This window comes from Lysinibacillus sp. UBA5990 (assembly GCF_002429815.1).
GTDB lineage: Bacteria > Bacillota > Bacilli > Bacillales_A > Planococcaceae > Lysinibacillus > Lysinibacillus fusiformis.
In genome coordinates, this window is record NZ_DJAY01000007.1 from 173,015 (window position 1) to 215,165 (window position 42,151).

Below are 42,151 nucleotides of genomic sequence, written 5' to 3' on the forward strand. Positions count from 1 at the left end.
CCTAAAAAAGAACTAATCAGATGGGGAAATCATAAGGTTTTAATTAGGGATTTCAATATTTTTAATCAGTTAGACGAGGATACGGATATTCTATATTGGGGCGAAAGAATCTCAATCAAGCTTATAGCAGAAGTAATAGATACTGATATAGATTTTGAAAATTTAGGGTTTGCCTTTAGCTTTAGAAATAAACATGGGCTTGATTTAATTGTATCAACGACTTTTGATGAAGGAGTTAGTTTTGCAAACCATTCGAATAATAAGTTTGTTGAAGTGCAATTTGAACTTGAAAATATTTTGACACCTGGTGACTACTCACTTGTGTTATCAGCAGAAGATCGAAGCAACAATAATCCGAGTTATTACGATTTTATCGAAAATGCTGTTGTTTTTAAAGTCCTAGGGAATAAAAGGTTCTTTTCATTAGTACAACCTCAGATCAAACAACATGTGAACTTCAAATAGTAATTTATGAAGATGAGGGGGAAAAAATAATGAGTAAATTAGATATTAATAGTAATGAGTATTGGGATGAGAGATTTATTAATGATTGGGAAGAGATGGATGGTCATCAGCAAACAAATTTCTTCGTGGACATATTAATGAATAATTTACCAGAATGGATGAAAAATACGCTACAGGGAAATGTAACAGTGTGTGATGCAGGGTGTGCGGAAGGTCAAGGTGCCTATAAATTTAAACAGAAATATCAAACTATTAATATTGATGGCATTGATTTTTCAGAGGTTGCAATTGAAAAAGCAAAAGAATTATACCCTGATATCAGATTTTTCAAGGATGATATTTATAATTTGTCTAAATTTTACGATATCATTTTCACTTCCAATGTTTTAGAGCACTTCAATAACCCATTTGAAATAGTTGAAAAATTGTTAGAGAAGACAAAACAGCATTTAATTATTATGGTTCCATTTCAAGAGGTAGAGCGCCTAAGTGAACATTTTTATACTTTCAACTATGATAGTTTTCCAATTGGAATAAATGAGTTTGTGGTTTCTTATTTTAAAGAGATTGATTGTCGTTTAATTCAAAACAGTTTATGGGATGGGAAGCAAGCTGTTGTTATTTATACTAAGCAAACCTTATTAACTGAAAAAAACAATATAAGTTCTATAGTTACTTTGAGTTCTGATTTAGAGTATATGAAAAGTGTAAACGAGAGACTTCATGAGCAAAAAAGAGAAATTTTGCGATTAAGTGATTGGGGAAGCGAGCTTTCAAGGGAAGTTAAAGAGAAAGATAGTTTGATTGAGGAATTGAATGTGAAAGTTGAGAAGATATCAGCATTTGTTCAAAAACAACAAATAGATCTAGAAGACAAAGACCAATTAATTCTCGACCAAAATCAAAAAATTAATGAGGTTTCCTTGTGGGGGAAATCTTTATATGAACAAATACTCGAGAAAAACCAAATAATTGAAGAATTGAATAAAAAAATTGAAGAAGTTTCAACTTATATAAGAGAGAATATCAATGGCACTGATTAGAAAAGCGGTGAAAAAGTAATGACTAATAATGATAAAATAGATATCCAAGAATACTTAGAATTACACAAGAGGTTGAACGAGCATTATTATCAAAACTCTTTAGACTATAATAATAGACTTGAAGTAGTACAGTCTACTAAAGCCTGGAAATTAATGTGTTTAGCAAGAAGAATTAATGAGCAATTTTTAAAAGGAAATACTAGTGAAAAAAAACAATTTTTGCAGTGGTTGAAACTAAAAATAAAAAAGAGACCAGTGCCAAAAAATTTAGAATTAGCAAGATTTAGTCCCATACAATTACAAAAAATAGAACATTACAAAATTCCGGATTATACTTTGGAACTTTCATCATCCAGTGAACTCTCTACTATAGATAATAGTGAATTATTTGCAGCATATCCTAAACAAATTGATTTATTTAGGTTTCCTGTAATTGAATGGGATTTTAGGTGGCAACGTCCTCAACAAATATCTGTGCAATTCGAAAAAAATGGACATAGGGTATTTTATTTTTCAATTGAAACTTATGGTTTGAAAAACACCCAGCCTACTATTGAAGAAATAGCTAAGCATACCATTATTAAAGAGTTACAGCCTAATATTTATTGGGTGAAATTATGTTCAAACAACCCTTTAAATGCATATAAGGATAAAATTGAAGGAGAAGATCTTCAAATTATTAATCAATCTATAGAGTATCTAAAGTTAAAATTCAATATTGGTGCAACATATTCAATTCTAGATCTACCATTTTGGGCAAATGTCTCATTAAGTCTAGATAATAATATTACAATTTATGATTGTATGGATGACCATGAGGGATTTTCAACAAACTCAAGTGAAATGCTATCTAATGAAGAAAATTTGATTTATTCATCAGATATAGTATTAGCTTCATCTCAAAGGTTATATGAAAAAATGATACAAAAAAACCCAAATACTCTTCTTGTCCGAAATGCAGGAGAATATAATCATTTTTCAAAAAAAACAACAGATTTTGCTGGTGAAGTGAGAGATTTAAAGGGACCAATTATTGGCTACTATGGGGCTATCTCAGAATGGTTTGACATTGAGCTAATTAGAAAATTAGCAAAACGAAATCCAAGTTGGACATTTGTTTTAGTAGGAAATACATTTGGTTGTGATGTTTCCCATGTAGAGAAAATGCCAAATGTTATTTTAACAGGTGAGGTTACCTATGAAAGCTTACCTAGTTACTTATATAAGTTCGATGTATGTTTAATTCCATTTTTAATAAATAATTTAACATTAGCTACGAACCCTGTGAAAGTATATGAATATTTGGCGGCAGGTAAACCTGTTGTTTCAACAAAACTACCTGAACTGGAATACATGAAAGAATTGGTATACTTAGCTGATACAGTAGAAGATTTTGAGACTAGTATTCAACAAAGTTTAAGTGAAAATAATAAGCAATTAGTTGAGGAAAGAAAAAAATACGCTGCTAATAATACCTGGGAAACTAGATATCACGAAATAAAACAATATTTAATAAATCAACAGCCTAAGGTAAGTATAGTAATTGTTACATATAATAATTGGTCATATACGAAACAATGTTTAGAAAGTTTGATTCGTAACAATGAATATTCAAACTTTGAGATTATTATTGTGGATAATAATTCGACAGATGAGACTAAATTACAATTAGCTCGAATTGCAAATCCTAATATTAAGGTACTATTTTCACCAGTCAATTTAGGATTTGCAGGAGGAAATAAAGCAGGCTGTAATTTAGCTACGGGCGAATACATTATTTTATTAAATAATGATACAATCGTAACACAAAATTGGATTGAAAAATTAATTAAGCCTTTAGTAGAAAATCATCATATTGGTATGGCTGGCCCAGTTTCAAATTCTGTAGGAAATGATCAAATGTTAGATTTTTGTATAGCAAATCCTATTTCTGGCCCGTCTAATTTATGGCTACAAGATTTTAATCGATTTAATAAGGGGAACTTTAGGTATACAGATTTATTAGGCTTTTACTGTGTAGCTATAAAAAAAGAAGTGTATGAAAAAGCTGGGGACTTAGATATAAATTATGGAATCGGAATGTTTGAAGATGATGATTACTGTGAGAAAGTAAAAAGTTTAGGTTATAAATTAGTAATTGTTGAAGATGTTTTTATTTATCATCATGGTAGTGTTAGTTTCAAAAAATTACAGTCAGAGCATTACAGGAATATTTGGGAAAAAAACAGAAGCTATTTTGAACAAAAATGGAATAAAAACTGGGCTATGCCTAAACCTCCAAATTCCTTATTCTTAAATTTAGTTGATTCAACATCTATTGCTACTAAGGTCAAAGAAATACAAAAAGATCTTATTGTAATTATCGGTGAATGGTCAAGTGACAATTTATTACTTAAACAATTTGTAGAAAATAAAATTGAAGATAATAAGTTAGTGATAGTTGTTACAAAACTATACAATGCTGAAGAGTATCACGGACTTAGAAAGGTGACAGAAAATCTATATATAACTAATACAATTGATCTTATATCAAAAGTTACCTTCCATGAAAAAATTCAATTTAATGATTTTATTGATGCTAGTAAATTGAATGCAATTAAGGAACAGGTTAAAGATATAAAGGATTTAATGTAGGCTAGTAATATTTAAATAGAGGTAAAATCTTATGGAATTAATAGAGAGAATATCGAGAGTATTACAAAATAAACCAGAGATAATACAAAGAAAGATTATCAATAAATTGCCTCGTAGTGTTAAAGGAAAAGTTCTAAGATTTCCAAAAGAATCTGTTTTAAAAAACCAAATACTGAATGTTTTAGAGGGGAACAAGGGGAGAATATTTATTTTCCCTTCTCCATCTTGTCCATGGGGCTATATGTTTCAAAGACCTCAACAAATTGCTAGAGCCTTAGCAAAAGAGGGTCATCTTGTTTTTTATATGACAGATACATCATTTCCATATGAGCCAGATTGGTTTGTTCGGGGCTTATTAGAAGTAGAGCCTAATTTGTATTTATTCAATGATAACAATAATGGAACAACATTAATACAAAGTTGTGCAAACGAGCAAGTCTTTGTTTGGCAATATTGGCCACATCAATTAAAAACAATTAGTAATTGGGAAGGGCTATATTCGAATCTATATAAGATATATGATTGCATAGACTATATAGATACATTTGATGCGTATGATAACATTTTTATAGATTTTGAGAAATCTGTTGTAGATTGTAATTGTCTATTAGCTACAGCAAAGTCAATAAAAAATGATTTATCTATATTCAATAAAGATGTTTTATACTTACCGAATGCTGTTATGATAGAAGATTTTATGAATTATGATTTATTTGATTGGCCAGAATTAGAAAAAATCAAAGCAGCAGATAAAAAAATTATTGGTTATTATGGTGCGATTGCTGAATGGTTTGATTTTGATACAGTTAAATATATAGCCAAATCTAATCCAGATTGGACTATTGTATTAGTGGGAGAGGTTTATCCTACAGTTGAAATGCAGGTAGAGGAATTAAAGCAAATAGGTAAAGTTAAGGTATTGAAAAGAGTTTCATATAATAAAATACCGCATTTATTAAGCCTGTTTGATGTAGCAATTTTACCGTTTTTAATTAATGAGATTACATTGAGTACTTCTCCAGTTAAAGTTTTTGAATATTTGGCAGGAGGAAAGTGTGTAGTTAGTACACCTTTGCCAGAAGTTTTAGAGATTGAAGGCGTCTTTATAGGAGACACAAAAGAAGAATTTGAAAGACAAATTAAAGTTGCCCTAGACATGGGAGAAGAAAAGAATCATATTGAAATGCATCGTAAAGTAGCAGAGCAACACACATGGCAAAAACGTGTAAAAAAAATAAATGAAATTATTTGAGAGGAAATATGAAAAAAAAAATATTAATTTTTGATCGAATAAATTCTTCAAAATTTCCTGGTGGAGATACCGTACAGATTAATGCTATAAAGGATTTTTTAATCAATCATAATTTTAATGTAACAGTGAGTGACAATCCATTAGAAAATTTAAGTGGTTATGATTATATTTTTATCTTTAATTTAACAAATCCATTAGAGGCTTATGCATGTATGAAAGCTTGTCAAAAATATAGCAAGCCATATATCTTATTCCCAGTTTATTGGAACTTGGATTCGTTGAAAATGCCAGTTCAATTTAATATGAGAATGATAGCAAAAAAAATTATGCCCGATTTTTTAAAATCTTATATAAGGGCTATTAAATTTTTAAAAAACAATAATGGAATTATAGACTTTTTTATGATTAAAGAAACAGAGTTATTTAATATAAAACAGTGTATCAGTGATATTATAAAAAATGCATATTATGTTTGCCCTAATTCATATGCAGAATGGAATCATTTAAACGATAATTTTAAATTAGACCAATTAAATAAAAATGTAAAGGTGATTTATAATGGTATTGATTTAAACAAATTAGAGAACATTGAGAAAGATGATTTTATAAAAGAAAAATATAATTTACCTGAAAATTATATTTGCTGTGTGGGTGGTATTGGTCCAAGAAAGAATCAATTAAACTTAGTGAAAGCAGCTAACTTAGAAAATATCAATATTGTTTTAATTGGTAAAACATCTTATGGTTATGAAGATTATTTTAAAACTTTGAAATCTATATCTGGATCAAATATATATTTTTTAGAACACCTCCCACAAGAAGAAGTTTTTAAAATATTGAAAGGTAGTCAAGGCCATATTCAACCTAGTTTTATAGAAACTCCTGGTTTGGCTTCTTTAGAAGCACTTACTTTAGGGTTACCGATAGCAGTATCGGATACAGAACCTACCAAAGAATATTTTTCGTGTTATGCAGAATACTGTAATCCTTTTTTTGCAGAAAGTATACATGAAAGTTTGAAATTGTTATTGCAAAGACCGTTAGAAAATAATATTGAATGGGTATCACAATATTGTTGGGAAAATGTATTAATAGAGCTTTTACCTATATTAAAAAATTCATGATATATATAAAGGAGTTAAATAAATAAATGAAACAAGCTTCATTGAAATATTTATTAAAAGGAAATGTGGGAGATATTACTCTGATATTCATTTGTTACTTTTTGAGCCTTAGATATATTTTCCCGGGGTATTTCAATCCTGTTTTACCTCATCATTCAGATCAAATTGATTATTATAGAGATTTTCAAGGAAATACATTCTGGGATTTTTTTGTTTCATCTAGAGTGGTTGGAGATTTTTTATTAAGTTTAGTGGGTATGGTGAGCTACAAATCTATATTACTTTTCGGTATTGTAATAACTATACTTAATATTCTTTTAATATTTAAGATTTATCGAAATATTATGGGAAATAATATAAGTACATATTTGAAACTTATTTTTTTACTATTAATTTTTTCTCACCCAACATTTTACATAAATTATACATATGATATCTTTAGTACAATAGCACTTTTCTTTTTCTTAGTTGCTATTTTAATTTGGTATAAGTATGAAATTAATTTAAGGAAGTCAATATTCATAAGTTTATTTGTATTATTATCGCTATTGACAAAAGAAACTTATGGATTATCAATCATAGTATTTTTCATTTTCCAAGTTCTCATTAATAAAAATAATAAAAGGAAATATGCTATTTACTTAACAATTTCAAGTATCTTATTACTAATACTTACGTTAATTAGAAGTAAAATTATTGGAAGTGCATTTGTAAGTTTTAGTCCAGATAAAGACTCTCCTTACTTTGTTTCTTACGATATGATTTCCTTATTTAAAACATTTTTATATTATTTAAAAGGTGGGGTTAATTTCTATATTATTTCAATCATTTTTTTAGTGTTTATGTTATCTATAGTCAAGAAAAAATTTATATTAGAAATTATAATGATGTTAGCAATAGGTTTATCAGCTTATATTCCTTATTCGGTATTACCTAACCATGTGGTACCACATTATGTTTGGGTAGCAGTTCCATTAATAAGTTCGGTTATATTAGTTTTATCTTCTATTAATATTGATAAAAGAGTAGTAAATAGTATTTTAACATTGATTTTAATACTGAATTTTACAACTACATTAGGATACAAAAATGATTATACTGATAACATGTGGGCAGTCTTTCCGGAAAATGTTAATAAAAATATATATAAAAGTTTAAATTTTGTAAAAGAGCATATTGAACCAGAAGATAAAGTATTGATTACAGGACTATATAATACTGAAGAAACTTGGTATAAATCTATGTATTTTGTAAAAGATACTTTCGATATTAAGGTGAATTTAACAGTGCTTAATACGGGAATAGAAGATGATACTAAGTATACAAAGTTGAAAAATATTGGGAATGTAAATATTGAAGAATATAATAAAATCTTTGTTTATGATACTGACGGTATTTTGAAAAAATATTATGTCAATTCAAACTCTGAAGAACTAGAGATTATTAAGGAACATAGAGTGCAAATTTTATACCCTGAAATTAATACATTATTAAAGCAACTTGAGGAAAATGATGACTGGTACTTAAACATGGAGTTGGGGAAAAAATACTTAAATATAAAGGATTTTGCAAATGCGGAATCATTTTTACTTAAGGCAGTGGAAAAAGCAAAAGGTGAAAATCCTTACCCAAGTTATTTTATGGGACAGTTAAAAGAAAGTATGGGAGATTATACTATAGCTTTATCTTATTATGAACAGGCTATAAAAATTGATGATAGTAATAATTATTTTTTTGATAGCTTAGAGCGAGTGAAGGCATTATTAAATTAAAATAGTATAGTAAATAGGCTCAAGTTTATTTTTTATTCAAAATATTCGTTGTATAAAATTGAGTATTAAGCAGAGAGATATCAGGTATCAGGTTGCTAGCATAAAAATTCTAAAAAACAGAACTGTATCTTAGATATTAGTAGGTGAGGGGGCATAGTGATGAACTTAAGTAGAATTTTAGAGATAGATATATTAGGAGACGATCGCGGAAACCTATCAGTTATAGAAAACCAAGTTCATGTACCTTTTGAAGTAAAAAGAATATTTTATATTTATAGTACAAAACAAGGAGTATGTAGAGGCTTTCATGCACATTATAAAACTAGACAAGCATTAATTAGCGTTTCAGGTTCATGTAAAGTGTTTTTAGATAATACAATTAGAACAGATGAAGTACTTTTAGATGCACCCAATAAAGTCCTGATTTTGGAACCAAACGATTGGCATGAGATGTATGATTTCTCAGAAGATTGTGTGCTTTTAGTGCTTGCCTCAGAATTATATGATAGTGAGGATTATATTAGAGATTATAATAAATTTTTAGAAGTTTATTCTAAAAAAACACAGGAGGTATAATATGGGGGAATTTTATCAGCACTCCCACGCTTTAATCGAAACCAAAGAGATAGGTGATAATACTCGCGTGTGGGCTTTTGTACACATTTTAGAAGGAGCTAAAATTGGAGCTAATTGTAATATTTGTGATCATTGTTTTATCGAAAATGATGTAGAAATAGGAGACAACGTAACCATAAAATCAGGGATCTATATTTGGAATGGCGTTAAAATCGAAAATAATACATTTTTAGGGCCTAATGTAGTTTTTACTAATGATTTAATGCCACGAAGTAAGCAATATCCTGAGTCATTTATGAAAACTTTAGTTGCAGAAGGAGCAAGTGTAGGTGCTAACAGTGTTATTATAGCTGGAAATACTATCGGCAAGTTTGCAATGGTAGGTGCAGGTTCAGTTGTAACAAAAGATGTTCCTGCGTACTCATTAGTATTTGGTAATCCAGCGAAATTTAAATATCATATTTGTGAATGTACAGAGAAACTACATTTTATTTCTGAAAAAGCTGAATGTAGTTGTGGCAAAATATATAAAAAAGCTCTTACTGGAGAAGTGATACATTTAAAATGAAGGGTGAATAGTAAATGATTCAATTTTTAGATTTAAAAAAAATGAATGAAAAACATTATGATGCCATTAGCCATGCATTAGATAAGGTTTTAAAATCTGGTTGGTATATTCTAGGTGATTCTGTGCGTGAATTTGAAAAGAAATTCGCAGACTTTTGTGGTACAAAATATTCTATTGGCGTAGCGAACGGATTAGATGCACTTTCTTTAATAGTAAAGGCCTACGATATTGGAGAAGGAGATGAAGTCTTAGTACCATCTAATACTTATATTGCTTCTATATTAGCTATTTCCTCTAATGGTGCTACACCTGTTTTAGTAGAGCCTACTTTAAGTACATATAATATTAATCCTGCTAATATTGAAAAGCATATTACCAATAAAACAAAAGCTATTATGGTTGTGCATTTATATGGACAAAGTTGTGACATGGTACCGATTATTGAAATTGCAAAAAAATATAATTTAAAAGTTATAGAAGATTGTGCTCAAGCGCACGGTGCAGTTTATAGAGGTGGAAAAGTAGGTAATCTTGGAGATGCAGCAGGTTTTAGTTTTTATCCAGGGAAAAATTTAGGTGCACTGGGGGACGGCGGTGCGATAACGACCAATGATGAAGCCCTATATACAAAACTGGTAGCTTTTAGAAATTACGGCTCCCATAAAAAATATGAAAACTTATATAAAGGCATTAATAGTAGACTTGATGAAATTCAAGCTGCTGTCCTTTCGGTAAAGTTAGATTTTTTAGTTAGCGAAAATAATGATAGACGAAAAATAGCAAAATATTATCTCGAAAATATTAAGAATAGCAACATAATACTTCCATCAGTTGAAGTTGATACCCAGCATGTATGGCATGTTTTTGTTGTACGTACAAAAGAACGTGATAGACTTCAAAAATATTTGCTCGAAAACTCTATTCAAACAATTATCCATTATCCAATTCCACCTCATAAACAAGAGGCCTATAAAGAATGGAATCATTTAAGCTTTGAAATATCCGAGAAAATTCATAGTGAAATTTTAAGCCTACCAATAAGTCCTGTAATGACCATTGAAGAAGCCAAGAAGGTTGTAGAGGTAATCAATAGCTATGAGTAAAAAGATTTTTTCTATATTAGTTCCAATTTACTTTAATGAATTAAATATCCCATACACAGTACCAAGACTCCAATCACTAAAAGAACTATTCCCAAGTTACGATCTTGAATTTGTTTTTGTTGATGATGGCTCTAAAGATGACTCTTTAAAATTATTACTTGAAGAAAGGAAAAAAGATGCAAGTATTAAAGTAATAAAGTTAAGTAAAAATTATGGATCTATGCAAGCAATTCAGGCAGGATTAAATTACACTTCTGGAGATTGTGTAGGTATTATTTCAGCAGATCTGCAAGATCCTCCAGAGTTATTTGAAGATATGATTAAGTGTTGGGAACGTGGCAAAAAAGTAGTAATGGCAACGCGTACTGATCGTGAAGAAAGCTTTTCTCAAAAACTTTTTTCAAACACTTATTACTATTTGATGGATAGATTTGCTATTAAAGGTTATCCAAAAGGTGGTTTTGATTTTGTTCTTATCGATAAACAAGTTGTTCAAGAATTAGTTTTAATTAGTGAAAAAAATACAAATATTATGAGTTTGATTTTTTCACTTGGTCATGATCAAGACTTCATTCCATATGTTCGACAAGAAAGAAAACATGGTAAATCACGTTGGACTTTTTCAAAAAAAATAAAACTTTTTGTTGACTCATTTGTGAGTTTTTCTTATGCACCAATCCGCTTTATGACAGGGATTGGGTTTGCAGTTGCCTTATTGAGTTTTATCTATGCATTATTTACTATTGTTGCATACTTAGCTGGATATGTAGCCGTACAAGGTTGGACAACTATTATTGCACTAATTACTTTATTACAAGGAATTATTATGATGATGCTCGGGATAATTGGAGAATATTTATGGAGGATCTTAGATGAGACTCGGAAAAAACCAGGCTTCATTGTAGATGAAGTGTATGAATAAGGAATTTATTCGTTTTTTATGTGTTGGTGGTTTTAATACAGTAGCAACTTATTGCGTCTACCTAACGTTACTTTCATATATAGGATATAATTTTGCTTATGTCATTTCTTACATCAGTGGAATTGTTATCTCGTTTCTATTAAATGCAAAATATGTTTTTAATGTTAAACTAACGTTTAAAAAGGCTATTGGATATCCGATAGTGTATATCGTTCAATATATAATAAATGTTATTGTACTTAATTTATTAGTTAAAAATAATATTGTTAATGAGGTTATGGCACCTATCTTAGTTATAGTAATTTCTATACCTTTAACATTTATATTATCAAAATACATTTTGAAAAAATAAGTAATTGCAGGAGTGGAACATTTTGAAGGGAATTATTTTAGCGGGAGGAAGCGGCACACGCTTATACCCCTTAACTCGCTCAGTATCTAAACAATTATTACCAATTTATGATAAACCAATGATTTATTATCCTTTGTCAGTACTGATGCTAGCTGGCATTAAAGAAATTCTTATTATCTCAACACCTGAGGATACCCCGCGTTTTGAGCAATTATTAGGTAATGGGCAGGATTTGGGATTAAGCTTATCATATGCTGTCCAACCGTCACCAGATGGCTTAGCTCAAGCCTTTATAATTGGGGAAGAATTTATTGGATCGGAGTCTGTTGCTTTAATTTTAGGAGATAATATATTCTATGGACATAAATTTACTGCAATGTTAGAACGAGCTGCTTCACGAGAAAATGGAGCTACAGTTTTTGGCTATAATGTTAAAGACCCAGAACGATTTGGAGTTGTTGAGTTTGATAATGAGGGTAAAGCAATTTCCATAGAAGAAAAACCTGAATTACCTAAGTCTAGTTATGCTGTAACAGGATTATATTTCTATGATAATCGTGTAGTTGAAATTGCAAAGTCTATTAAACCATCTCCTCGTGGAGAACTTGAAATTACGGAGATAAACAAGGCATATTTAGAGTCTGGAAATCTTCATGTGGAATTATTAGGTCGTGGTTTTGCATGGCTTGATACAGGAACGCATGAGTCTCTTTTAGAAGCATCCACTTTTATCGAAACGATAGAAAGAAGACAAAGTTTAAAGGTAGCATGTTTAGAGGAAATTGCTTTCCGTAAAGGGTATATTTCTAAAGAGCAGCTATTAGAGTTAGCCGAACCGTTAAAGAAAAATGGATATGGTCAATATCTTATTTCATTGGCGAATAAAAAATTATAAGGGGTCCTTTATTGTGGGATTTATTAAGACAAAATTATTAGATGCATATCTTTTTGAGCCAAAGGTATTTGGGGATAATCGAGGCTTCTTTATGGAAACTTATAACGCCCAACTATTTGAAGAAAATGGTTTCACATTTAACTTTATACAAGATAATCATGCGCTATCAAATGAGAGTGGTGTTCTACGTGGTTTACATTATCAATTAGAACCTTTTGCTCAAACGAAGATTGTACGAGTTACAAGAGGTGCCGTTTATGATGTTATTGTGGATATTCGTCAAGGATCTCCGACGTATGGCCAATGGGAAGGGTTTATATTAAGTGAAGGAAATAAGAGGCAATTACTTATTCCGCAAGGCTTTGCCCACGGCTATTGCACTTTAGTCGAAAATACAGAGTTTCTTTATAAGGTAGATAATTATTATTCTCCAGAGCATGATCGTGGGATTGCTTGGGATGATCCAGATTTAAATATAGCTTGGCCAACGTCAAATCCAATATTATCTGACAAAGATACAAAGCATCCTTATTTAAAGGATTTAGAACGACAATTTATTTTTAAAGGTTAGGAATGATAATATGAAGATTCTAGTAACAGGTGGAGCAGGTTTTATTGGTAGTAACTTTGTTAACTACATGGTTGATAAATATCCTGAATATTTGATTGTTAATGTGGATGCTTTAACATATGCTGGTAATTTAGAGAACCTAAAGCAATCTGAGAGTAAGCCTAATTATCAGTTTGTCAAAGCAGATATTATAGATGCAGAGACAATGGACCATGTCATTGGGAATGGTGTAGATGCTATCATTAATTTTGCAGCAGAGTCACATGTTGACCGTAGTATTACTAACCCAGGAATATTTGTACAAACGAATATTCAAGGAACACAGGTATTACTTGACGCTGCAAAGAAATATAATGTGAAAAAATATTTACAAGTATCAACTGATGAAGTCTATGGCTCGTTGGGGGAAGATGGATATTTTACTGAACAAACACCACTAGCTCCAAATAGTCCTTATAGTGCAAGTAAAGCAGGAGCAGACCTTTTAGTGCTTGCTTATCATGAAACATTTGGTCTACCAGTAAATATTACACGTTGCTCTAACAATTACGGTCCCTTCCATTTCCCTGAAAAACTAATTCCTTTAATGATTATTAATGCTTTAAAGGATAAAAAACTTCCTGTATATGGCGATGGTAAGAATGTCCGGGATTGGTTACATGTAACAGATCATTGCAGTGCAATTGATTTAGTTTTACATAAAGGCATAAATGGCGAAGTGTATAATGTAGGTGGACATAATGAAAAAACGAACTTAGAGGTTGTTAAAGAACTGTTAAAGCAGCTTGATAAGCCAGAATCATTAATCCAATATGTAGAAGATCGTTTAGGTCATGATCGACGTTATGCCATCGATCCGACGAAGCTTCAAAAAGAGTTAGGCTGGGAGCCAAAGTATACATTTGAAACAGGGTTAAAAGAAACTGTACGGTGGTATTTAGATAATAAAGACTGGTGGGAAAACATCATTTCAGGTGATTATCAAAACTATTATGATGAACAATATGGCGGTAAGCTATAATGAAAATTATAGTAACAGGTGCAAATGGGCAGCTAGGACAAGAGTTGGTAAAACAATTAACTGATAGTGAGCACGATTTGTTTGTATTTACTAAAACTGATTTAGATATTACAGATACGGAGAGAGTACTAACCGTATGTAATGATATCAAACCCCAAATTATTATTAATGCTGCTGCCTATACAAATGTTGATGGAGCAGAAACTAATGAAGAGTTAGCTTTTCAAGTAAATGCTGTAGGGCAGCGGAATTTAACTGTTGCAGCAGAAAAAGTTGGAGCAAAAATTTGTTACATTAGTACTGACTATGTTTTCAATGGACAAGCAACTTCTCCATATAATGAGTATATGAATGTAGATCCATTAGGTGTGTATGGGCAATCAAAGTATGCAGGTGAGTTTTTAACACAAACGCTTAACACAAAATATTTTATTGTACGTACAGCATGGGTTTATGGAGAGTATGGTCCTAATTTTGTGAAGACTATGCTAAAATTAGCTGAGGAAAAATCCGAACTGGGTGTTGTTCATGACCAAGTCGGATCTCCTACCTATACAGTCGACCTAGCAGAGTTCATTATTGAATTAGTGCAAACGGAGAAATATGGTATCTACCATTGTACAAATAGTGGAACATGTTCCTGGTTTGAATTTGCTCAAGAAATATTTAAATTAGCTAATAAAGATATCAAAGTTAAACCATTAACTTCAGATCAATTCTCAAGACCTGCAAAACGTCCTGCTTATTCTGTCTTAGGCGATTTGTCAGTTCGAATAAATGGCTTTATTCCTAGGAGAAGTTGGAAAGAAGCTTTAGATGAATATATAAACAAAAATAACAATCTCCATTAGATTGTTATTTTTGTTTATAAAGCTATAATTAAATTGTATTATAAAAGGAATAGAGGGGTAATTTGGCTAGTATAGCTGTTCAAATAGTTACATATAATAGTGCGGATTATATAGCAGATTGTTTAAATTCAGTGATTTTACAATCATATCCAGTTGAGAAGATAATAGTAATTGATAATGATTCAAATGATTGTATTAAAGACGTTGTTTCTCATTATTCAAATGTTTATTTTGTTCAAAATAGCATAAATAGTGGATTTGTAGGTGGTCATAACCAAGGTTTAAACTATGCTGAGACAGATTATGTTTTAGTATTGAATCCAGATGTGATATTAGATAAATATTATATAGAACATATTATAAAATTTATGCAGCTTAATGAAAAAGTTGGTGCTGCAACTGGTAAATTATATAGAGATTTAGATTCATATATTATTGACAGTACAGGGATTAATATTAAGAAAAGTCGTCGCGCAGTTGATCGGGGAAGTGGAGAAGTAGACCAAGGACAATATGATGATATGATAAATGTTTTTGGAGTTTCAGGTGCTGCAGCGGTTTATAAAAGAGAAATGATTGATATGATTTCAGAAGATGGGCGATTTTTTGATGAGAGTTTTTTTGCTTATAAAGAAGATGTTGATGTAAGTTGGAGAGCAAGGTTAGCAGGTTGGGAAATATGTTTTGTCCCTAAAGCCATAGCACAGCATGAACGTGGTTGGAAGGATAATAAATCAAGGAAGGATATCTCCCTTAAAACCAGAAAGCATTCCTATATCAATAGACATTTTTATATTATTAAAAATGATAACATATTTTACTTTTTATTGCATTTTCCTTTTATTTTTATATATGAAGCATCTTGTCTAGTTTATATTCTACTAAAAGAACGAAAGCTTTTTTATGCATATAAACTTCTTTTTATAGAGTATAAAAGTTTAAAAAATAAGAAAATGTTTATACAATCCTATAGAAAGGCTCCTTCGAAAAAGATTTATCAATATTTTAAAGGAATATGGTAAAAATTAAAATGGATTTAAGTATAGTAATTGTAAATTATAATACTAAAAAGCTAACAATTGATTGTATTCAATCAGTTATAAAATCAAATTTAAGTTTTCTATACGAGATTTTTGTAGTCGATAATGCTTCTTCAGATGGTTCTATAGTACAAATTCAGAATCTATTTCCTCAAGTGCAAACGATATCTAATAAAGAAAATGTCGGATTTTCCAAAGCAAATAACCAAGCAATAAGAGAGTGTAACGGACGTTATGTTTTATTATTAAATTCTGATACTATAGTGAATGAAAATACATTAGATAAAATTATTTGTTTCATGGATAGAGAAACGAATGTTGGTGTTGTTGGATGCGAAGTAAATTTAGCTGATGGTACATTGGATAAGGCTTGTCATAGAGGTTTTCCAACTCCAGAAGCTTCCTTCTATTATATGATGGGCTTAGCTCAAAAATATCCTACTAGCCCTAAATATAATAGCTATCATAAAAGCTACCTAAATATGAAAGAAATACATGACATTGATTGTTTAGTAGGTGCATTTATGATGGTAAGAAGGGAAGTTATTGAGCAAGTGGGGCTTTTAGATGAAGAATTTTTTATGTATGGGGAAGATATAGACTGGTGTTATAGAATTAAAGAAGCAGGATGGCGAATTGTTTATAATCCAACGGTATCTATTACTCACTATAAGGGTGCTAGTAGTAGAAAAAAACCATTTAAAATAGTGTATGAGTTCCATAGGGCCATGTATTTATTCCATAAAAAACATTATGCAAAAAGGTATAACTTTTTTGTTAATAGTGTCGTTTATACTGGAATTACATTAAAACTAACATCGGCTACAATAACTAACCTTTTGAAAAGAGTACATTAAATAATAAAATTAAATAGGTGATTAAAGTGATAAGAGGAAAAGAGCGCTTTATTACACAGCTATATATGACAACAGATTTCATCTTTATTCAATTAGCATTTGCTGTTGCATGGTATTTTCGCTTTGTAATTAATAAAGAGCAGCAAGGGTCTTATTTGCCACTAACGGATTATTTCATTTGGAACATTGTTTACTCGGTGGCATTTTTGGCTATAGGCTTTTTGATAGGCTTATACGTACCCAAAAGAAAAATGAAGTTTGCAAAAGAAATTTCTAAAATAATCCAAGTACAAATTTATAGTATGTTTGTTTTGTTAAGTGCTTTATTTATTGTTAAAACGATCGATATTTCAAGGATGTTCTTAATCATCTATCTTCTTGTAGGATTTTTGGTAATCGTCGTATATCGCTTTTTTGTTAAGCAACTATTAAGAGTGATGAGAAAAAAAGGCTTCAACCAACAGTTTGTCTTAATTTTGGGAGCGGGGTCAGTTGGAAATAGATATATAGAAAACTTAGATAACCATCCCGAATATGGGCTACAAGTAATTGGTTTTTTGGATGATTTTAAACAAATCGATAGTGAACAAAAAGTATTAGGAAAGATAGAAGATCTTCCAACAATACTAGAAAATAAAATAATTGACGAAGTAGTTATCGCATTGCCTTTAACAGTTTTTTCTAAATATCACCAAATTATAGTAGCCTGCGAAAAGGCAGGTGTACGAGTATCTATTGTGCCAGACTTCTATGATATCCTGCCTGCAACTCCATACTTTGAACGATTTGGTGATTTACCAGTTATCAATGTCCGGGACATACCATTAGATGAATATATAAATAGAGTACTGAAACGAATATTTGATATTGCTTTTTCGTTATGTGCAATACTTGTTATATCACCTTTGTTATTATTTATTGCTCTTGGCGTGAAATTAACCTCTCCGGGACCTATTTTATTCAAACAGGAGCGCGTGGGTCTTAATCGGAGAACGTTTTATATGTATAAATTTAGATCGATGAAACACATGACTGTAGAAGATTCTAATACACAATGGACGGTTGAAAATGACCCAAGAAGGACTAAATTTGGTACCTTCCTGCGAAAAACAAGCCTTGATGAATTTCCACAATTTTTTAATGTACTCAAAGGTGACATGAGTATTGTTGGACCAAGACCTGAAAGACCTTATTTTGTGGATCAATTTAAAGAAGAAATTCCAAAATATATGGTAAAGCATCATGTGAGACCTGGAATAACAGGATGGGCACAAGTATGTGGATTGCGCGGAGATACTTCAATTGAAGACAGAATAGAGCACGATATTCAGTATATTGAAAATTGGACTTTACTATTTGATATTAAAATAATTATGAAGACAATTATCAATGGCTTTGTAAATAAAAATGCCTATTAAATTAAATTCAATAGTTTTCAAATTTGATAGTGTTGTATAACACTGATTTGAAATCATGTGAATTTCTTTAGGAAGTGACGCTCAATGAAAAAAATCCGTAAAGCAATTATTCCAGCAGCTGGACTCGGTACACGTTTCCTTCCTGCTACAAAAGCAATGCCTAAAGAAATGTTACCAATAGTAGATAAACCTACGATTCAATATATTATAGAGGAAGCAATTGCATCAGGGATTGAAGATATTATTATAGTTACAGGTAAAGGTAAACGAGCCATCGAGGATCATTTTGATAATGCGTTAGAGCTTGAAACAAATCTACTTGAAAAAGGTAAATTTGATATTCTTGAAAAGGTGCAGGAATCTGCCAATGTAGAGATTCACTACATAAGACAAAAAGAGCCACTTGGTTTAGGGCACGCCATTTGGTGCGCTCGTAAATTTATTGGTGATGAGCCTTTTGCTGTCCTGCTTGGTGATGATATTGTAAAAAGTGAAGAGCCTTGTTTAAAGCAACTCATGAATCAATATGAGAACATTTTATCAAGTGTCATTGGTGTACAAGTGGTGGCAAATGAAGACGTTCATCGTTATGGTGTGATAGATCCGGTAAGCAGTGACAGCAAATTAATGCAAGTCACTAAATTTGTTGAAAAGCCTGCATTAAAGGAAGCGCCCTCTAACTTTGCCATTATTGGACGCTATATATTGACTCCAGAAATATTCCGCTTCTTAGACGAAAAGAAGAAGGGGAAAGGTGGAGAAATTCAATTAACTGATGCAATTGAATCTTTAAATGGTATCCAACGAGTTTTTGCCTATGCCTTTGAAGGAAGACGTTATGATGTTGGTGAGCAATTGGGGTTTATAGAAACAATTATTGATTTTGCATTAGAACGTGATGATTTAAGTGCGGGGATAAAAGAATTTATCTTAAAAAAAGCCAAACAGTTAAGTGGTGAAACGATATGATACTAGTTGTTGGTGGTGCTGGTTATATTGGTAGTCATTTTGTGAAAGAATTAGTAAAAACTCAGGATGTCGTTATACTGGATAATCTAAGCACTGGTCATGGTTGGGCAGTAGATGCAAGAGCTATTTTTATACAAGGTGATTTGGGAGATCCTGCTACTGTTCAACACATATTTGATACTTATAAAATAGAAGCAGTTTTACATTTTGCAGCATATAGCTTAGTCGGTGAGTCTGTAATAAATCCTCTGAAATACTATGAGAATAATGTTGTCGCTACATTAAATTTATTAAAAATGATGAAGCAAAATCAAATTAATAAGTTTATTTTCTCTTCTACTGCTGCAACTTATGGGATGCCGTCAGTTGATATCATTGATGAAGAAACGCCAACTTATCCAATCAACCCATATGGACAGTCGAAGTTAATGGTTGAACAAATACTAGCTGATTTCGCACAAAGCTATGGGATGAAATTTGTTGTTTTACGATATTTTAATGCGGCAGGGGCTTATGAAACTGCTGAAATTGGCGAATGTCATAATCCAGAAACACATTTAATTCCGATTATCCTTCAGCATTTAGGAGGACAAAGAGAATCAATTTCAGTTTTTGGCACTGACTATGATACACCTGATGGGACTTGTATTAGAGATTATATTCATGTCACTGATTTAGCTAACGCGCATTTATTGGCACTCGAGGCATTATTAGAAAATAGAATTGAAACAGCAACATATAATTTAGGTAATGGTCACGGTTATTCGGTGAAAGAAGTTATTGAAACGTGCGAGGGAATTACTGGGAAAAAGGCGAAAGTACAGTATGTTGAACGACGTTCGGGTGATCCTGCTAGGCTAGTCGCCAATGCGAATAAGATTTATTCTGAATTAGGATGGAAGGCCCGATTGGACATACAAGATATCATAAAAAGTGCATGGTTTTGGCATAAAAAACAATTCTAATTACCAATTCGACAGGGTTCGAGTTGGTTTTCTTTTTTTTATATGTCATAATATAGATATCAAAATTTACCTTTAGAAGAGAGGATTCTATAGTGTATACAGAAATTGTAAAAACAACATTGCTGAATTGTTCGCTAAATAATAGCGATCTTATTCAATATAAAGATCGTGTAAAAAAAATCCATAACACTTTGCCACAATTTCCTCTAACAGGCTGGATAGAGTCACCGCTAGAGAATCATGAAGGAATGCTTACTTCTATTGAAGGTGTAGCAAGTGAGATAAGAGCTTGTGCAGATGTTTTGGTTGTTGTAGGTGTTGGAGGCTCCTTCTTAGGTGCGCGTGCGATACAGGAAGCGTTGATGCCTTACTTCGGGCTAGCTAAGGGTGGTATCGAAGTTGTCTACGTAGGTCTTAATATGAGTGGAGCCTATATTAAAGAGCTTCTCGCTTATTTAAATAAAAAACAAGTATATGTCAATGTAATTTCAAAGTCAGGTGGGACAATGGAACCTGCGCTCGCCTTTCGTGTCATGCGTTTATATATGGAAGAGCGGTATGGTGAAAAGGCAACAGAGCGCATTATCGTAACGACTGATGCAGATAAAGGTCTATTAAAAGGAATTGCTGATACAGCAGGCTATCGTCAATTTGTCATACCTGCTGATGTGGGTGGGCGTTATTCTGTTTTAACTCCTGTAGGCTTGCTACCTATAGCTGTTGCAGGCGTAGATATTCGTGCTTTAATGAATGGTGCTCGTCATGCTGCAACAGAGCTAGCCGAGGAAGATTTGGCACATAATGATGCCTACAAATATGCGGTGATGCGTCATATGCTCTATGAGCAAGGCTATACGATTGAATTACTGGCTTCGTTTGAGCCAGGTCTCAATAAATTTCATGAATGGTGGAAGCAATTATTTGGTGAAAGTGAAGGGAAAGAGTATAAAGGGCTTTATCCTTCTACTGTCAACTTCTCTACCGACTTACATGCAATTGGACAGTTTATTCAGGAAGGCAGTCGTGTCATGTTCGAAACATTATTACATTTCCATGAGATTGAGGGCGATTTAGCCGTACCTTTTGACGCACGGAATGAGGATGGCTTAAATTATTTGTCGACACGTACTTTTAATGAAATTAATGCTATTTCTAAGCAAGGAACAGCCCTGGCACATGCAGAAGGTCAGGTGCCTGTTATTCAACTAGAATTGCCAAAGCTAGATGCTTATCATCTTGGTTATTTGATTTACTTCTTCATGAAGGCATGTGCGATGAGTGCCTGCTTATTAGAGGTTAATCCATTTGATCAGCCGGGCGTAGAAGCCTATAAAAGTAAGATGCTAGAGTTGTTGCAAGAAGAAAAGGTGATAAGTAAATGATGAATGTCCAAGATTTATATTATCATTGGTTAGCTCAGCCACTTCCGAGCTATTTAGCAGAGGAGCTTATTACTATTGCTCATGATGAACAGGCTATAGAAGATCGATTTTATCAATATGTATCATTTGGGACAGGTGGCATGCGTGGTGTGCTAGGTGTTGGAACGAATCGTATGAACATTTATACGATTCGTCGTGTGGCAGAAGGTCTTGCTCGTTATATTGAGTCTAATGGGGAAGAAGCTAAACAGCGTGGCGTTGTACTTGCATATGATACACGTCATTTTTCCTATGAATTTGCTTGTGAGACTGCAAGTATACTTGGAGCACATGGAATTCGTTCATATGTTTATAAAGAAGCTAGACCAACACCTCAGTTGTCGTTTACAGTTCGTAAATTAAATGCTTATGCTGGTGTAGTGATTACTGCAAGTCATAATCCAAAACAATATAACGGCTTTAAAGTGTATGGTGAAGATGGTGCACAGCTAACGCCAAAGTTTGCAAACGATATTGTTCACTATATGAATGACATAAGTGACATTTTTTCTATTAAGATAGAAGAACTTGCAATATTAGAACAGCAAGGGTATGTTACATGGCTTGCGAGTGATTTAGATGATGAGTACTTAAAATGTCTTTTAACTTTAAAAAATAATCAAGATGTAGCTTTACATATGAAGCTTGTTTATACCCCATTGCATGGAGCTGGTTTGGTGCCAGTTAGTGAAGGGTTAAGGGCATTCGGCTTTCAACAAGTGTACATTGTAGAACAGCAAGCTGTGCAAGATGGAGATTTTCCAACAGTTCCTTATCCAAACCCAGAGGAATCGAAAGCTTTTGAGTTAGCTATGAAACTTGGTGGACAGGTTGGGGCAGATCTATTGCTAGCGACCGATCCAGATGCTGACCGTTTGGGTGTAGCTGTAAAAGATGGCGATAGTTACGAGCTTTTAACAGGGAATCAACTTGGTGCTTTATTGCTGCATTATATATTGTCAACAAAACAACAACACGGTACATTACCTCAAAACGGAGTTATGCTAAAAACGATTGTTACATCAGAATTAGGTACTCATATTGCTAAAAAATACGATGTAGCGACAGTAAATACTTTAACAGGCTTTAAGTATATTGCTGAAAAGATTGCTGAATACGAACAAACAGGTGAATACTCGTATTTATTTGGCTATGAGGAAAGCTATGGATATTTAATTGAAACATTTGTGCGAGATAAAGATGCAGTTCAAGTTGCATTGAAAGTGGCTGAAATGGCTGCTTTTTATGAGAAGCAGGGCTACACATTGCTGGATCAGCTAGAAAATTTGTATAAGGAATATGGTTACCACAAAGAAACTCTGCTTTCCCAACAATTTGAAGGCAAAAATGGACAAGAAGAAATGCAGGTCATTTTACGACGTTTACGTGAAAATAGGCCAAAGAAAATTGCTGGTTTGGTTGTGCTTCGTACGGAAGACTATTTGGTAGGACAAGCTATATTAGCAAACGGTACAACAGAGAGACTAACCCTTCCAAAAGAAAATGTAGTAAAGTTTATCCTTGAGGACGATTCGTGGATTGCTATTCGTCCGTCTGGCACAGAACCCAAATGCAAGTTTTATATTGGTATAGTAGGTGAAACAGCAGAACAGGCACAGCAAAAGATTGAGCAGGTGAAGCAAGCTGTGCTAGAGATCGTAAGGTAGAAAAACTTAAAAAGCGCTCCTTTTTTAATTTGCAAATAAGTAATTAAAGAGGAGCGCTTTATCATTTTGAAATGAATTTTTAGAATAACCTATTAAGAGTCTATTAAATAATTATTGTTTCCCTAATATTTTTCATGTAGTTTAGTCCCTTTATTACCACAGTAGCATTATGAAAAGAGAATAATGCTACCTTATTCTCTACCCAAAACTAGCAAGCCTAGCCCCCTTTATTTTTCGTGCTACCACTATCCTTACAACCATCTGTTTATCTATTTCAGAATCATAAAATTTAGATTTTTCATTATTATGTATTTCTTTTTTAAAATAGTGTAAATGTAATGTAACTTTTTTATACGAAAACGAGTCTACTTAATGGAATAATTTGAGGTACTAGCATGAATAGAAACTATTTGTCCATATAGTCAAGGGAGTTTTACAGAAAATGCTCGTGTAAATTGGAAAAATATTTTGCTTATATGAAGCTTTTGAAGTAGAAGGCCTAGAACTCTAGTACCGAATTCTACTTTTTTCGATAAGAATCCCACATTTTGGGGTTTTTTCATGTTAAGATGTTAAAGACTATTGAATGTGAAAAAAAGGAGATTAGCATGTTTAAGAAACTAAGGAATACATGTATTGTATCAGCAGTTGCTTTGGCTACAATATTGCCTGGACAAGCGTCTGCATCAGCAGCTAGTAACAATGGAATTCAGATAAAAAACAATGTTTCGATTACGATTAATGGAGAGACGATTAGTGTCTATGACCCTATTTTAAATAAATCCGATTTCCTATTATTACCAATGCGTGCCTTGTATGAAGCGATTGGTGCGAGTGTTGACTGGAACAAGGAAACATTGACAGCTTCAGCTACTCGCAATGGAAAGATGGTAGATTTAACAATTGATTCAATGACGGCAATAGTAGATGGACAAGAAGTGGCGATGGATGTTGCACCATTTATGTATAAAGATCGTACATATATGCCATTGCGTTTTGTAAGTGAAAACTTTGATGGCAATGTCAATTGGGATCCGGTTACGCAATCAGTAGATATTACGCTATCAGATGAACAACCAGAAACGCCTCTGGAAGATCCTTATATTCTACATATCAATAACAAACGTATCGTGATGAAAGATCCTATTATTATGAAAGATTCAAGATCTTATTTACCAGCTAGCTATATCCATGATTATTTAGATGATTCTGCTGGCACATGGTTACCTGACAAATCCTTCGAACTACAGGTTGCAGGCATGAACTTTGTTTTCAAGGATAATAGTAATGAAGTTCTTGTAAATAACGAGACTGTAACATTAGTAGAAAAGCCATTTATTCAAAAAGGAAAAATGTATGTCCCTATTTCGTTCCTTGTGAATGCGTTAGGCGGGAATTTGCGTTATATCAGCGATAAAAAAGAAATGTATATTTACGTTTATCGCTATATGTTCACTAGCTCCTTCCTTGAAAAATCATATGGCACGACGTCATCACCAACAACTGTTCCTTCAGCTCGTTTAGAGGGGGACCGTGATCTATTTATTAGTGATAATCCAGAGACATTAACACGTAAGCTTGTACCAATGAACAATATGACGCTTGCACAATATGATGTGAAACCTACGGCAACGACGAATAAGCATCGTGTCTTTGGTTGGCATTACAACACGTTAGGCACAGATGTCAATATTGGGATTACGGTTCAAAACAAGTCTACGACAGAAAGCATTAAGGTCACTGATTCAAGAGGTATTAACCAAAAAACAGGTAATAGCTGGGTAGGTCACGATATTGGTTTGACGATTGCGGACGCTACGTTAAATAACAAGCTTAATAAATCGGACAGTAGTGGTATTGTCATTGCACCAGGAGAAACAAAGGTCATTGAAACATACGACCTACACCACGATTATATTATTGGTTTTTTACATGATTTAGATATTCAAGCGATGAATGGTGGAAAACCAGAGTATACGATTCGCACTGTGCTTACAAAGGATAATAGTGATTTAACAACGATTCAATCCGATCAGGTTGCGATTGATGAGTATGCGAAACATCCAAGAGGTGCTTGGCCAAGTGCTACGATTCTAGCAGAACTACCAGCTTATACAGTAGACTCACCTGAGGTAGGCTATAACATTTCTAATGGTCGTACAGATCATCTACAAACGGCTGAAAATTCATTATCACAAATTAATGGAGCAGTCGGAAATCCAGGCCATTTCGGTATGAACTACAAGGTTTCTATCCCAGTTGATAATCCAACAGGCTCAACAAAAACGATTAAGCTGAAACTTGCTGGTCGAGGGGGCTTATACAGTGGTGCTATTAAAGTCAATGGCAAAGTATATTTAGTACCTTCATTAAGAGTAGGGGCGGAGTATGTTGAATTACCTGATTACAAGATGAAGGGTTCAAAAGATACGATTGAATTAGAGCTGATCCATGCTGGTGGGGTCAATCTTCCAGTAGCAATTTATGTAGAAACAAAATAAAGAAGTCACTGGCACGGGTCATTTAGACATGACATCGTGCCATACTTTGATTAATTCGGAGTGAAGAAATTGGCAAGAAAATTAGTATCAATTGTTGTAGTCATGTTTGTGCTTATGTTAACAGTTAGTCCCATCGATGGACAAGCTGCTGGTTTTGGCAATAAGGTAAGTGAAGTGAAAACAGAGGTATCACCACAAGTAAATCACGTACAGCAAACCTATACGTCAGGTTCTATACGTCAGTTTGTAAATGTTTTAGATGTAAATTTAAATAATACATATACAAAACTAGAAATTGGGATGCCAAATCCTATTAATTCCCTCAAAACAACTTCAGCTATGGCAAAGCAAAACACATATGATGGCCATCGTGTTGTTGGAGCTGTTAATGCTTCATACTTTTTAGGAAATGGTATGCCTGCAAATTTATTGGCTGAAAAGAATGAAATTGTCAACTATGGAATTTTGGGAGATACGTTTGATAGCCCGACACAAAAGCCGGTTGCTTTTGGTTTATCTAAATCAGGGAAAGCGATAGCAGATTATTATACTACGAATCTAACTTTCCAAGTAAATGGAAAGAGCTATCCTATTGATCTGATTAATAGTGAACGAGGAACAAATAAAAACGTTTTATATACGTCAGAAAAAAGAACGACTGGAACGAATGCATGGGGTATAGAACTAGTATTGTCAGGTGCTAGCCAAGATACAAAAACCTTACATTTTGGTGATCAGTTCTCAGGCACAGTTTCTCATGTAACGACGTATGGAGCAGAAGGAAATTCATCTGTACCAGCGGATGGTTTTGTTATTTCTGTACAAAATAAAGAATTAGCCACTGAATTAAGCAAAATCACTGCAGGTACAAATGTGGATGTCAGCTTGTCGATTGATCAAAAATGGATGGATGCTCAATTCATCTTAGCTGCAGGTCCAATGCTTGTGCGCAATGGTCAAGTTGATATTTCAATGCCAACAAATTCCGGTTTTGCTTCAACACGTAGCCCTCGTACAGCAGTAGCGGTAGATGCTACAGGTACGAAGGTATCACTTATTACAATTGATGGCCGATTAAGTGGGCATAGTAATGGTGTTAATTTATCCGATTTAGCTTCACATTTAATTTCAATGGGCGCAACTTCAGCTATTAACTTAGATGGTGGAGGTTCTACAGCGATGGTCGTGCGCAATCCAGGAGGGTATTTCGCCAACCTTGTAAATAAACCATCTGAGGGTAGTGAGCGTCGTGTATCAGCCATTTTACAGGTTGTTAACACAGCACCACCAGGGAACGCAAAATCCATTACCTTAAGTAGTGTTGGACAAGTCATGAAAGGTTCTTCTGTAGATATGCAGGTAACAACTGCTTATGACCAATATTTAAATCCGATGACCATCAACCCAGCGAATATGAACTGGTCAGTTGAAGGAAATATCGGCAAGATGGATGGTGCAACCTTTACAGCTACACAAAAGGGTGAAGGGAAGATTATAGGGGAATATGGTGGTATTCGTACGTCTACAGCTGTGAAAGTAATAGATTTAGCAGAAAAACCTATTGTACTAGATAGCTTTGATAATGCGTCTTCTTGGACTACGGAAGTAGCAAAAGCGAATGCTTCTTTAGCAAACTCTAAAGAGTATGCGAGACAGGGAACAGCAAGTATGCAATTAAACTATGATTTTACTGTAGCAGGCACAGGGACAAAGGCTGCCTATATGGTTGCTAAAACACCAATTGCTATATCAGGTCAGCCAAAAAATATTGGTGTTTGGGTGTTTGGCGATGCAGGTAAGCATTGGCTAAGAGGTGTTGTCGTAGATGGAGCAGGAGCTAAGCACACGATTGATTTTACAAGTCAGGGCGGCTTAGACTGGAGTGGTTGGAAATACGTAACGGCGGATATTCCAAGTAATCTAGCAACACCATTGAAATTCGAACGTCTATATGTTGCTCAACCGACAGCTTCTCTTCAAAAGAAAGGTCAGCTATACTTCGATCAATTACAAGCTGTCTACAAAGATAATCATGAAGAATTGGTTTATACGGATGTGAACCAAGGGCATTGGGCGTTTTCTGAAATCCAAAGCTTATACAATAAATCGCTGATTAAAGGTTACTCTAACGGTACATTTAAGCCAGAAGCGTCCATTACACGTGCAGAGGCAGCTACAATTATTGCCAGAGCACTGAATTTATCAACAACGAAGGATTCTAGCTTTAAAGATGTAAGTAAAGGTCATTATGCATATAGTGCCATTGCAGCAGTCGAGCAGGCTGGCATTATTAAAGGGCAAGAAGCAGGGAAGTTCAATCCAAACGGACAGCTTTCACGTGCAGAAATGGCTGCGATTTTAACAAGAGCATACAAATTAACAGGTACAAGTAAAGTTTCCTTCACAGATGTTAAATCAACGCACTGGGCATACAGCAATATCCAAGCACTTGTGGCGAATGATTTAACAGGAGGTTTCCCAGATAATACATTTAGACCTGATGCACAAATTACTCGTGCTCAATTTGCAAGCTTCTTAAATAGATGCTTATCATTAAAATAACGCACAAAATACCCTCTGTAAAAACTACAGGGGGTATTTTAGCAAAAACAATCCGCCCGTCTCTAGAGAGAGTGAGGCGGATTTTGCATTTAGAAAACAATGTATTTTACATACTGTTTCCAAGTTAACTCTTTAAACTGCTTCCAGTGTAATTTCTCAATAGGTAAAGTACGGAAGGTATAGGCTTCCATATTGCGCTTCTCATTAGAGAGCATTGGTGTTCCTTCATCGAGATAGTCCGAGAAAATAGCTGATTGAGCCGTACTAAATTCGACATTAATATCTATCAGTTGGATTTTCCCATCCTGATTAATGATATGAAGCTTTTTATTTCCTCTTTTTGTTGTCGCTAACCACGATTTATCGACTTTATAAGAATCGAACGCTTCATTGACAATAATGGAGGCTTTGCCAGTTGTTGAAAACGGTACATCCTCTATTGGCTCATCTTGTTGCAGGACTATTTCATAATTTGTTGGTTGCGGGAGGACTGTTGTTTTGGCTAATTCATTTGCCCAAAATGTTTCATCATCTGTAGCAATCATTTGTTTTTCTAATACGATGCCAGATAATGCATCTTTGACATGTTTCACCTTAAAATCAGCCGTTTGGCCTTCCTGTACTTTTTGCCATTCTTTCTCTGATAAATAAGCATACATGGCTTTTTCATTAGAATAGATTTCAAAGGTTAAAGCACCAGCTTCTTCATTCACCGCTGACACGATACCGTCGATTGGACTGATAATACCTTGGCGAGACTCTATTTGTGTAATTTGCGCTTCAATGAGTGCAATTTGACGATTCGTTTCAGCAATATGTCGATTTAACAGTGCAACTGCTGTCGACAGTGAATTTTGTTGAGCAAGCTCTAATTTTAATGTAACAGACAATCTATCATTGATTTGATCGGTATTAATAGAGCTTTTTGGATTCGAGTCGTCGTAATCATCTTCAATTTGATCAAGTGCATCTAGTAAATCATTTAATTCTGTTTCATAGGCGGTACGTTCTGATTCAAGCTTTGTAAGCTCCTCGTCTACTTCATCTGTTTTAAAGGTAGCGAGTAAATCATTCATCTTTACTTCTTGACCACGCTTTACATTGACAGCGGATAACTTTGTTGCATCAGCTGTAATGGTATATGTTTCGGCAGGTGCAACAATAGTTTCCTTATTGACACGCTCTGTATTTGTGCCGATATAGGCTTTCTGAAATTCGTCAATAAAGTAGGATCGTGTCACGGTGCTATCTTCTTTGAAAACAAAATAAGCATTTATACCGATTATGAGCATCGCCAACACAATACCTATACTTGTCCATGGTTTTGTCTTGATAAATGCCATCATCCTAACCCCCTAGCAATCCATTCTTTAATGGGTAGTACACTAATCATGCCTACAAATAAGGCCATAAATAGTTGTACGCCAATCAATTTGACTACTAACATTTTTCTACTAGCTTCTTCCTCCCATTTCGACAGGAATAGATACTGCACAATAATGATTAAAACGGTCGTTACTGTCAATTGATTGATTGTAAATAATACGAAATCAGTTTCAATGACCTGTAGGGCAGCGGGTGCCAAAGAAAAGAATGAAAACATCGTTGTATAGCCAACGCTATAGAAGACAGCAAACAGGAATGCTTTTTCAATGAGCAGGAAGGCAACAACATAAAGCTGGACTCTTTTTATCCAAATATAAGGAATGTCCGTTAATAGATGTAATAGATAGGTAACACCATAATAATGGAAGCAAAAATAAATAATCGCCCATAAAATGGCACCAAGCATGGAAAGTACGCGTGCTACATAGTATTCATTTTGTAAATCCATTGCAAATAAGGACGTTAGATTTTCTGTCCCCATTCCCCAATATTCGCGAGCAGCAAACAATAGGATGAAAAGGATGAACACCGTTAATGCACGTTTTTTATATCCAATGATCTCGCCTTTTTCTACGGTGTTTGTAAAGTAGGTAGGATTTTTTAAGCTATGCCAGAACTTATAATGGTAAAACATAAACAGCGTCCTTTCTTCCAAAATAGGATATCAAAGATGTAGTATACACCTTGTAAAGACATTATGACATATGAAAATAGCTGTTTTTTTCCAATAATTTCGTTGAAAAAACGTATTTTGTCATTACATGTCGATGGATGAAAAACATCCTAATACCATTTACACCTCGGCGGATTCGTGTCACATTTTTTCATATTTACTCGAAAGCTCATTTTCAAAAATCTGTATTATCTGCCAGAGGCTTTATTATGATTCTGTAGGCATTCGAAATCCGAAGAATCAAGTTAAATCTATTGTATAGTATAATTGAAATAACTTCCTGTTTTTCTAGCTAGTAATTTTGAAAAACTACTTTTGACGCCCATTATTTTGTAAATATAATAGAATGGCTTGAAAACATGCAATTTACACCGATACTAAAGTAATGATTAATTAATTACGTCACTGCGTAATTATGTCCAGATTTTTTCGGTTTTGCTCGAAATAAATCTCAATGATCTTCGGATGCTTTATCTTGATTGCGCACTTTCCTAAAAAGAGGATTCACATGCCATTTCAAGATAAATGAAAATGAACACAATCATTTTCCTATACATAAAAAATGAAAGGGTGGTTCGATTGAATCGAAAATTGACAGCAGGTGTTATAACAAGTCTATTATTAGCACCAACAGCTATAGCAAATGCACAGGAAAATAATGCACAATCTCGTGTCATAGCACAAACGGAGCAAGTTTCCTATGTCAACCCTGTAGCGGCTGCAACGACAAAGGAACAGCTCATTGCCCAATTCGGTAAATTATCAGAGAATTCAACTGCTAATGAGATGGTTATAGCTGATGGTGATATCAAAATTGTACAAAATTCGAATGACCTTGGATTTGATAACAATGAAAAGGCGCTTATTCAAGCAAAATACGACTATGTAGTGGAGCAACGTCGCCTATTAAATGAACTCCAAGCAATTTGGAAGAAAATTAGTGCAGTCTCTTATACTAGTAAGACATTTATAGCCGATGTGAAAGCTGTAGAAACAGAATATGAAAGTTTTTTAGGTAATGAAACGACAAATCAATCATATTTATTTGTACAAAAACAATTTGAAGAAGCTGTCGATGCAGCATTTGCGAATAGTGCTAGCAGCATCACCAATACGGTTCGAGGAACAGTCTTACAATATGGCTATAAAGAGGCTGATCGCAATAACTATTTTAAGGGCAAAGGAGTAGATATTGCGAAATTAGTTAAACTAGTTGGCGATGCAGCGGCAGTAAAAACTACTGCTACAGAGCTTGATGCTTTAGTTGATGTATTTAAGCAAAACCCAACAGATTATCCAGCTATCTCTTCGGTACTAGATAAAGTTACAACAGCTTATAACTTACTAACAACAGATCAAAAGAAAGCGATAGAAGCTTATAATCCAAACAATGATACGGTAACACCTTTTAAAAAATATAAGGATGCTATAGCGGGTCTGTCATCCATAGATAAAGTTTCACAAAGTATTACTCAATTAATAGCTAAAAAACCAGCAGACTTTACTTCAGCAACAAGTTTCATTAGTGCCGTAACAGCTATTGAAAAATCCTACAACGCTTTAGATGAAACTTCACAAAAGTTAGTGGCGAACTATTCTACATTCGAACAATATAAAAAGGCTGCTGATATTTCTAAACGAATTTCAGCGCTGCGTGTATCCAATGAGACAGCTTATCGGACAGAAGTAAATTCGATTAAAGGTATGTATGATTTATTAACAATTGATAAAGAACTTGTGAAAAATACAGCTGATTTAAATATAGCAATAGCAAATATTGCTTCTGCTGAGAAAATTGAAGAACTTATTGTGGCCATTGCAAGTGCAAGTGCTCCAGATAAAGTGAAAGCGATAAAAGATGCTCGTACTGCTTATGATGTGCCACCAGCAACAACTGGCACGGCTATTAACGTGGCGAATGTCAAAAAAATTGTCAATAATCTTGCCGAGCTAACAAAGTGGGAGAAAGTTTACAATGCATCTTTAAGCGTGGATAAATTAATCGATAGTATTGATCCTAAAGCTTCTTCATTTGAGAGCAAAACATTTGCTGCTCAATCGGCTTTTGACAAATTAACTGTGGAAGAACAGGTGTTTGTGCAAAAAAATGACCGCTTAAAACTTTTATTCCAATATGCGACTTTATCGAAACAAGCGAATGCCCTAAAACCGACAATGCAAGATTACAAGACTCAAATTACGGACCTGCAATCAAAAGTGGCGGCGTTAAATGCTGGTAATGGTGATGACGCGGCTCCATTGGCGGCAATGAAAAGTAAAATTGAAGAGAAATTATCCAATCTATTAAATGAAGATTTAGTGATAGCAGGTGTAATTGAGCAAATATCAAAACTAAGTCAATCAAATGATATGATCACAGATATTTTAGCTACACGAGCTGCTTATGATGGCCTCCCATCTTCAGCGAAAAGCCGTGTAACGAATATTAAAGTCTTAACAGATTTAGAGAAATCATATAAAACCGTTGTGAGTGTCATCTCACAATTTGAAAAATTGGATCCATCCTCTAAGAGCTATATTTCAAAAGCCAAATCAGCTTATACAGCATACGCTAAGCTAGATGACAAAAATAAGACCTATGTCAAAAATTATAAGAATTTAAAAGATGTTGTACCTGTAATAGATGTAATTGTGAAAATTAATGCATTAAATCCTTCTAAAAAAACGTATAAGGATGATGTGAAAGCAGCGACAGATGCATACACTGCATTAGCAGATCAATCCCAGGTTATTAATTATCCTGATCTTACAAAAGCACAATCTTATATCGATATGGCAAAGGCATTCGATGAACGTGTTCTTGCATTAGCAAATGAGAATCCAGACACATTTGTACAAAAGGTAGCCGAGTTAACAGTAGCGTATAAAGCATTGGATAAAAATGCGCAGAAGCTTGTGGAGCAGGCAAAAACGTTAAGCAATTATGAGAAGAGCAATAAAGCTGTTATCAAGGTTATTCAGCTGATCACTGCCTTGGACCCATCAAGTAAGGATTATACAAAAAAGGTACTTGCCGCACGTAAGGCTTATAATGCCCTTGATGAAGTTTCGAAAAAGCATGTGACGAATTATGCGAATCTTACAGCTGTCGAGGATGTGGCTTCATTAATTGGCCTGATCGCTACGTTAAAGCCAACAAGTAAAACATTCTACCAAGATATGAAAACAGCACGTGAGCTTTACGATGCACTAACGGAAGAGAAGAAAACGGCCATTATCAACTATGATGCACTGGTAGCTGCTGAAAATGAACAGGGGTTAGCTGAGGGCGTAATTGAGCTAATTAAATTAACAGAAGTGCAAGATGCAGACTACTTAACGAAGTTGATGAATGCACGTGTTGCCTATGATAAGCTGTCATCTAATCAAAAGAAATTAGTGACGAATATTAAAGACTTAACAACACGTGAAAAAGAGGTTAAACCTATTTTAACTGTGATGGTACAAATTAATGAACTTGATCCAGAATCGAAAAGCTTTGTTAGTAAGGTCAACTCTGTCCGTAAATCATATGACAAACTATCAAAAGATCAAAAGAAATACATCGACAATATTGATGTACTCCTAAAATATGAGCCTGTATCCAATGTAGTAGAAGTGATTAATAAACTAAAATCTTCAAGTAATACATTCCTTCAAGATACAGCAAGAGCGCGTTCACTATATGATGCACTACCTGCCGATTTGCAGCAATATGTGTCAAACTATTACTTATTGCAGGCTGCTGAGTCAAGTATCCTAGGTGCTGGCAATGTAATGCAAATGATTGATGCTTTACCATCTGTTGATCCGAAGCAGTATGTTAAACGCATTCAAGAAGTTCGTGCTGCTTATAACGCTTTACCAAAGGATCAGCAACGAGCTGTGCAAAACTACAGAGTATTACAAGACCAAGAAAAGCTGATTAAACCCGTTATAAGTATTGTGGAGGATATTGATCGACTTTTAACAGCCAAGGATATGGATAGTCAATATCAAAAGATTTTAAAAGCTTATGATAAGCTGAATGCGGATCAAAGACGCTATGTGTATAATGACCAATTATTACTATCCTTAGACAACGTGATAAAGGTTTATAATAACATTGCAAAATTGAATCCTAAGGATAAATTCTACTTTGGTATGGTTGAAGCCGTACGTAAAGAATATGATAGTTTGAATACGACAGATAAACAGCGTATCTCCAATTATTCAATTCTATTAGAAGCAGAGAAAAGTATGGCCGATGTCAAAAAGGTCGTTGAATTAATTGCGGGACTTTCTCCAAGCTCCCCAACATATATAGAAGATGTGGCCAATGCCGTGGCTGCTTTTAAGGCACTGGATTCTAAAGTACGGGGACAAGTCATCAATGAAGACTTACTCAAACAGGCTGAAAAAGATGTAGCTGCGGTTCTCAAGGTTGTTCAAGCGATTGGAAATATCGATCCAGATAGCTCATCATTTGAGAAAAAAGTGCTAGCAGCTCAAAAAGACTACAGCTCATTGTCGATAGAGCAACAGGGATTAGTGTATAACTACCGTATTTTAGAAGAATATCTTAAAATGATTCAATAGTATGAGAAAAAAGGAGTTTTCCCAACGAATAGTAAGGGAAAACTCCTTTTATAATGATAGATGATGAATCTATTTATTTTTTTCCAAAAAAAGTGAAACTATCTTATTTGGATTTCGTATCATATAGTATGTATGGTGATTTTTCGTTTCCTGCCTTCAGTGATGAAAAAGCGCCGTTTGCTACATATTTGACAGATTGAGGAGGTAGCCCTGTTGAAAAAAATACTGAGTATCGTTGTCCTTTCAATAGCTGCAACCATAGGAAGTTTAACTAGTTTAAGTCAGGTAGAAGCGGCATCTGCCAATGTCGTGGATGTTTCGAATTCATATTGGGCAAACGCTTCGATACAACATATGCTTACAAAACAATATATGACTACATATAACGATAACAAATTTAAACCAGAGCAGGCAATTACAAGGGCAGAGGCTGCTGCTGCTATTGCTCGTTCTATTCAAAGCAATGTAGACATTGCAAATACTGTGAATTTTAAGGATGTACCAGTGACTCATCCTTATTACAAAGAGATTTGTCAGCTTGTTAAATTAGGGGTTATCCAAAAAGGGGAAGCTTTTCATCCTGAGGAGCCGTTAAAGCGAATGCAGGTGGCGAAAATGCTTGCATTAGCGTATCAATTTAAAGTTGACGGCAAAAATAATACCCAATTTGCGGATATACCTGACACGCATTGGGCCCATAATTATATTGAATCACTTGCAGATATCGGTATTATAAGTGGGGTAGATGTTAAACATTTTGCACCTGATCAGCTAGTGACACGTGCCCAATTTGCGGTGTTTGTTGAACGAAGTATTTATTTTCAGCAAAAAATAAACAAATTGGAAGTGGCCTATGATTATTTGGCAAAGGATTATATTCCAACAGTCAACCTTTCTACAGAGTGGTCGAAAAAGGTTATTGAGTTAATTAATGTTGAAAGACAAAAGAAAAAGCTAGAACCTGTTAATTATGATCCCAAATTGACACAAATCGCGATTATTAAAGCGCAGGATATGGTGAAGCGCCATTATTTTGAACATGTTTCGCCGTTTTATGGTGCCCCATGGGATTTAGCAACTTTATTTGATTATGACTACACGAGCTTTGGAGAAAATATCGCGAGAAATATCCAAACTCCTGAGATTGCTGTAAAGGCATGGATGGCTTCACCTAGTCATCGGGATAATATTCTGAAAGAACACTATACGAATACAGGTGTTGCAATAGCACAGGATAGCAAAAGAAATTACTATTGGGTCCAAATGTTTTCTAGTCAATAAGTTGTTATGTAACAAAGAATCTCTAATATTACAGGAATGTTACGGAATCTCCAAAATATGATAAAAAAGTCTTTCATTTAACGCTGGAAATACCACCAAACGTTGGTATTACAGCGTTTTTTTGCTGTCTAAAACCGTTACACAAATGAAAAATAACAAGTGCTTCTTTTGTGATAGTCTATGTATAGGCAAAAAAGTTTTGAGAGGGGTATAACAAAAGTATGAATAAGAAATGGTTATTACCGATTTTTGCATCTTTTATGTTATTTTCAACAACTCATATAAATACTGCTGAAGCAGCGACAAAAGAAGATGTCACTGATACAGCATCTAAATATTTAGGTATTCCATATAAATACGGTGGTACAACAACAAGTGGTTTTGATTGCTCTGGATTCACTTCTAAAGTATTTTCTGACTTAGGCATTCAATTAAATCGTACATCAGGCTCTCAATATCAACAAGGTAATGCAGTAGCAAAGAGTGATCTACAAGTTGGTGATTTAGTATTTTTCAATACAAGTGGTAGTAGTATTTCACATGTGGGTATATACATAGGTGATGGTAATATGATCCACTCGCAAACGGGTCAAGGTGTTAGCTATTCGAATGTTAACGATCCATACTATTGGGGATCTCGTTATGTAGGGGCAAAGCGTGTGGCAACATTTGATTCACAACAACAAGCTGAAGTTAAAAAAGCTGCAATTGACTTTTCAGTATATGCTTCTCGTGCAGAAGTTGCCGTACAAATTGCAAAAGCTTTAAACTTAGATACTTCTAATACAACTACTAATTTTGTAGATGTAAAACCAACAAGCGCAAATGCAGGTGCTATTGCCGCTGTTGAAAAATTAGGTATCTTTGAAGGTGATGCGAACGGTAAGTTCAACCCGTCGTCACCAATTACACGTGCACAAATCGCTAAAGTTTTAGTACTAGCTTTCGGTCTTGAAAACCAAGGAGAAGCAGTAGCATTCAGCGATGTTCCTCAAAATAACTGGGCTAGTCATTATGTTTCTATCCTTGCTTCTAATGGTGTTACAAATGGCGATGGAGATGGAAGCTTCGGCTCTGATGAATTACTAAAAATCAACCAACTTAAAGTTTTTATTGAAAGAATTCAACAATAAATTTCACATGTAAATTTTGTCATAAATTGCAAGAATTGATCTTTTGAATAGCGTATAATGGAAGAAGGGTTTGCAATCGCAGACTCTTCTATTTTTATGATAACTACTTAGGAGAGGAAGTGATATGGAAAATATAATTTAACAGTTCTATTGTATGATGCATTATTTAGCTAATTTTGTTAAAATGGACACGTTAAGAGAACAAGAAGGGAGGAAATAAGACATTGAACATCAAAAAAATTAGTCTTATCTTGTGCGTCTTATTCATTTCGGCTTCTATGTTTACGATACATAGTGCAAGTGTCAGTGCAGCTACCAACTCAAATATTACATTTGAAGATGTCACTAAAAATCACCCAGCCTATGAAGAAATTAATTATTTAGTAAGTTTGGGTGTTATCCAAGGCTATTTTGTGAATGGTAAAAGAGTTTTTGGCCCAAATAACAATGTAACGAGAGGACAAGCAGCCAAAATGGTTGTCGTTGCCTCCGGAAACAAACCATTAGTCGTAAATAAATCTAGCTTTTCAGATGTTACAGTAGGCACTGAAATGTCAGGTTATATAGAACGTGCTGTACAATTAGGTTTCTTTGACAAAAATATAAAAGGTGAATTCCTACCAAACAAAGCTCTATCTCGTGGAGAAATGAGTTATGTCTTAACAAAGGCATTTAATTTAGATACAAGTGAGTATGAGGGAATCGATTCACCATTTACAGATGTAGGGATCACACACGAATATGTGAAATATATCAATACAATCTATTATAATGGTATCACTAATGGGACAGGTAAAACGTATTTACCAAACAGCACGGTGACACGTTCACAATTCTCATTATTTGTGTCACGTGCAAAAAATGAGAAATATCGTTTAGAATTGCCTGTAAAAGGTGTAACTGTACCTGATACATCTCAGGTTATTGGTTTAGTAAAAGTAACTACAGATGGTTTAAATATTCGTAAATCAACGGATAGCGCTTCAACTACGAACATTGTAGGTAAAGTCAATACAGGCGGTAAATTATCAGTATATGCAGTTGAAGGTAATTGGTTAAAAGTATCTTATAAAGGTGCTTATGCTTATATTTTTAAACAATATGCTGAATTTTTAGATGCAGATGGCAATGCGTTAGGAGCAGTCGAAAAAGAAGTAACGACAAAAAATGCTGTTAACTTATATGTGAAGCCAACTTCTTCAGCAAAAGTAATTTCAACGATTAAAGCAAATGTAAAATTACCAGTGTATAAAACAGTAGGTGGCTACTATTTAACACAAGTGAATGGTTTACCAGGGTATGTGGTAGCCAATAGTACAACGGATACGGTTGAAGAAGAGAAACCTAATCCAGATCCAGATCCAGGGATACCACCTGTTACTTCAGGAGATGTACTGGGAAGAGTAACGGTTGCTAATCTAAATGTGCGCAGTCAAAGTAATTCGACGTCAGCAGTACTTTTCAAGCTGAATAAAGGAGAGTATGTCCAAGTTAATAGCATCAGCGGTTACTGGGCAGAAATCTCTTATAATGGACAAACTGGTTATGTTCATAAATCTTATTTAAAACTATTAAATCAGACCGCTAAACCTTTGCAAAATCGCGTTATCATCTTAGACCCAGGTCACGGTGGTAAAGATCCAGGGACAGTAAAAGGTTCTGTTTCTGAAAAGAGCATTACATTAAAGGTCAGCACGCAAGTAAAGCAATTACTAGAGAATGCTGGTGCCAAAGTGTATATGACACGTACTGGTGATACGTACCCATCATTACAAGATCGAGTAGATTTCACGCAAGCAAACTACGGTGAGATTTTTGTTAGTGTCCATGTCAATTCCGCTGCCAATACGTCAGCACAAGGTACTGAAACATATTATGCTATATCTACAGGAGATATGTATCAGGAAGACATAGATTTAGCCACATTTGTAAATAACCAAATTGTTAGCAATTTAAATATGAAAAATCGTGGTGTTAAACAAGAACAGTACTACGTAATTCGTAATATGGTCATTCCATCTATTCTAGTGGAGCTCGGTTTCTTAACAAACACTGAGGATCACAATAAAATGACAAATGATCAATACGTAAATCTATTTGCAGAATCTATTTATAATGGTATTTTGCAATACTATAAAAAACAATAAGAGTTGAAGAGGCGATGCCAAAGTTTACTAGCTTTGGGGTCGTTTTTTCTCTTTACTTATATAAGTACCCAGTTTTCCAAAAAATAAACAAGGCTACCTCCATTGTTAAGAGAGGTAGCCTTTTAGTTTTACTTTACGGTAGCGATGAATTTAATATAATCCTTACTAATAAAAGCGGGTTCTGAGTGCGATCTATCTGAAATAACTTGATACCAACCATTAGCACCTGTATCTGTGACGATAACAGGCATATTACTTTTATTAAAGGTGAATAATGGACTTTGTTGTGTGGATGCATCAGCACGAACATTTAGACCAGCTGTTGTTGTTAGTGCAATTTTATACGGGTTACTAGCATCTTTATAGCCTAATGTTTTTTCTGCACGATAGTAGTGTCCAGCAATTTTGGCACCCCAGAAAGGGTCAGAGGCGTATTTTACGTTAAATCCAATTGCTTTAGAGCCAACGACTGAACCATTTGTATAACGACCGCCAGGCATAATGTAATTAGGTTGCAAGAACTTTTCGACAAGCTCATTAATGTTTGCGCCAACACTATCAAACTTTTTGTTTAGTGGATTTGTGTCATACACATATAAACCGAATAGGTTATTCAAATTTTGAGCATGATCACTCATCCCGTAGGCACTCTCATGCTGTGCCAGTGCTAAAATAAGCATGGCGTTAATATGGGCATTCGCTTCGACATCTTTTAACTCGGTGCCTAAACCAATGAGTTTACTTTTTGTCGTTGCGTCTTTGTAAATAGAAGCACCTGAGCTCTCAACTTCAGCTAGTTTTTGCATAATATATTGATCAATTTCTTCAGCTGTATATTGTGTCGTAGCACGAGCAGGTAAGAATTGATAGTAATTATAGCCTTCTCCCTTTGAAGAGCCGTTTACATTCGTAAAAGTAATACCATCCCAGCTAAAGTATTTTTCACCTTGCTTCATAAAGCTAGGTGCTTTGCCGTAGACGTAACTAGATGAGTACTTATTGGTTTTATAATCATATAAGGTATGTTTAATTTCACCATTTTCATTTGTATAATAAGCGCGTCCCTTTACTAAAGCGGAAGGGATCAAGGTAACATCTGCTTGTTTTAAAGAACCAACTTGTCCAGCTAAGCGTACCCTTACTTGAGTCGCATCACTACCTAGATACTCCATTTCTGTATTAGCAGCAACGGCAATTTGATCCTTAATTGTTTCGGAATTTAATGCGACATAATTATTTGTGACAATAATACCGGAAGACATTTTTATAATCTTATTATTTTGAGTAACCACTAAAGAACTGTTTGTCATCGCTTTTTCAGCAGCTTCAAAACTAGCATAAGATTGCTTGTCTACGAGATTACCATTTGAGATTTCTTTAACGATAAATGCATGCGCATTATTATTGTTACCTGAGTTATTGTCGTTACCAGAGTCCCCATTATTATTGGAATTTCCATTATTACCATTGTTATCAGTATTCCCATTATTATTTTCAACAGTATCAGCAAGGAGAATTAAGCGAAGTATAAAAGTTGATGCTTCAGCAATTGTAGCATTGTCTCTAGGTAAAAACATGCCGTTAGAGCTTCCTTTAATAAGCCCTAATTGAGCACCTATGGCAATGTCCTGACGAAAATCTTTGAAAATTGTAGCATTGTCTTTAAATGTAATAGAGGAAGTACCTTTTGGGATTTTTAAATAATCCACTGCTCTAATTAACATAACGGCCATATGCTCTCTTGTAATACGTGCATCTGGCTTAAATGTCCCATCTGTGTAGCCGGTAATTATGCCAGCAGTAGCGGCAAGCTTGATTTCATTGGCAAATAAATATGTGTCAGAGACATCTGTAAACGTAATATTATCCTTTGTCTCTAAGTTTAAAGCCTTTGCTATGTATGTGGCGAATTCACCGCGTGTAACAGTATCATTCGGACGATAGCTGCCATTTGCATCTTTCAGCAAGGCTCCTTTGGAAATCAAATAACGCAGACCACTTTCATGCATATGTCCTGATAGCTCATCAGCATAGGCCTTTTGGGGTAGCGAAATGATTACGCTAATAAGTATCGTGAGTAACATAAAAATTGATAGTTTTTTCATAGTTTTACCCTCCTAAACTGATATCATTTTAACAAAGTTACAGAATCAAGTTAAGAGTCAAATGTTAGAAATACCATAAAATATACCAGGTTATTATAGGAGAAAAGTATCCTTTTGGCTCATGTAGAGAAACTAAAAGTGGAATCTATGAGGGAAGTGAATCAAAATTCACATGAGTTTCTTCTATTATATATATGTTTGAGATAAACGATAAAAAAATACCGTACATAAGAAACTATGTACGGTATTTTTTATGGGAAATATTATAGCATTTCCGAAGTTGTTTTTGCTTGCATGTG

31 protein-coding genes (1 of these 31 only partly in view) are annotated in these 42,151 nt (G+C 34.1%); 28 read left to right on the forward strand and 3 right to left on the reverse strand.

Translation table 11 applies throughout. The features are described from left to right. The 24 genes from B3D94_RS05065 to B3D94_RS05180 all read left to right on the forward strand — a co-directional run. On the forward strand, nt 1-465 hold the end of the coding sequence (locus B3D94_RS05065) for an ABC transporter ATP-binding protein (protein WP_069480023.1). Its footprint begins 792 nt before the window's first position; 465 of the gene's 1,257 nt are visible here — the last part of the coding sequence; its start codon lies off the left edge, out of view; its stop codon occupies nt 463-465. A 29-nt stretch (nt 466-494) separates the two neighbouring features. After that, complete coding sequence (locus tag B3D94_RS05070; protein WP_069480024.1) at nt 495-1,508, forward strand: class I SAM-dependent methyltransferase; 1,014 nt, start codon at nt 495-497, stop codon at nt 1,506-1,508. Between the two features lie 18 nt (nt 1,509-1,526). Continuing rightward, on the forward strand, nt 1,527-4,142 hold the full coding sequence (locus B3D94_RS05075; protein WP_069480025.1) for a glycosyltransferase: 2,616 nt from the start codon (nt 1,527-1,529) through the stop codon (nt 4,140-4,142). A gap of 31 nt (nt 4,143-4,173) precedes the next feature. Continuing rightward, a complete protein-coding gene (locus B3D94_RS05080) occupies nt 4,174-5,394 on the forward strand; it encodes a glycosyltransferase (RefSeq protein ID WP_291755362.1) in 1,221 nt (406 codons plus the stop codon). An 8-nt stretch (nt 5,395-5,402) separates the two neighbouring features. After that, on the forward strand, nt 5,403-6,518 hold the full coding sequence (locus B3D94_RS05085; RefSeq protein ID WP_069480027.1) for a glycosyltransferase: 1,116 nt from the start codon (nt 5,403-5,405) through the stop codon (nt 6,516-6,518). 26 nt (nt 6,519-6,544) lie between these two features. Beyond that, nucleotides 6,545-8,290 carry a tetratricopeptide repeat protein gene (locus B3D94_RS05090; RefSeq protein WP_069480028.1) on the forward strand — a complete coding sequence of 582 codons (1,746 nt, stop codon included), beginning with the start codon at nt 6,545-6,547 and terminating at the stop codon, nt 8,288-8,290. A gap of 159 nt (nt 8,291-8,449) precedes the next feature. Next, nucleotides 8,450-8,866: a sugar 3,4-ketoisomerase gene (locus tag B3D94_RS05095; RefSeq protein ID WP_025114732.1), complete on the forward strand. Its 417-nt coding sequence runs from the start codon at nt 8,450-8,452 to the stop codon at nt 8,864-8,866. A 1-nt stretch (nt 8,867) separates the two neighbouring features. Continuing rightward, nucleotides 8,868-9,434 carry an acyltransferase gene (locus B3D94_RS05100; protein ID WP_069480029.1) on the forward strand — a complete coding sequence of 189 codons (567 nt, stop codon included), beginning with the start codon at nt 8,868-8,870 and terminating at the stop codon, nt 9,432-9,434. 14 nt (nt 9,435-9,448) lie between these two features. Continuing rightward, complete coding sequence (locus tag B3D94_RS05105) at nt 9,449-10,537, forward strand: DegT/DnrJ/EryC1/StrS family aminotransferase (RefSeq protein ID WP_069480030.1); 1,089 nt, start codon at nt 9,449-9,451, stop codon at nt 10,535-10,537. After that, nucleotides 10,530-11,459 (forward strand): glycosyltransferase family 2 protein, encoded by a 930-nt coding sequence (locus B3D94_RS05110; RefSeq protein ID WP_069480031.1) that lies wholly within the window; start codon nt 10,530-10,532, stop codon nt 11,457-11,459. Before B3D94_RS05105 ends, B3D94_RS05110 begins: the two co-directional genes overlap by 8 nt. Continuing rightward, nucleotides 11,452-11,811: a GtrA family protein gene (locus B3D94_RS05115; RefSeq protein WP_232540440.1), complete on the forward strand. Its 360-nt coding sequence runs from the start codon at nt 11,452-11,454 to the stop codon at nt 11,809-11,811. The genes B3D94_RS05110 and B3D94_RS05115 overlap by 8 nt, the downstream gene beginning before the upstream one ends. Before the next feature lie 22 nt (nt 11,812-11,833). Beyond that, entirely contained in the window at nt 11,834-12,706 is an 873-nt protein-coding gene (gene rfbA, locus B3D94_RS05120) for a glucose-1-phosphate thymidylyltransferase RfbA (protein WP_291755371.1), read from the forward strand. A 13-nt stretch (nt 12,707-12,719) separates the two neighbouring features. After that, nucleotides 12,720-13,277 (forward strand): dTDP-4-dehydrorhamnose 3,5-epimerase, encoded by a 558-nt coding sequence (rfbC, locus tag B3D94_RS05125; protein WP_069480033.1) that lies wholly within the window; start codon nt 12,720-12,722, stop codon nt 13,275-13,277. Between the two features lie 10 nt (nt 13,278-13,287). Next, a complete protein-coding gene (gene rfbB / locus B3D94_RS05130) occupies nt 13,288-14,298 on the forward strand; it encodes a dTDP-glucose 4,6-dehydratase (RefSeq protein WP_069480034.1) in 1,011 nt (336 codons plus the stop codon). Then, the gene (gene rfbD / locus B3D94_RS05135; RefSeq protein ID WP_291755375.1) at nt 14,298-15,149 is read left to right on the forward strand and encodes a dTDP-4-dehydrorhamnose reductase; all 852 of its coding nucleotides are present in this window, start codon (nt 14,298-14,300) and stop codon (nt 15,147-15,149) included. The genes rfbB and rfbD overlap by 1 nt, the downstream gene beginning before the upstream one ends. Nucleotides 15,150-15,211: 62 nt before the next feature. Beyond that, nucleotides 15,212-16,171 carry a glycosyltransferase family 2 protein gene (locus tag B3D94_RS05140; protein ID WP_069480036.1) on the forward strand — a complete coding sequence of 320 codons (960 nt, stop codon included), beginning with the start codon at nt 15,212-15,214 and terminating at the stop codon, nt 16,169-16,171. 8 nt (nt 16,172-16,179) lie between these two features. Next, complete coding sequence (locus tag B3D94_RS05145) at nt 16,180-17,046, forward strand: glycosyltransferase family 2 protein (RefSeq protein WP_069483235.1); 867 nt, start codon at nt 16,180-16,182, stop codon at nt 17,044-17,046. A 26-nt stretch (nt 17,047-17,072) separates the two neighbouring features. Then, nucleotides 17,073-18,464 (forward strand): undecaprenyl-phosphate glucose phosphotransferase, encoded by a 1,392-nt coding sequence (locus B3D94_RS05150; RefSeq protein WP_069480037.1) that lies wholly within the window; start codon nt 17,073-17,075, stop codon nt 18,462-18,464. Nucleotides 18,465-18,548: 84 nt separating this feature from the next. Then, entirely contained in the window at nt 18,549-19,433 is an 885-nt protein-coding gene (gene galU / locus B3D94_RS05155; protein WP_069480038.1) for a UTP--glucose-1-phosphate uridylyltransferase GalU, read from the forward strand. Beyond that, nucleotides 19,430-20,398 carry a UDP-glucose 4-epimerase GalE gene (gene galE / locus B3D94_RS05160; protein WP_069480039.1) on the forward strand — a complete coding sequence of 323 codons (969 nt, stop codon included), beginning with the start codon at nt 19,430-19,432 and terminating at the stop codon, nt 20,396-20,398. Before galU ends, galE begins: the two co-directional genes overlap by 4 nt. 92 nt (nt 20,399-20,490) lie before the next feature. After that, complete coding sequence (locus B3D94_RS05165; RefSeq protein ID WP_069480040.1) at nt 20,491-21,780, forward strand: glucose-6-phosphate isomerase; 1,290 nt, start codon at nt 20,491-20,493, stop codon at nt 21,778-21,780. Continuing rightward, nucleotides 21,780-23,486, forward strand: a complete 1,707-nt coding sequence (locus B3D94_RS05170) for a phospho-sugar mutase (protein WP_069483236.1) — start codon at nt 21,780-21,782, stop codon at nt 23,484-23,486. Before B3D94_RS05165 ends, B3D94_RS05170 begins: the two co-directional genes overlap by 1 nt. Nucleotides 23,487-24,094: 608 nt before the next feature. Next, nucleotides 24,095-25,987 carry a stalk domain-containing protein gene (locus tag B3D94_RS05175; protein ID WP_069480041.1) on the forward strand — a complete coding sequence of 631 codons (1,893 nt, stop codon included), beginning with the start codon at nt 24,095-24,097 and terminating at the stop codon, nt 25,985-25,987. Nucleotides 25,988-26,047: 60 nt separating this feature from the next. After that, nucleotides 26,048-28,549: an S-layer homology domain-containing protein gene (locus B3D94_RS05180; protein WP_254664217.1), complete on the forward strand. Its 2,502-nt coding sequence runs from the start codon at nt 26,048-26,050 to the stop codon at nt 28,547-28,549. Between the two features lie 89 nt (nt 28,550-28,638). Here the strand turns inward: B3D94_RS05180 and B3D94_RS05185 are convergent, their stop codons facing one another. Together B3D94_RS05185 and B3D94_RS05190 are read right to left on the reverse strand one after the other, a co-directional pair. Continuing rightward, nucleotides 28,639-29,895, reverse strand: a complete 1,257-nt coding sequence (locus B3D94_RS05185) for an HlyD family secretion protein (protein ID WP_175422978.1) — start codon at nt 29,893-29,895, stop codon at nt 28,639-28,641. Beyond that, nucleotides 29,892-30,569: a hypothetical protein gene (locus B3D94_RS05190; RefSeq protein ID WP_291755386.1), complete on the reverse strand. Its 678-nt coding sequence runs from the start codon at nt 30,567-30,569 to the stop codon at nt 29,892-29,894. Before B3D94_RS05190 ends, B3D94_RS05185 begins: the two co-directional genes overlap by 4 nt. A gap of 609 nt (nt 30,570-31,178) precedes the next feature. Here B3D94_RS05190 and B3D94_RS05195 point away from each other — a divergent pair. From B3D94_RS05195 to B3D94_RS05210, 4 genes are all read left to right on the forward strand, one after another. Beyond that, nucleotides 31,179-35,186, forward strand: a complete 4,008-nt coding sequence (locus tag B3D94_RS05195) for a cell wall-binding protein (RefSeq protein ID WP_291755405.1) — start codon at nt 31,179-31,181, stop codon at nt 35,184-35,186. Between the two features lie 213 nt (nt 35,187-35,399). Continuing rightward, nucleotides 35,400-36,467, forward strand: coding sequence for an S-layer homology domain-containing protein (locus B3D94_RS05200; protein WP_069480046.1), 1,068 nt, complete (start codon nt 35,400-35,402; stop codon nt 36,465-36,467). A 221-nt stretch (nt 36,468-36,688) separates the two neighbouring features. Beyond that, complete coding sequence (locus tag B3D94_RS05205; protein WP_069480047.1) at nt 36,689-37,600, forward strand: C40 family peptidase; 912 nt, start codon at nt 36,689-36,691, stop codon at nt 37,598-37,600. 224 nt (nt 37,601-37,824) lie between these two features. Beyond that, complete coding sequence (locus tag B3D94_RS05210; protein WP_291755389.1) at nt 37,825-39,747, forward strand: N-acetylmuramoyl-L-alanine amidase; 1,923 nt, start codon at nt 37,825-37,827, stop codon at nt 39,745-39,747. A gap of 128 nt (nt 39,748-39,875) precedes the next feature. Here B3D94_RS05210 and B3D94_RS05215 read toward each other — a convergent pair whose 3' ends face one another. Beyond that, nucleotides 39,876-41,852, reverse strand: a complete 1,977-nt coding sequence (locus B3D94_RS05215) for an S-layer homology domain-containing protein (RefSeq protein ID WP_069480048.1) — start codon at nt 41,850-41,852, stop codon at nt 39,876-39,878. Between the last annotated feature and the right edge of the window lie 299 nt (nt 41,853-42,151).

Bases quoted from the DNA above. Each gene is read 5' to 3' on its own strand.
- B3D94_RS05175 (WP_069480041.1), top strand. From the start codon at position 24,095: ATGTTTAAGAAACTAAGGAATACATGTATTGTATCAGCAGTTGCTTTG.
- rfbD (WP_291755375.1), top strand. From the start codon at position 14,298: ATGAAAATTATAGTAACAGGTGCAAATGGGCAGCTAGGACAAGAGTTG.
- B3D94_RS05205 (WP_069480047.1), top strand. From the start codon at position 36,689: ATGAATAAGAAATGGTTATTACCGATTTTTGCATCTTTTATGTTATTT.
- B3D94_RS05095 (WP_025114732.1), top strand. From the start codon at position 8,450: ATGAACTTAAGTAGAATTTTAGAGATAGATATATTAGGAGACGATCGC.
- B3D94_RS05185 (WP_175422978.1), bottom strand. From the start codon at position 29,895: ATGATGGCATTTATCAAGACAAAACCATGGACAAGTATAGGTATTGTG.
- B3D94_RS05115 (WP_232540440.1), top strand. From the start codon at position 11,452: ATGAATAAGGAATTTATTCGTTTTTTATGTGTTGGTGGTTTTAATACA.
- B3D94_RS05145 (WP_069483235.1), top strand. From the start codon at position 16,180: ATGGATTTAAGTATAGTAATTGTAAATTATAATACTAAAAAGCTAACA.
- B3D94_RS05110 (WP_069480031.1), top strand. From the start codon at position 10,530: ATGAGTAAAAAGATTTTTTCTATATTAGTTCCAATTTACTTTAATGAA.
- B3D94_RS05070 (WP_069480024.1), top strand. From the start codon at position 495: ATGAGTAAATTAGATATTAATAGTAATGAGTATTGGGATGAGAGATTT.
- rfbB (WP_069480034.1), top strand. From the start codon at position 13,288: ATGAAGATTCTAGTAACAGGTGGAGCAGGTTTTATTGGTAGTAACTTT.
- B3D94_RS05090 (WP_069480028.1), top strand. From the start codon at position 6,545: ATGAAACAAGCTTCATTGAAATATTTATTAAAAGGAAATGTGGGAGAT.
- B3D94_RS05190 (WP_291755386.1), bottom strand. From the start codon at position 30,569: ATGTTTTACCATTATAAGTTCTGGCATAGCTTAAAAAATCCTACCTAC.
- B3D94_RS05100 (WP_069480029.1), top strand. From the start codon at position 8,868: ATGGGGGAATTTTATCAGCACTCCCACGCTTTAATCGAAACCAAAGAG.
- B3D94_RS05170 (WP_069483236.1), top strand. From the start codon at position 21,780: ATGAATGTCCAAGATTTATATTATCATTGGTTAGCTCAGCCACTTCCG.
- B3D94_RS05215 (WP_069480048.1), bottom strand. From the start codon at position 41,852: ATGAAAAAACTATCAATTTTTATGTTACTCACGATACTTATTAGCGTA.
- B3D94_RS05080 (WP_291755362.1), top strand. From the start codon at position 4,174: ATGGAATTAATAGAGAGAATATCGAGAGTATTACAAAATAAACCAGAG.
- galE (WP_069480039.1), top strand. From the start codon at position 19,430: ATGATACTAGTTGTTGGTGGTGCTGGTTATATTGGTAGTCATTTTGTG.
- B3D94_RS05105 (WP_069480030.1), top strand. From the start codon at position 9,449: ATGATTCAATTTTTAGATTTAAAAAAAATGAATGAAAAACATTATGAT.
- B3D94_RS05085 (WP_069480027.1), top strand. From the start codon at position 5,403: ATGAAAAAAAAAATATTAATTTTTGATCGAATAAATTCTTCAAAATTT.
- galU (WP_069480038.1), top strand. From the start codon at position 18,549: ATGAAAAAAATCCGTAAAGCAATTATTCCAGCAGCTGGACTCGGTACA.
- B3D94_RS05075 (WP_069480025.1), top strand. From the start codon at position 1,527: ATGACTAATAATGATAAAATAGATATCCAAGAATACTTAGAATTACAC.